At 43.0% G+C, this 54,343-nt stretch carries 47 protein-coding genes and 2 tRNA genes; 16 read left to right on the forward strand and 33 right to left on the reverse strand.

Annotation, left to right across the window (positions count from 1 at the left end):
- Positions 1-152: 152 nt before the first annotated feature.
- The gene (locus tag TH606_RS03605) at positions 153-1,298 is read right to left on the reverse strand and encodes a methyl-accepting chemotaxis protein (RefSeq protein ID WP_068541343.1); all 1,146 of its coding nucleotides are present in this window, start codon (positions 1,296-1,298) and stop codon (positions 153-155) included.
- A gap of 337 nt (positions 1,299-1,635) precedes the next feature.
- Between TH606_RS03605 and TH606_RS03610 the strand changes: the two genes are divergently transcribed.
- The 3 genes from TH606_RS03610 to TH606_RS03615 all read left to right on the forward strand — a co-directional run bounded on the left by TH606_RS03610 (position 1,636) and on the right by TH606_RS03615 (position 2,708).
- Positions 1,636-1,881: a hypothetical protein gene (locus TH606_RS03610; RefSeq protein ID WP_068541345.1), complete on the forward strand. Its 246-nt coding sequence runs from the start codon at positions 1,636-1,638 to the stop codon at positions 1,879-1,881.
- A gap of 138 nt (positions 1,882-2,019) precedes the next feature.
- Complete coding sequence (locus tag TH606_RS11980) at positions 2,020-2,151, forward strand: hypothetical protein (RefSeq protein ID WP_269451042.1); 132 nt, start codon at positions 2,020-2,022, stop codon at positions 2,149-2,151.
- Positions 2,151-2,708, forward strand: a complete 558-nt coding sequence (locus TH606_RS03615) for a pyruvate kinase alpha/beta domain-containing protein (protein ID WP_068541348.1) — start codon at positions 2,151-2,153, stop codon at positions 2,706-2,708. The genes TH606_RS11980 and TH606_RS03615 overlap by 1 nt, the downstream gene beginning before the upstream one ends.
- 314 nt (positions 2,709-3,022) lie before the next feature.
- Here TH606_RS03615 and TH606_RS03620 read toward each other — a convergent pair whose 3' ends face one another.
- Positions 3,023-4,303, reverse strand: coding sequence for an HD domain-containing phosphohydrolase (locus tag TH606_RS03620; protein WP_082863493.1), 1,281 nt, complete (start codon positions 4,301-4,303; stop codon positions 3,023-3,025).
- Positions 4,304-4,570: 267 nt separating this feature from the next.
- Positions 4,571-6,070, reverse strand: a complete 1,500-nt coding sequence (locus TH606_RS03625) for a methyl-accepting chemotaxis protein (RefSeq protein WP_068541353.1) — start codon at positions 6,068-6,070, stop codon at positions 4,571-4,573.
- A gap of 315 nt (positions 6,071-6,385) precedes the next feature.
- Between TH606_RS03625 and serS the strand changes: the two genes are divergently transcribed.
- Positions 6,386-7,672, forward strand: a complete 1,287-nt coding sequence (serS, locus tag TH606_RS03630; protein ID WP_068541356.1) for a serine--tRNA ligase — start codon at positions 6,386-6,388, stop codon at positions 7,670-7,672.
- On the forward strand, positions 7,669-8,601 hold the full coding sequence (locus tag TH606_RS03635) for a calcium/sodium antiporter (protein ID WP_068541358.1): 933 nt from the start codon (positions 7,669-7,671) through the stop codon (positions 8,599-8,601). Before serS ends, TH606_RS03635 begins: the two co-directional genes overlap by 4 nt.
- On the opposite strand, the gene lgt is transcribed toward TH606_RS03635, so the two are convergent.
- Both lgt and TH606_RS03645 read right to left on the reverse strand, forming a co-directional pair.
- Complete coding sequence (gene lgt / locus TH606_RS03640; protein ID WP_068541361.1) at positions 8,595-9,389, reverse strand: prolipoprotein diacylglyceryl transferase; 795 nt, start codon at positions 9,387-9,389, stop codon at positions 8,595-8,597. The two genes, TH606_RS03635 and lgt, sit on opposite strands and share 7 nt — an antisense overlap.
- Before the next feature lie 132 nt (positions 9,390-9,521).
- Positions 9,522-10,385 (reverse strand): transposase, encoded by an 864-nt coding sequence (locus TH606_RS03645; RefSeq protein WP_068541364.1) that lies wholly within the window; start codon positions 10,383-10,385, stop codon positions 9,522-9,524.
- 246 nt (positions 10,386-10,631) lie between these two features.
- Between TH606_RS03645 and TH606_RS03650 the strand changes: the two genes are divergently transcribed.
- Positions 10,632-11,360, forward strand: coding sequence for a metallophosphoesterase family protein (locus TH606_RS03650; RefSeq protein WP_068541367.1), 729 nt, complete (start codon positions 10,632-10,634; stop codon positions 11,358-11,360).
- 163 nt (positions 11,361-11,523) lie between these two features.
- Here the strand turns inward: TH606_RS03650 and TH606_RS03655 are convergent, their stop codons facing one another.
- Complete coding sequence (locus tag TH606_RS03655) at positions 11,524-12,870, reverse strand: multiheme c-type cytochrome (protein WP_068541370.1); 1,347 nt, start codon at positions 12,868-12,870, stop codon at positions 11,524-11,526.
- Positions 12,871-12,888: 18 nt separating this feature from the next.
- A complete protein-coding gene (locus tag TH606_RS03660) occupies positions 12,889-13,449 on the reverse strand; it encodes a cytochrome c3 family protein (protein ID WP_068541372.1) in 561 nt (186 codons plus the stop codon).
- A gap of 125 nt (positions 13,450-13,574) precedes the next feature.
- On the opposite strand from TH606_RS03660, the gene TH606_RS03665 reads away from it, so the two are divergent.
- Together TH606_RS03665 and TH606_RS03670 are read left to right on the forward strand one after the other, a co-directional pair.
- On the forward strand, positions 13,575-15,128 hold the full coding sequence (locus tag TH606_RS03665; protein WP_068541375.1) for a sensor histidine kinase: 1,554 nt from the start codon (positions 13,575-13,577) through the stop codon (positions 15,126-15,128).
- Positions 15,097-15,792, forward strand: coding sequence for a response regulator transcription factor (locus TH606_RS03670; RefSeq protein WP_068541377.1), 696 nt, complete (start codon positions 15,097-15,099; stop codon positions 15,790-15,792). The genes TH606_RS03665 and TH606_RS03670 overlap by 32 nt, the downstream gene beginning before the upstream one ends.
- Here TH606_RS03670 and TH606_RS03675 read toward each other — a convergent pair.
- The 7 genes from TH606_RS03675 to TH606_RS03705 form a co-directional block, all read right to left on the reverse strand.
- Positions 15,773-16,573, reverse strand: a complete 801-nt coding sequence (locus TH606_RS03675) for a 4Fe-4S binding protein (protein WP_068541380.1) — start codon at positions 16,571-16,573, stop codon at positions 15,773-15,775. The genes TH606_RS03670 and TH606_RS03675 overlap by 20 nt on opposite strands.
- A gap of 2 nt (positions 16,574-16,575) precedes the next feature.
- Positions 16,576-17,070, reverse strand: coding sequence for a 4Fe-4S dicluster domain-containing protein (locus TH606_RS03680; RefSeq protein ID WP_231887733.1), 495 nt, complete (start codon positions 17,068-17,070; stop codon positions 16,576-16,578).
- A gap of 58 nt (positions 17,071-17,128) precedes the next feature.
- Positions 17,129-17,428: a chaperone NapD gene (locus TH606_RS03685; protein ID WP_068541384.1), complete on the reverse strand. Its 300-nt coding sequence runs from the start codon at positions 17,426-17,428 to the stop codon at positions 17,129-17,131.
- 44 nt (positions 17,429-17,472) lie between these two features.
- Positions 17,473-18,798 carry an alginate export family protein gene (locus tag TH606_RS03690; RefSeq protein ID WP_068541386.1) on the reverse strand — a complete coding sequence of 442 codons (1,326 nt, stop codon included), beginning with the start codon at positions 18,796-18,798 and terminating at the stop codon, positions 17,473-17,475.
- Positions 18,799-18,861: 63 nt separating this feature from the next.
- Positions 18,862-21,264 carry a molybdopterin oxidoreductase family protein gene (locus tag TH606_RS03695; RefSeq protein ID WP_068541389.1) on the reverse strand — a complete coding sequence of 801 codons (2,403 nt, stop codon included), beginning with the start codon at positions 21,262-21,264 and terminating at the stop codon, positions 18,862-18,864.
- A 15-nt stretch (positions 21,265-21,279) separates the two neighbouring features.
- On the reverse strand, positions 21,280-21,663 hold the full coding sequence (locus TH606_RS03700) for a multiheme C-type cytochrome (RefSeq protein ID WP_068541392.1): 384 nt from the start codon (positions 21,661-21,663) through the stop codon (positions 21,280-21,282).
- Positions 21,664-22,085: 422 nt separating this feature from the next.
- On the reverse strand, positions 22,086-22,628 hold the full coding sequence (locus TH606_RS03705; RefSeq protein ID WP_068541394.1) for a hypothetical protein: 543 nt from the start codon (positions 22,626-22,628) through the stop codon (positions 22,086-22,088).
- Between the two features lie 140 nt (positions 22,629-22,768).
- On the opposite strand from TH606_RS03705, the gene feoB reads away from it, so the two are divergent.
- The 3 genes from feoB (at position 22,769) to TH606_RS03720 (ending at position 26,607) form a co-directional block, all read left to right on the forward strand.
- The gene (gene feoB / locus TH606_RS03710) at positions 22,769-24,913 is read left to right on the forward strand and encodes a ferrous iron transport protein B (RefSeq protein ID WP_068541396.1); all 2,145 of its coding nucleotides are present in this window, start codon (positions 22,769-22,771) and stop codon (positions 24,911-24,913) included.
- Between the two features lie 258 nt (positions 24,914-25,171).
- On the forward strand, positions 25,172-25,822 hold the full coding sequence (locus tag TH606_RS03715; protein ID WP_068541398.1) for an ABC transporter ATP-binding protein: 651 nt from the start codon (positions 25,172-25,174) through the stop codon (positions 25,820-25,822).
- Positions 25,819-26,607, forward strand: a complete 789-nt coding sequence (locus tag TH606_RS03720) for an ABC transporter permease (RefSeq protein ID WP_068541400.1) — start codon at positions 25,819-25,821, stop codon at positions 26,605-26,607. Before TH606_RS03715 ends, TH606_RS03720 begins: the two co-directional genes overlap by 4 nt.
- A 347-nt stretch (positions 26,608-26,954) precedes the next feature.
- Here TH606_RS03720 and TH606_RS03725 read toward each other — a convergent pair whose 3' ends face one another.
- The 5 genes from TH606_RS03725 to TH606_RS03745 are packed head-to-tail and all read right to left on the reverse strand — an operon-like array spanning position 26,955 to position 31,684.
- Complete coding sequence (locus TH606_RS03725; protein WP_068541402.1) at positions 26,955-27,908, reverse strand: aminoglycoside phosphotransferase family protein; 954 nt, start codon at positions 27,906-27,908, stop codon at positions 26,955-26,957.
- Positions 27,886-28,797 (reverse strand): nucleotidyltransferase family protein, encoded by a 912-nt coding sequence (locus TH606_RS03730; protein ID WP_068541405.1) that lies wholly within the window; start codon positions 28,795-28,797, stop codon positions 27,886-27,888. Before TH606_RS03730 ends, TH606_RS03725 begins: the two co-directional genes overlap by 23 nt.
- A gap of 6 nt (positions 28,798-28,803) precedes the next feature.
- Positions 28,804-28,992, reverse strand: a complete 189-nt coding sequence (gene tatA, locus TH606_RS03735; protein WP_068541407.1) for a twin-arginine translocase TatA/TatE family subunit — start codon at positions 28,990-28,992, stop codon at positions 28,804-28,806.
- Positions 28,993-29,009: 17 nt separating this feature from the next.
- Complete coding sequence (gene tatC / locus TH606_RS03740; protein ID WP_068541409.1) at positions 29,010-29,744, reverse strand: twin-arginine translocase subunit TatC; 735 nt, start codon at positions 29,742-29,744, stop codon at positions 29,010-29,012.
- Complete coding sequence (locus TH606_RS03745; RefSeq protein ID WP_068541411.1) at positions 29,741-31,684, reverse strand: transketolase; 1,944 nt, start codon at positions 31,682-31,684, stop codon at positions 29,741-29,743. The genes tatC and TH606_RS03745 overlap by 4 nt, the downstream gene beginning before the upstream one ends.
- A gap of 360 nt (positions 31,685-32,044) precedes the next feature.
- Here TH606_RS03745 and TH606_RS03750 point away from each other — a divergent pair, with 360 nt between their 5' ends.
- Positions 32,045-32,815, forward strand: a complete 771-nt coding sequence (locus TH606_RS03750) for a PEP-CTERM sorting domain-containing protein (RefSeq protein WP_068541413.1) — start codon at positions 32,045-32,047, stop codon at positions 32,813-32,815.
- Between the two features lie 371 nt (positions 32,816-33,186).
- Here the strand turns inward: TH606_RS03750 and TH606_RS03755 are convergent, their stop codons facing one another.
- Both TH606_RS03755 and TH606_RS03760 read right to left on the reverse strand, forming a co-directional pair.
- Entirely contained in the window at positions 33,187-34,755 is a 1,569-nt protein-coding gene (locus TH606_RS03755; RefSeq protein ID WP_068541416.1) for a two-component system sensor histidine kinase NtrB, read from the reverse strand.
- The gene (locus TH606_RS03760; protein ID WP_068541418.1) at positions 34,742-36,100 is read right to left on the reverse strand and encodes a sigma-54-dependent transcriptional regulator; all 1,359 of its coding nucleotides are present in this window, start codon (positions 36,098-36,100) and stop codon (positions 34,742-34,744) included. The genes TH606_RS03755 and TH606_RS03760 overlap by 14 nt, the downstream gene beginning before the upstream one ends.
- Before the next feature lie 52 nt (positions 36,101-36,152).
- On the opposite strand from TH606_RS03760, the gene TH606_RS03765 reads away from it, so the two are divergent.
- From TH606_RS03765 to TH606_RS03780, 4 genes are all read left to right on the forward strand, one after another.
- The gene (locus TH606_RS03765) at positions 36,153-36,698 is read left to right on the forward strand and encodes a hypothetical protein (protein ID WP_157627853.1); all 546 of its coding nucleotides are present in this window, start codon (positions 36,153-36,155) and stop codon (positions 36,696-36,698) included.
- Positions 36,699-36,753: 55 nt separating this feature from the next.
- A tRNA-Pro gene (locus tag TH606_RS03770) sits at positions 36,754-36,830 on the forward strand.
- A gap of 20 nt (positions 36,831-36,850) precedes the next feature.
- Positions 36,851-40,402 (forward strand): YhdP family protein, encoded by a 3,552-nt coding sequence (locus TH606_RS03775; RefSeq protein WP_068541422.1) that lies wholly within the window; start codon positions 36,851-36,853, stop codon positions 40,400-40,402.
- A 2-nt stretch (positions 40,403-40,404) separates the two neighbouring features.
- Positions 40,405-40,788: a DNA polymerase ligase N-terminal domain-containing protein gene (locus tag TH606_RS03780; protein WP_068541424.1), complete on the forward strand. Its 384-nt coding sequence runs from the start codon at positions 40,405-40,407 to the stop codon at positions 40,786-40,788.
- On the opposite strand, the gene TH606_RS03785 is transcribed toward TH606_RS03780, so the two are convergent.
- The 12 genes from TH606_RS03785 to rpmG all read right to left on the reverse strand — a co-directional run bounded on the left by TH606_RS03785 (position 40,778) and on the right by rpmG (position 54,296).
- Entirely contained in the window at positions 40,778-41,542 is a 765-nt protein-coding gene (locus TH606_RS03785) for a MinD/ParA family protein (RefSeq protein ID WP_068541426.1), read from the reverse strand. The two genes, TH606_RS03780 and TH606_RS03785, sit on opposite strands and share 11 nt — an antisense overlap.
- Positions 41,532-42,236 carry a GGDEF domain-containing protein gene (locus tag TH606_RS03790; RefSeq protein ID WP_082863495.1) on the reverse strand — a complete coding sequence of 235 codons (705 nt, stop codon included), beginning with the start codon at positions 42,234-42,236 and terminating at the stop codon, positions 41,532-41,534. Before TH606_RS03790 ends, TH606_RS03785 begins: the two co-directional genes overlap by 11 nt.
- A 317-nt stretch (positions 42,237-42,553) precedes the next feature.
- Positions 42,554-46,657: a DNA-directed RNA polymerase subunit beta' gene (gene rpoC / locus TH606_RS03795; protein ID WP_068541428.1), complete on the reverse strand. Its 4,104-nt coding sequence runs from the start codon at positions 46,655-46,657 to the stop codon at positions 42,554-42,556.
- A 56-nt stretch (positions 46,658-46,713) separates the two neighbouring features.
- Complete coding sequence (rpoB, locus tag TH606_RS03800) at positions 46,714-50,805, reverse strand: DNA-directed RNA polymerase subunit beta (RefSeq protein WP_068541430.1); 4,092 nt, start codon at positions 50,803-50,805, stop codon at positions 46,714-46,716.
- Between the two features lie 97 nt (positions 50,806-50,902).
- The gene (gene rplL, locus TH606_RS03805; RefSeq protein WP_013906904.1) at positions 50,903-51,292 is read right to left on the reverse strand and encodes a 50S ribosomal protein L7/L12; all 390 of its coding nucleotides are present in this window, start codon (positions 51,290-51,292) and stop codon (positions 50,903-50,905) included.
- Positions 51,293-51,317: 25 nt separating this feature from the next.
- Positions 51,318-51,848, reverse strand: coding sequence for a 50S ribosomal protein L10 (gene rplJ / locus TH606_RS03810; protein ID WP_082863496.1), 531 nt, complete (start codon positions 51,846-51,848; stop codon positions 51,318-51,320).
- Between the two features lie 179 nt (positions 51,849-52,027).
- On the reverse strand, positions 52,028-52,744 hold the full coding sequence (rplA, locus tag TH606_RS03815; RefSeq protein ID WP_068541434.1) for a 50S ribosomal protein L1: 717 nt from the start codon (positions 52,742-52,744) through the stop codon (positions 52,028-52,030).
- A gap of 3 nt (positions 52,745-52,747) precedes the next feature.
- Entirely contained in the window at positions 52,748-53,176 is a 429-nt protein-coding gene (gene rplK, locus TH606_RS03820; protein WP_013906907.1) for a 50S ribosomal protein L11, read from the reverse strand.
- A gap of 18 nt (positions 53,177-53,194) precedes the next feature.
- Entirely contained in the window at positions 53,195-53,722 is a 528-nt protein-coding gene (gene nusG, locus TH606_RS03825) for a transcription termination/antitermination protein NusG (RefSeq protein WP_068541436.1), read from the reverse strand.
- A 1-nt stretch (position 53,723) separates the two neighbouring features.
- Positions 53,724-54,023: a preprotein translocase subunit SecE gene (secE, locus tag TH606_RS11310; protein ID WP_197460502.1), complete on the reverse strand. Its 300-nt coding sequence runs from the start codon at positions 54,021-54,023 to the stop codon at positions 53,724-53,726.
- Between the two features lie 22 nt (positions 54,024-54,045).
- A tRNA-Trp gene (locus tag TH606_RS03835) sits at positions 54,046-54,122 on the reverse strand.
- A 3-nt stretch (positions 54,123-54,125) separates the two neighbouring features.
- Positions 54,126-54,296, reverse strand: coding sequence for a 50S ribosomal protein L33 (gene rpmG, locus TH606_RS11315; protein ID WP_082863498.1), 171 nt, complete (start codon positions 54,294-54,296; stop codon positions 54,126-54,128).
- Between the last annotated feature and the right edge of the window lie 47 nt (positions 54,297-54,343).

Raw genomic sequence — 54,343 nt, forward strand, 5'->3', positions numbered from 1 at the left:
GGACACAGTTGACGAAACACTATGAGCAAAGACAAAATCTCTTTAATTACTTTTTCTACATCTTTATGTTTTTCAACAATTTTTCCTACTTTATAAATTTTATAAACTAAATTGTTCTCTTTATTTTCATTAATTATCATATAAAAATTCCTTTACATTTTATATTGATTGGTCATTTCTCTTAGATGCAAAGCTAGTTTATTCATGTCTTCTGCGGCCTGTTTTATACCGGTAATAGAGCTTTCAGCTTCTTCAGTGCGTTCTCTTAGTCGTCTATTCATATCAATGATGTTTGAAAGTTCATTTGTAATGCTATCGGTATTATGGGTTATTTCCTGGGTAACTGCTGTTTGCTCTTCAATAGCTGAAGCAATACTTCCTGCTCTTTCAACAGTCTTTTCCATGGTGTTAAGTAGTACCTGGCTGGTTTCCCGAAGTTTCGTTCCCTTTTCCACCAGGTTTTCCACCCAGGTTCTAATCTGGTCGGTAGATTGTGCTGTTTGCCGGGAAAGTTCTTTAATTTCACTGGCTACTACCGCAAAGCCTTTGCCGGCTTCACCTGCCCGGGCCGCCTCTATGGTAGCGTTTAAGGCCAAAAGATTAGTTTGATCTGCAATATCCTGAATAATATCTGCTGCGTGCTTGATGTGTTCTATTTCTTTCAGGAGATTTTCTATAAGTTCGCTATTTAGGGAAGCCTGGTCACTGGTATTCTGACTCTCCTCAGCAGTGGTAGCAGTATTTTGGGAAATCTCTGAAATAGCCGCACTGAGTTCCTGTACACTACGACTGGCCAAGTCTAATTGTTCACTAATTTGTTCCGTAAAAGCGGTTAACTTTTTGACTTCTTTAAAGGTTTCTTTTGAATGCTGAGTAACCTGTTCGGCAATAGCTGAAAACTCTTCAGCCCCTGAAGCAATTTGTTCAATGCCTTCTTTTACTTCTTTTAGCACTTGAGTGCTATTTTCTATGGTTTGGTTAAAGTATTTGGCCAGAATATGAATTTCATTTTTACTATTAGGTACTTCTTTAGCTTTTTCAGAAAAATCTTTTTCGCTAATCTTTTTCATTGCTGAAATAAGAGACAGTGCTTGTTGTTCAAGCTTATTACCAACATATAAACTTATTGCTGTAACTGCTATAAAAGATATTCCAAATATTATCAAGCTACTTAAAACTGCTTCTTTTTCTTTAAACACTAAAAAATCAATGCCAATATTTATACCCCACAATAAAAATACTAATCCCATAATGAGTAATAAAATGTGCTTACTTTTAAGTTTTAATAAGTTAGGCATTTGCCCCTCCGCTTTTCATCTTATTTGATGAACGTAAATATTACCTTTTGCTAATAATATCGTCTAACTATATTTTTACTTTAATGATTTTTTTGTTTTATTTATAATTTTCTGTTTTATTCATATTAGATGAACCAGTCTCATCATATTAACTGAACCGACTTCTTTTAACTTGTCTTTACTACTTGATTAATATAAAAATTATGTTAAGGGAAGACTTAAGCTTGTAAATTTTGTGTTAAATTCTATCTTGTTGTTCATCGTTAATGATGAACCTTGATGGATTTTAGTAATTTTCCTAAACTACCGATTAGAAGGAAAACTTTAAGGAGGGTTTATGCCCACTAAAAATCCGCGGCTTTGTATTGTTCTTGAAGAAGATGTATATCAACGTATAAAAAAACTCGCCCAGGTAAAAGGTATGTCCATGTCAGCGGTGGTAGGGGAACTGATAAACAAGGCCCTTGACCTGGAAGAAGACTTGTTGCTGCTTAAATATTTGTCTCAAAGGGAAGAAAAGGATATAATTCTTGATGAAAAAGAAGAAGTTTCGCAGGTTGAGTATGAAAAACAAAAGCTTTGATCTAAAATTCCATCCCAAAGTCCTTAAAAAGGATTTAACGTCTATTAACCCTTCATTTAAAAACGCAATACTTAAATTTTTGCAGGAAAAATTCGTCAAAAAACCTTTTTTTATGCCAGGCCCATTCGGGGCGAAAACATGAATTACTGGAAAATGCACCTGGGCCATTATTTAATAGGTTTAAAAATTGTAGATAATTTAATTATTGTCCTAGCCATAATTCCTTATCAAAAACTCTTTAATCCCAATATTATAAGCAGGTTAGACTAATGAGTACTTATTTTGAAAAAGCCGGGCGCCACAATACAGATGAAGCCTTAAAAATTGCTTTTAAAGCCTTTCAGGAAAGGAATATAAAACATGTGATAGTAGCCTCCACTTTTGGAGACACAGGCCTTAAAGCTGCAGAACTTTTTTTCGGCCAGGGTGCCAATCTTATCGTAGTTACCCACAACGTAGGCTTTAGAGAGCCAGGTAAAATTGAAATCACCCCTGAAATGCGGGCCAAAATAGAAGCTCTCGGGGCCAAGGTTTGTACTGGCACCATGGTTTTACGCAGTATTGGCACGGCCATAAGGGAACTTCAACAATATTCCCAACAGGACCTCATCGCTAATACCCTGCGTCTTTTTGGGCAGGGTATTAAGGTCTGTGTGGAGATCGCTATGATGGCCTGTGATGCCGGGCTTGTGCCCCCAGAGGATGTTATCACCGTAGCGGGAACCGCTCGCGGTGCAGACACTGTTGCCATTGTTAAAGCCATGCCCTCTAATAAACTATTCAACCTCAAAGTGCGCGAGATATTGGCCAAACCGAAAGACTGGTAGGAATGTTTTGTTTTAGCACGGCTAGCCCGTAGGGTTGCTTCCCTTACAATAACATGGAAAGGGGGAACGAACAATAACGAAGAAGGGAAGGCCTTGTAATACCTTGTAATGCGAGCCACGAAGTGGCGAAGCAATCTCAGGGGATTACTTCGTCGGCCCTGCGGGGCTTCCTCGTATGACCTGGTAGGGTCACTTCGCCACGGCGACTGCATCGCATCGCGATGACGCTCTGTAAGGTAAAAAATGCTCCCATTCCATTAATAATGTTTCAGATTTTTGCAAAGGTCTCATAACGGTAAAAGCAAGTAAATAATTTAAGCAGCTAAGTCAAGGTCTTCTAAATACTCAAGGTAGTTCTTTTCAGCCAGCTTCTGATATTTTTTAACGCGAGCCTCAATATCTTCGTAGTTTTCAAAAAGAATTTTTACTATACGGTTATCAAGGAGACCTTTCCTGAGCTGGGAGTTAAAAATTTCAACAACTTCCTCCTTCCCCATAGGCGCACGATAAGGCCTTTCTTCTATAAGAGCGGTAAAGATATCAGCAACAGCCATGATGCGTGCTCCGAGGCTCAATCTATCTCCAGTTAAGCCAAAAGGATAACCTGAACCGTCTAATTTTTCGTGATGAAAGGCCGCCCACTCGGCTACGGTCTCAAAGCCTTCAATAGACGAAAGAATCATATAGGTGTAATAAGTATGCTGTTTGAGAAAATTAAACTCTTCGGCGGTAAGGCGGCCTGGTTTTTCAAGGACTGAATTTGGCACTATCAATTTACCAAGGTCATGTAGGCTTGCCGCTATTTTCATGTAAAGAACTTCTTGTTCGGTAAAACCGCAGAGATGTGAAAGGATAGTGGCACAGGCCGCTACCCCGTTTGAGTGAGTAGAGGTGAAGCGACTTTTAAAGTCAATAATTTTACTGAAAAAGCCTGCTAGCTGTGCTATTTCTTCAATACCCGCCTGAACAGATTCAAGGGGGCCATATTTGAGAAGGATAGAATATAACCTTTGATTGGTTACATCAAACCAGAAAGACTCCTGTTTACTTAAATCTAAAAAGGCAGTCACTAAATCAGGATGAAAATCTTTACGTGAAAGAGATAGAATTTTTTTAGTAATTATTGTTTGTTGTTCCAATATGAACTCATCACGGTTAATCAGGCGTTCCACTGTATCAGCCAGGTTCAACAACTGGCTTTCCAGGACATAAGGGCTTTCCAAAGATGCTCCTTCTTTCTCCCACAAGTGCCAGGGTTTGTGGTGATAACGAATAAGAGGTGCCATGGGAGCAAGAAAAGGAAGGGAATTAAAGAGTTTTTCTCCTTTTATACAATGAAGGTCAAGGTTCCTCTCTATTGAACGATGTAAACGAAACTTATCTTTAGGGCTAAGGGCCCCTATATCATGAAAAAGGGCGGCAATATAAAGGTGTTTTAATCTTTCAGGAGATAAGTTAAAAATTTTGGCCAGGCGCCAGGAGATATAAGCCACTCTTATCTGGTGAGCAGAAATACTCGGGTTAGCCAGATCTATGGCGTCAGAGACCGAGAGAAAAAAATTATTTAAGTTTATGAGAAATTCTCTTACCATCATCAACTTCTTCGACCCTTTTTCACTAGGACTTTAATAGATTTTTAAAGCTGAGACTTTTTAGGACGTTGCTGCTGCAGACTTTTTCGAAGACAGCCCAAAATATGTTTGCTCTCTCGTTCCCAAAAAGAGGGACAGGCCGCTGGGCCTGTCCCTACAACGCTTTTCATGTTTTAGTTGTTAGTAATCGCTCATAATTGTTAACAGCAATAAGCACGCATTATTCTTGCTGAAAATCTCCCGCCTTTTAAGAGCGACCGGACAAGCCTTTTAGACTTTAAAATTTGAAGCAAGTTCTTTAAGACGACTAGCGAGAGTAATCATCTCTTCAGAAAGTTTGCGGCTTTTATCTCCCTTTTCTGCGGTTTCCTGGATAGCACGAGACATTTTTTCGATTTTTTCCCTTATTTGCTCGGCACTCTCAGCAGACATATTGGCCGCCTGACTAATCTCGCCCATCATGGCGGTTTGCTCCTCTACAGCGCTTGCTATCATATTGGAGATATCGTTTATACGACTTATTACCTCGCTAATTTCCTGAATGGCCTTCACTGAAGCACGGGCATCTGTCTGAATGGCCTGGATCTTTTTGGCTATTTTTTCCGTGGCTTGGGTGGTTTGCTTAGAAAGTTCTTTTACTTCACCGGCTACTACCGCAAAGCCTTTGCCGGCTTCTCCGGCACGGGCCGCTTCAATGGTGGCGTTTAAGGCCAGAAGATTGGTTTGCTCTGCGATACTCTGAATGAGATTTACTACTTCACCAATTTCTTCTGAAGAAATACCAAGTTTGTTAACTATTTCGTTAGTTTCCTTAGCCTTAGTTACAGCCTCACTAGCAATGCGAGCTGCCTCCGAAGTGTTACGCGAAATCTCAGTAATAGCCTCTACCATCTGTTCAGAAGCGGCTGAAACCGCTCGTACACTATTATTTATCGCTTCCTCAGCGGCTTTGACTTCTTCCCCTTCCTGGGACAATCTGGTTGCCTTTTCAGATACATCTTTTCCTGCAAGATAAATTTCGTGAGAAGAAGAATATACCTGTTCCGAAGAGATAATCACATTCCTCAGGGTTTCTTTCAAACGTTCAGTCATTTCTTCCAGAGCAGATAATAGTCTGCCTATTTCGTCCTGGCTTCTTTTGGGAAATTTGACGGTAAAATTACCCTCGGCTACCCTCATAACCAGGGCTACAGCCTTATCAATAGGATCAATAATCCTGGTTTTGGCCATCCACCAAATAGCTCCTAATAAAACCAGAGTGAAAATTAAAATTATGGCTTGATAAACTTTCAAACGATGAAGATTTTTTACGGCTTTTTGTTCAAATTTTTTAGTGAGATTGTTGGCCAAAGAAAGAATTTTCAAATTATTGTCAACGAGATATTTCAGGTCTTTCTGGTCACCTGTGAGAAGATACTGGTCAAAAGCTTCTTTAAAGTGAAGCCAGTTTGAGTGAAGCTTTTCCCAGGCAGCCAAAATTTCTGGGTCAGAGATTGGCTCTAGCCCTTTACTTTTATCGCTGTACTTCAAAACTTTTAGGCTTTGTTCAAAAAGGTTGGCCGTCTTCCTGGCTGAAGAAAAATCTTTGGATAAAATTTCTTTGGTAAGTTTTTGGGTAAGCATCCTTTGGCGGCCTGCCATATTTATATATTGAGCATCTCCTGCGTTCTTTTGTAGCACCATAAAAACCATGCCAGCATTCAAAAGGCTTAATAAAAACATTACTAAAATGATAGACTGGATGCGGACCTTGATGCTGTTAAACCTCATATCCACCTCCATCATTTTTCAGCCTTTTAAATAAATTTCGGACTGGAAATAAAATTCTTTAATCATTTCTGATGAACCAGATAGCCATTCTTTTGCCTGATTCTTTTGCCTGTCCCTAAATTTTGCCCCTACTTAAATTTTGCCTGTCCCTAAATTTTCCTAACTAAATTTTCGTTTTGCCTGTCCTCATTACGGCATTGAAATTGGCACAAACTGCATTTTATATTTCATGGGTTTTAAAGTTTTGTTGATTTCCCTTTTTTAGAGGGGCAAAGTTTGGTAGAAATTTCCTAACTTGAATCAAGGGAGGACTTTATGCTTGATATTCGTCTCATTAGAGAAAAGCCGGACTGGGTTAAAAAGCGCCTGGCTTTAAGAGGTGGAGAATACCCCATAGACAAAATCCTTGAACTTGATAAACGCCGCCGTGAACTAATCCAAGAAGTAGAACGCCTTCGCCATGCCCGCAAGGTAGCCTCTGAAGAAATAGGAGCGCTTAAAAGACAGGGCAAAGACGCTTTAGCCAAAATGCAAGAAGTAAAAGAGCTTGGCGAAAGGCTTAAAGCCCTTGAGGCAGAACTTCGGGAAACAGAGGCTCACCTAAAGACCTTACTTCTAGAAATACCAAACTTACCTCATGAGTCTGTACCACCAGGCGAAGACGAAAACGATAACCAGGTAGTCAAACGCTGGGGTGACTTGCCTTCTTTTAACTTCACCCCCAAACCCCATTGGGAAGTGGGCGAGGCCTTAGGCATTTTTGATTTCGCCCGGGCCGCTAAAATTACGGGGAGCCGTTTCGTGGTATATCGCGGGGCAGGGGCTCGTCTTGAACGGGCCCTTATAAGCTTTATGCTTGATTTGCATACCAGGGAGCACAACTACCGCGAAGTACTCCCTCCTTTTATCGTAAACGAGGCCTCTATGATCGGCACTGGCCAGCTCCCCAAGTTCAAAGAAGACCTTTTTAAAATTGAAGACTGGAATTATTATCTCATCCCCACTGCTGAGGTTCCAGTTACTAATCTGCATCGTGATGAAATTCTTGCTGAAGAAGATTTACCCTTATATTACGTGGCTTATACCCCTTGCTTTAGGGCTGAGGCTGGCTCCCACGGCCGAGATGTAAAGGGTATTATCCGCCAGCACCAGTTCAATAAAGTTGAGCTGGTAAAATTTGCCCATCCCGAAACCTCCTACGAAGAGTTAGAAAGTCTAACTCTTGATGCCGAAGAAATCCTACAAAAACTAGGGCTTCCTTACAGAGTGGTTATACTTTGCACAGGAGACCTTGGCTTTGCCGCTGCTAAAACTTACGATATAGAAGTCTGGGCTCCTGGTCAGAACAGGTTTGTAGAGATTTCTTCCTGCAGCAATTTTGAAGATTATCAAGCCAGAAGGGCAAATATTCGCTTCCGTCCCAAAGAAGGCAAAAAACCACAACTCGTACACACCTTGAATGGCTCAGGGCTAGCTGTTGGCCGCACCCTTATGGCCATTATTGAAAACTACCAGCAGCAAGATGGCTCGGTGGTTGTGCCTGAAGTGCTTAGACCTTACCTTGGTGGTCAGGAAATAATTGAGCCTGAAAAAAAGCTATGATAAAAGACTTTGGCCTGGTAGCCGCAGGAATAGTTTTGCTTTACGCCGGGGGCGAAGTGATGGTGCAAAGCGCCACCCGACTGGCGCTTCTCCTGGGTATTTCGCCTCTGGTCATAGGGCTTACGCTGGTGGCATTTGGCACTTCAGCGCCAGAGCTTGCAGCCACCTTGGCGGCAAGTTTTAAAGGTGTTGGTGATGTAGCTTTTGGCAATGTCATTGGCTCAAATATCGCCAATATCGGTTTAGTACTGGGCCTGGTAGCTCTAGTTAGCCCCCTTAAAACCACTTTTCGTTTTATCACCCAGGAAATGCCTTTTATGCTTTTTGTAAGTTCCCTTCTTTTTCTCCTGGGCCGTGATGGCTATCTAGGCCGTTTAGATGGCTCCATATTTCTGTTTCTTCTAGTGCTTTTTCTCTTTTTTCTTTTTAAAAGGGATAAAACTTTAAGTAATTTGGCAGACAACCAGAAAAAAGAACCTCTATCTAAAATTATTCTCTATACGGCAGGTGTTTTTGTCAGTATTGGCCTTTTATCTCTCGGGGCTAACGTCTTAGTAGAAGGTGCTGTGAATATTGCCAGGCATTTAGGAGTCCCTGAAAGGGTTATAGGCCTTACCATGGTGGCGGTGGGCACAAGCCTTCCCGAGTTGGTATCCACCCTGGTAGCGGCTTATAGACGAGCGGGAGATATTATCCTGGGAAACATTATTGGCTCAAATATCATGAACATTCTGGCCATTTTGGGCCTTACCCCCATAATAAAACCTTTTTCTTTTTCCAAAGAAGGCGTCACCGTTGACCTAAGTATTATGATTTTCTTCTCGCTTATGGCCTGGGCAATGTTAGCTCATCAAAAAAGAGTTGGACGTTTAAAAGGAACTATTTTGCTAGGGTGTTACATATTCTATGTATTTTATCTTTATCAATAAGGCCTACACGGCTTTTCTTCTCTTCTTTTTAGCCAAAATAGCAAAAGGCCAGCTATAACCATGAGCAGGCAAAATTGTTGGCCTCTGGTCATCCAGCCAAAAAGAAGGGGGACTCCTGCGTCGGGTTCCCTAAAAAATTCTATAAAAAAGCGTATGCTTCCGTAAGCCACCAAAAAGGAAGCAAATTTGAAGCCACAAGGCCATTCTTTCTTGCGCAAAAACCACATGATAAGAAAAAGAACGAGCCCTTCTCCCAAGGCTTCATAAAGTTGAGAAGGATGCCTGGGAATAGGCCCGCCTTTTGGGAAAACCATGGCCCAGGGGACATCTGTAGGGCGTCCGTAAAGCTCTCCGTTTATGAAGTTACCCAGCCGCCCAAGGCCTAAGCCAATAGGGGCAGGTACAACAAAAAGGTCTGCCCAGAACCAAAAGTTAAGCTGATGTTTGCGGGCATAAATTAACCCGGCAATAAGAACTCCCAGAAGGCCACCATGAAAAGACATTCCTCCATGCCAGATAGCTAAAATCTCAAGGGGATGCTTTAAGTAATAGTCTGGAAAATAGAAAAGGACATGCCCTAAACGAGCACCTATTATGAGCCCCAAAGCTCCCCAAAAGATAATGTTATCAAGGTGCTCTCTTAGCTCCTGGTAACCTTTTTCGCGGAGCTGAAAACGCACCAGAAAATAGGCCGCCAAGAAACCAAGGAGATACATTAAACCATACCAGCGAAGGGCAAGGGGCCCTATACGAAAAATTACCGGGTCTATATCAGGATAAGAAAGCATAGGTCTATTATAATAACCTGTCAGAGAAGGGCTAGATTCAATTCCTAAATCCTGCTTAAACAAAATTAACCTATAGAAAAAACGGTAAAGGCTTTTAAACCATTTTTTCAGCGCTTGGGAAAATCAGGAAAACTACAAGAAAACCATATTTGCATCCTCAGCTAAACTTTTTATTTTACTTTTTTTCTTTCGTTTTAGCCCTAGGAATCCTTTTAGCTTTGCGGCTGCTTTATTCACAAACCCTTTACTCCCTATGGCCAGGCTTTCGGTAAAATGTCTGACCCGCTGCCTGAAAATTTCGCCTGTCCCTATTTCTGGCTCACCAAGCCCGCCCTTCCCGTAAACAAACTCCCGCAACAACTCAAATCTTTCTTTTTCAGACTTGTTTTCCCAGCGAGACAGCCCTAGGTTTAGCGAAAGGAAATTTTTGCCTGTCCCTCTTCTTGACCGATATCCCAGCGAGCACCAGCGATAGTCCTCTGGCTTACCCACTATCCCTGCCCACACTGGGTTTAACTCTATGTAAGCCAAACAATTAAGGAGCGCTTCGCCTGTCTCCACGATTACAGACTTAAACCTGTCCGCCCAGAAGTAGCCTCTGCGGTCAACTCGCCTGTTATACCAGCGAGAGAAGCGCTGCTTTATATCCTGGACATAGCGAGAAAGATTCCCGAGCTTTGTCCGCCATTTTTTGATTAGCTCCTCGTAAAAGAAGATTTTGCGTTTCTCTCCGTAATAGAGCTTTATGCGGCGCTTCACTTCTTCGTCAGAGAACTGGTCTTCAGGTAGCATGCGGCAGAGTAGGTGGAAGTGGTTGCCCATAATGGCAAAGCCGTAAACTTCCACGAAATAGACCTGAGAGAGCCAGCGGATGAGGTTAAGCAGGTAGTCTTTTTCTTCAGGACCTAAGACTTTGTGGCCAGGGAGAGCCGTGCGGGAGATGACATGATAAGCCGCTTTTGGGTCGTTCATAAAAAATCTAGGTATGCGTGGCATAACGAAACCTCCTTTTAAATTTTTCCTTTTAAATTTTGCCTGTCCCTATTTCTCTTTTATCGACCAAGATTTAGCAGAAACTTAAAAGTTACTACTACTTACTTGCCTGTCCCTTTTTACGATGTCCCTTTTTCTGTCCTTTTTACGATGTCACAAAATTGCTATTAAAGAGTCATTTCCATGTAAAATTTGTCCATTACTTTCCTCATCAGCAGCATCAAAAGCAGAAAACACTGGGAGGATATAATGTTAAAAATAGCCCATATTTCGGATTTGCATGTAAGCGGCCATAACTACATGAAACCTTGGGGAGAAAATCTTATTACCCTGCTGGAAGATATGGGACCTGATTACGTTATAGTAACTGGAGATTTAACTGATGATGGCTATTTGTACGAGTACGAACTAGCTCACTATTTCTTACAAAAGATAAAATTTACCACTTTTGTTGTTCCTGGAAACCATGATGCACGCAATGAAGGCTATCAACTATTTGAGGAATTCTTCGGGACTCGTTTTCCATCTTTTGAAAATGAAAAAATAGTACTTCTGGGGATAGATTCTACAGAACCTGATATTGATGACGGACACGTGGGCCGAGAAAACTATCCACTAATCAAAGAAAAACTAGGGCCATCTCAAAAGTTTAAAATAATGTGTTTACACCATCACTTACTTCCAATCCCTTATACCGGAAGGGAAAGAAACATACCAGTTGATGCCGGCGATGTATTAAAAATCTGCATTGAGGAAAGGGTAAACTGTGTATTATCTGGCCACAAACATTATCCCTGGATATGGAAGCTTGAAAATACTTTTTTCATTACCGCTGGTACAGCTACTTCACGCCGTCTTAAAGGTTTTTCCTACCCCTCTTTTAACTTGCTACATGTAGCTGAAGATGCTCTTACGATTGATATCGTAAATGTACATGAAAAGAAAGTTCAAGAAACCAAGAAATACAGTCTAGTTTAAAACAAATACTTTTTAGCTCTGAAAGACCAGAAATCCGTAGCAATCTTGCCCTTCCAGAAGTTGACAGCCCAAAAGTTTGTTGTCTGTTTTTTGTATTCCAGGAAATAAAAAAATAAAAAGGGGTGGCCTGAGCCACCCCTCTAAAGCCCGCCCCTGCAGATTATTAATAAGGAGCGGTAGACATGACCGGGCTTAGTTCTTCAATCTTTCCGTGTTTTATGCGGTAATTATAAAGATCTTCAATGTCTTTGTAGACCTGAAAGACCTGGAAGAATCCATGCCAGTGAGACCAGTCTGGCCCACCCATAGCATAACCCATACGAGCACGACGTCCAGTGTGGTGCCAGAGATAGTACCAGAGCTCCTGTACAGGATCTTTCCAGGGATCATCTTTCAGTAAATTTTTGGCTTTAAGGTCAGCCAACATCTTTTGGACGTTCTTAGCATAAGTGTTATAAAGGGCTACGGCGTCATCTAGATTCTTAAAGAAAGAATCAGTAAAAATTGTAGAATGACAATTAATGCAGACTTTTTTCATATTTTCACGACCTTTCATACCATCTCCACGGGCACCTTTACGAATATCGCTGATTGGAGGGTAAAGACGCCATTTTAGACGCTCGGCTACGTTGTGGGTGGTGGCAAGCTCTCCGATACCACTCATATGACAGGTAGCACAGGTAGGAGCAGAGTAGTCTCCAGGTTCCCAGGCGTCAGGGGCGGAATCCCACTTCCACTTATGCCCTTCGGCGTGATAGCGCTTACCGTGCTGGCTACCAAGATAAGTTTCTACGTTGGGATGGTCAGGTCCAATGTGACACTTGTCACAGGCGGTAGGTTTACGGGCTTCTGCTACACTAAACTTATGACGGGTATGACAGGCAGAACAATTACCAGCACTACCATCAGGATAGCGCTGTCCGATACCAGAAGGCCAGGTCCCACGGATAGGCTTATTGTCTGGACCAAGCTCTATCTTTCCACCATGACAACTGGCACAACCGGTTCTTTTAGAGGCGGTAGTACGAGGATCTCCTTCAGGAATCCCCATAAAAATTCCGCCTTCATAATAGTGCATAAGTTTGTGCATCTTCTTGCTCTCTACTACCGGAACACTGGCCATCTTGGAGTGAGCACTCTTTTCAAACTGTTCCACTTCTGAGGGGTGACATTTAGCACAAGTTTTGGGAGAAACCATGGGAGAAGTGTAAATATTAGTTCCTTTAACACCTACACACTGGCTGGCCATAGGCGAATTTTTAGGAACTACATGACAGTCATAACAGGATACCCCAGCATGAGCCATGCGACTCATCTTCCAGTCTGCTACAATCCCTGGAGTCTTTTTAGAATGACACTCAATACATTGGATAGCCTCTTTTGAGTAACCACGGGTGATAATCAGCTTTTTACCTGCCAGATTAGTGTACTGTTTTTGGGCCTGAGCCAGGCCTAAGCCAAAAACAAAGAACATAAGTAAACAAATGCCTAAAACCCTGCCGACCTTCATACAATCCTCCTTTAACGTTTATTTTTCATTTTTAGCCAACTTTTTGGCAGCGGCTTTCTCTTGCATAACCACCATCAAGTTCCCATGCCCTACCTGACGATGGCAGGTAATACAATTTTCCTTGGTCATGCCTAGTTCATATTGACGATGCGCAATAAAAGCTTTAACAGGAATGCCTGGCGCCACCAGCTCTTTATGACACTTACGGCAACTGGATTCATAAACGTGTTTATCTGCTCCCTGTTTGGCCCAGCGGTCAAGCCAGTACTGAGGAGTGCTACCTTTACCTTGCATATTGGCAATATAATCGTTTAAACCAGCTTTAACTTTAGTGACCAGGTAATTCATAAAACCATCATGTGGAAGATGGCAATCAGCACATTTGGCCTTCATGGCCCCTTTTTGATTCGGGCCGTGAACACTTAGCTTCCACGTCTCATGGAAAGTTTTCATAGGATGGCAAGAGGCACAAAATTCTACTTTATTTGACTCTACCATTTTGGAAGCTGTAACCAATGAGCCAAGACCTGCTACCACTAACCCTATGACAATGCCTAAAATCAAGCCGCCTTTGTTCATAAAGCCTGACCCCTTTCACAAAATTATTTAATTCTTTAATTAGTTTGCTATATTTTCTTTCTATATGGAAAATGAGTAAATGTGGGGTTAAAGTTGTAACAGAAATGTAAACATCAGGAGGGTCTTTGTTTTCAGTCCTTGGCCGAAAAATACTTTTGGCTTTGCTTATAATAATTCTTTCGTTCTGGTTATTTTTTATCATCTGGTCTGTCAAAGAACAGAAAAATTTTTATCTCCAGCAAATGCGCCGCGAGGCCGAGGCTATTTATGAATTCATAGTCCTTACCAGAAAATGGATTTCAAGCAAAGGTGGTATTTACATAAGAAATGGTGAAAATTTTGAAAAAATCACGCCCTCTCATTTTACCAAAGAACTGGCAGCTTTTGCTAAACCTCAAAATATGATTTTTACCTTTAAAGTGGCGGTCATCAATACCAAAACGCCTTATCATATTCCTGATACCTTTGAAAAAGAAGCTATTCTTACCTTTCAAGAAAAAAACATTGAGGAATTCTGGAAACTAGAAAACGACCCAGAAAACCCCCTATTTCGTTACGCCGCCCCCCTTGAATTCCAGAAGGTTTGCTCTAATTGCCATACTGACATAGAAGACTATCAACCTCCAGCGTGTATAAGTATTACTTTGTCTGCTAAACCTTTTCTTATGGAACTCAAAAAGAACTACAAAAACCTAATAATATCTTCAATTTTAATAACTCTGCTTATTTTCTTCTCGTTATGCCTCTTATTAAATATTTTTGTTTTGAATAATCTAAATAAATTTATTAAAACAGCCAAAGAGATTGAAAAAGGGAACTTAAACGCCCGAGTAAACATAAAAAGCAAAGACGAGTGGCAGATATTAAGCGAATGCTTTAATAGCATGATAGAAAAACTACTTAAACATCAAGAAAAATTAAAAGAAGAAGTAAAAAAGGCCACTCAAGAACTCTACCAAGCCTATTCAGACCTTAAAAAGGCAGAAAAATATAGATCTGAATTCTTTTCAAATATTACCCATGAACTTAAAACGCCAGTAACTGCAATCAAAGGAACAATAGAATTAATAGAAAGAAAAGGGAATATAGACCAAAGACAGATAGAAATAATCAAAAAGAACATAGAAAAGCTGGCGAAAATGATAAAAGATTTACTTGACTACTCTAAAATACAAAGCGGGCAAGTTGAACTAATGAAAGAAGAAAATAGCATTCTTGATACTATTGAGGATGCAGTTTTAATGGTAAGCCCTCTGGCCAACCCAAAAAATATTGAAATTGAATTAAAGGGCAAAGATAGTCTAGCTTATTTTGATCATGAAAAGATCCAACAAGTTGTCTCTAATTTATTAGTAAATGCCATAAAATTCTCTCCTCCGGGAGAAAAAATTATAGTTTCTGTCAGTGAAAATGAAAACAAAGTTATTGTCTCTATAGAAGACTTTGGCCCTGGTATCCCTGAAGAAGAAAAAGAAAAGGTTTTTCAAAAATTTTACCGTATAGCCAAGGATCAGAGAGAAGGTATTGGCCTGGGGCTAGCAATTTGTAAAGGTATTATTGAGAGCCATGGAGGACAAATCTGGGTAGAAGATCCTGAGCATCCTGGGTGTGTATTCAAGTTTACCCTGCCTAAAAAAGGGGGAAAAAATGAAAGCCAAAACCAAAATTTTAATAATTGAAGATGACCTTGATATAACTTACATCTTAAAAGAACATCTTGAGCTTGACGGATTTGAAGTCTTAGAAGCTGAAAATGGCCAAAAAGGCCTAGAATTATTAGAGCAAAATCCAGATTTAATAATTCTTGACCTAAACTTACCTGACATAGACGGCATTAAACTCTGCCAGAAAATCCGTCAAAAAACTGATGTCCCCATAATTATGCTAACTGCTCGGGATAGTCTATCTGATAAAGTAAGGGGGCTTGAAAGCGGAGCTGACGATTATCTGGTAAAACCTTTTGAATATCTAGAGGTCTTGGCTCGCATTAAAGCCTGCTTACGCCGAGCCAAAAAGACCTTAAAAAAGCAGGAAATACTTGAGATTGGTCCGTTCTACATAGATTTCAATCGTCGTGAAGTAAATATTAACGGAAAAACTATAAGGCTCACTAAAAAAGAGTTTGACCTTTTAAAAATTCTGGCTACCCACGTTAACGAAGTGCTTACACGAGATTTTATACGAAACCAGCTATGGCCTGGTAAGGAAATCTATCCCTGGAGCCGAGCCCTAGATGTACATATTCAACGCTTGAGACAGAAAATAGAACCTGACCCGGAAAACCCGCGCTATATAATAACTCATCCAGGAGTAGGATATCGTTTTAATCCTGAGGGAGATTAGGCCGCCATTTAAACTTTAAAGCTTCAAAGTTACAGGCATCTACGCAGGCTCCACAGTTCCAGCAATAAGCTCCGCGACTTTCGTCTTTAAGAGGAGAAAGCCCCAAAGGGCAGGCTTTTTCACACATTTTACATTCTGTACAGGAATCTTTATCCCTAACAACTTTTAAAGAGCGCCTGGTTCCAAGAAAGGCGAGCATCCCCCCCAAAGGGCAAAAATAACGGCAGAAAAAACGACGGGTAAAGAAGTTCATAAAAAGCACCAGTAAGATTACCACCCCTTCAATGGCCAAGGTATGGAAAAAAACCGCCATCATGATTTCACGCCCTACCAGGCCTGGCGGAGAAAGAAAAACAAAAAGAGGGGCCCCTATCATCATAGCCAGGACCATATCTCCAATCAGGGTAAACCAAATAGTAGAACGAGGTAAAAGTATTAAGTCTTTCCTTCTTTTAAACCCAAAAATTTTTAAAACTCTCTCCTGAATCTCAGATAAAAAACTTATGGGGCAAACCCAGCTACAAAACACCCGCCCTAAAAAAGAAGCCAGTAATACAGGCAAAAATAAGGCAATCAGAAGAGGTAGATAAATAGTTTTTGAAACCAAAATGCTTTCAAAACCCTCAAGGGGAGAGACAAACCAGAGCTTACCTATACTTAAAGACTGATACCAACCCTGAATAAAATTTATCTGAAAATAGTAATTGAGAAAGGGATTCACTAAAATTACTAAGAATGACAGAAAAAGCACTAAGAATCTTAAAGAATTGTATTTTCGCATGGCTATCTTTTCCTGAAGGCGTAAATAGGTTCAATATTAATAGCCTTGGGAGTCAGAGGGCAGCCGTGGGTACAGAGCCCACAGCCGGTGCAGGCCTCTTCAATTACCACTGGCCGTAACTGGTCAAGCTTAATGGCCTTTTCTTTTAAAGGGCAAACATTATAACAGGTGCGGCAGAGACTTTCTCCCCGCCAGGTAACGCAATGCCTTTTATTAATAACTGCTACTCCCATGCGCACTTCTTCCATTCTTACCGGTAAAAGGGTTCCCGTAGGGCAGACCTCCACACATTTCATGCAGAGATAGCAGGGAATTTTTTCTACCTCTATAAGGGGTGTTCCGGCAAAAATACCATGACGAATATCAAGAATTTTTATAGAACGATAGGGGCATATTTCAGCACAGCGCCCACAGCGTACGCATTTAGCCGCAAATATATCTTCAGAAACAGCGCCAGGAGGCCGAAGATGATTACGCTTAACCGGGGAAGACAACACGCCACCTCTGGCCGCTTGAGGCAGGGTCAGAAGGGAAATAAGCCCGGCTAAAAAGGACCTACGCGTCTTTTTTAACACGGCTAAAGCGGATCTTTGGTTTATATTCCCCTGATTCTATTTTTTCCACTTCGTCTTCACCATGAAGATAGGCAAGATCACAGTTTATAACGCCGTCTATTTCGCCTATTTTATCAACAAGCCTTTCCATTTCTTCAGAAGTAGCAGTATCAAGGACAACTATAACATGGCCCTTTTCGTCATGGCCATAAATAGTAAGTGATTGGAAGCCAGCTAAGGAATCAAGGACCTTATCTTTTTTATCCGGGATTACGTGGACAACAAAGCCACCTATAGGCATAAAAACCTCTTAAAAGAAAGGGGGCTTTCGCCCCCCCTTCTTTTTTAGAACTTAATCATCAGCCGCGTCCAGAAGACCACTTCGTCTTCCACAGGTACACCGTTTTCTTCGGCGTCGTTTTCGGCGTCAAAAAAGGCCGCCTTAATCAAGCCCTTGATATTCTTGTTGAAGGACTTAACCAGGAGAAGGTCTAACTCCTGGCCGTATTCATCATTATAGCCATTATAAAGGCCATCCACGCTGGTTTCAGTATCAAAGTAGTGATACACAGCCTTAAAACTCATTCCCAGGAACTTAACCGAGGCCTCAATCCAGTAATCTTCAAGACCAAGGTACAAGGCCCCTCCGTTAGTGGCCAGGAACTGGTCAGCCCAGCCGTTCCATTTGTGAGCGGTGGAAAAGAGGGTGTCAAAAGGCTTATCAGAGCCGTCAGCCCCTTCTATCATCTGGTATCCAAAACCGATGCTTCCCATCTGGATATAGGGCAAATCAAGCTTCCAGTCAGTAGCCACAGAGATGTTAAATAACATAGCCCCGTGTTCTTTAAGGGTTTCAGAGCCTACGGTGCGGTAAGACTTAGCGTCACCGTCGTCGGCAAAGTCAGTCTGATAAGCAATAGTTAAGTCATAGCGCAGGGCTACATTTTCCTGAAAAGGCACTTTACCAAAAGCCCTTACTCCATAAGTAGCAGAGTCACGATAGTCAGCATCTTCAAAGTCATTGAGATAGGCAAAAAGGCTAACTTTGTGATTTTCAAAGCCGGTATAGGCCAGATGGAACCAGTAACCCCTTAAATCTGAATGCTCTAATAAAATGTCATTTACCCGGCTCACGTAAACAGCGTCAAAATTTACATTTTCAATAAGCTTAAGGTTTAGCTTGGCAGCATCAAAAGACTGGCCATTTTGACGCCAGTCAATGTTACCAATAAGGCGCACATCATCAAAAAGTATTTCCTGCTTACCAATGCGAAATACCCCCCGGCCATCAGGGCAACTAATATCCAGATAGGCCTGATGTACCCTAGAACCATCAGGGTCAGCAATTACATCGTAGCTTGCGTCACCGCCACCTGTCCAGCTAAAATTCTCTGTAATGTTGGTCACGTTGTGAAGTTGAATGTAAGCAGAGAAAATATCGTAAAGTTTAGCGGTGCGATATCCTAAACGAGTCCGCACGTTGAACCCCACGGCCTTGCTTCTGTCAGCGTCATCATTAAGATCAGACACCTCAAAGCTCCAGCGCATTTCAAAGGTGGGCTTTCCATTAGTTAAAGCATTGGTGAAATCATCAAGGAAAGCCGCTTTTGAAACCGTTGCCCCAAAAACCAGGGCCAGACAGATTAACATTACCTTTACCATTCCCTTCATACTTCCCTCCCTTGGTTTGTTTTTTTGGTCCCCTAGTTTAATAGGGGACCTCATTTTCAGTATTTAAATTTTGTGCCCCACCACGTAGGGTTTCAAGGGCTTAGGCCCGGAAATCCTCTTTATACGGCAGGCACAAATCTTAAACTCAGGCTCTTTAGAGCCGGGGTCAAAGGCATCTTTGGTAACCCGGTTAATCATGCGTTCCTCATGCATATCGTGCCAGTAAACAAAGACCATTCCTTCCATGGGGCCTTCGTAAACTTTGGCCGGAAGGATATTACGGCCACGCCTGGTTTCCACCAGCACCATGTCTCCAGGGTTAATACCCAGACGCTTAGCGTCCTTGGGATTAATCTCTACATAGGCATAAGGATTGGCCCTGAGAAGCTCTTTAATGCGCCCGGTCATACTGGTGGTGTGCCAGTGGTCAATAATACGCCCAGTGGAAAGGTAGAACGGATACTCGGCATCAGGCTCTTCTGCCGCACCTTTATAAGGCCTTAGCCATATCCAGAGCTTGCGGTCTTTATGGGCAGGGCCGTAGAACTGATACGGTTTTTCATCAACGGCTTCTTTATCAGCCAGCGGGTCAAGGCCGCGGACGAATTTCTTATAAGTTCCACCTTTAAGGGCCCATTCTTTAGTAGGTGCAGGCCACTGGACACCATCTGGCATCTGCATTAGCACTTCGTAGGTGGCGCCGCGGAGGTCGTTATCACGGTGAGCGGTAAGTTTCTGAGTATATTCATCCCAGATGGCCTTGGGTAAGGCAAACCCTTCCTCAAGACCAATAAAAGGTTCAACTGTCTTTTTGATAACGGGATCATTTAGCTTTTCAGCAAGCTTTAAGGCCCACTCCCGCACAATCCACACTTCTGGTTTTGCTTCTCCTGGAGGATCAATGGTTTTTACGGTGATCTGAGAGCGACGTTCGGTACAACCATAAACCCCTGTCTTCTCAAAGTGAAAGGCGGTAGGTAACACCAGGTTAGCAAGCTCCGTAGTCTTCGTGGGAAAGATGTCTGTTACTACCAGGAAAACATCTTCGCGAGCCATACCCTTACGATATTTATCCACATGAGGGAGACTTTGAGCCGGGCTGGTGCAGTTTATCCAGATGGCCTTGATTTTCCCTTCGTTTACCGCCGAGAACATAGCTATGGTATGGTAACCTGGTTTAGCTGGAATACGCCCGCGCGGCACTCCCCAGAGGTCTTCTACCTGGTGGCGGAGTTTATCCACCTTGACCGGGCGATGCCCAGGTAAAATGTGGCAAAGCCCACCTCCTTCACGCACTCCACCGCAGGCGTTGGGCTGGCCAGTGAGAGAAAAACTATCAGCTCCGGGACGGCAGAGCTGGCCAGTAAGGAGATGCAGGTTATGAACCAAATTGTTGGCCCATACTCCACGGATACGCTGGTTAAGCCCCATGGTCCAGAAACTCATGGTAGCAGGCGAGGTGGCAAACTTGCGTGCTACCAGGCGAATGATATCAGGAGTGATATTTCCACCGCAAATTTCTGCGGCACGCTCAGGAGTATAAGCTGCCAAGAATTTCTTGTATTCTTCAAAGGATACCTTTTTCTTGTTTTTACCGACACGGAATACACAATAGTTTTTGATAAAGTTTTCATCGTAAAGCTTTTCTTCAACTATTACGTAAGCCATGGCATTAAGAAGAGCAAGGTCAGTACCAGGTTTAAACTGAAGATGAACATCAGCGATACGCGAAGTGGGAGACACCCGCGGGTCAGCGTTTATGACAAAAACTTCTTTAGGATTATCAAGCTTACGACGCATTACCCGACGAAAAAGCACCGGGTGAGCTTCAGCCATATTGCTTCCAATAATAAAGAAGCAAAAGGCCTGCTCTATGTCGGCGTAAGAGCCTATGGGCTCGTCAGCTCCAAAAGAAGTGAGATAACCACCTACGGCACTTGCCATACAAAGGCGGGGGTTCCCTTCAACGTTATTAGTACGAAGACCCGCCCTCATCACTTTCTGGAAGAGATAAGTTTCTTCGGTTAAGGCCTGGCCAGAACCATAATAAGCTACGGAATTGGGCCCATAATTTTTGACCGCCTGAGCAAACTTTTCGGCGGCGATATCAAGGGCTTCTTCCCAGGAAATTTCTTTGAATTTATCTTTCTTGCTGGCTCTATAAAGAGGTTTTTTAAGGCGTTCAGGGTGATTCATGATCTGGTAAAAAAGCATTCCCTTCATGCAAAGAAAACCGTAGTTGGTACGAGAATCAGGGACTCCTCTAATGGCTACAGGTTTTCCGTTTTTAAGACCGAGCTCAACACGGCAACCTACTCCACAGAAGCGGCAAACCCCTCGTACCCATTTATCAGCATCCGCGGCCTGCGCTTCCTGGTCTAAAACAAAGGGAAGCTTCATTCCTACCAGGGAAGCAGCAGTTAAAGCGGCTGTTCTTTTCAAAAATTCTCTTCTTGTAAGGGCCATGGGACACCTCCTTTATTACTTGTGTACGCTAAATTTGTGTGCCGGATGGCACGCTTCACAGGATTTACCCTTAGGGGCAGTTTTTACCTGTTCAGCATGACAGGGCATACATCTGGCAGGTTCAGGGCGCACTACGAAGTTTTCAAAAGTACCGTGACATTGATAGCATTTAACATTGGCGATTCCGTGAGCAGAATGAAACCATTCGTCGTAAATATCAGGAGTCTCTTCTTTGTGGCAACTAGCACACGGCATTAGCTTTTCCTGCTCTGTAAGAGGAGGATGAGTTAAAGACTGCTTTGCCTGAACATCTTCCATAGGCGCCTGGCCTTTGGGAGCACAAGCAACAATAACTCCCCCAGCCAAAAAAGCACTTAATAAAAACAATTTTAGTCTCACAGGACACCTCCTTATAGGGATTGTTTCCTAAAAAAGTTATAGAACAAGATAAAGTAAAAATGCAGTTATTTTTGTAACAAAAATGTAACGGTTAAAACAATTTTATTAAGCTATCACTAGTTTTATTAAGCTATCACTAGCTCTAGCTTCAGCTTCACCTGGGAAAGGTAAAGTAGAAACTGCTTCGTCTGTCCCGGTCTCCTCACAGTGACAACACGGCCATGTCATTGCGAGCGGAGCAATCTCAGGGACTGCTTCGTCGCCTCCGGCTCCTCGCAGTGACAGGTAGGGAAGTCATGGCGAGCCACGAAGGGGCGAAGCAATCCTTGCGCAAGACGACACCGTCCCGTGCTATCTCTCTAATGTTAGAATTTTGTGAGGGTCTCATTCGGGACAGGCGGACACCGAGATGTTAAGCGGGCTTATTTGTATTTACGGTGGCAGGCTTTTTCTAAATTTTTAATCTCTGAGACCATTTGTCTGGCTTTTTCAGGATCATTGTTTTCAATAACTTGTCTCAGAGATTCTATTTTCTCACGGCATTTTTGCCAGGCGTTAAGCCAAGACTTTTCAGCATATTTTTCATAAGCCCGAAACAGGCCCAGCAATTCCTCAAAGTCATCAGAAGGTATTTTTCTCCCTGAGAATATATCTTTCTCAATACTTTTCCATATGGCCCCCATCTTTTTCTTTAAACTCTTGGGAGAAAGATCGGGTTCCCAAGATCCTTTTGGAGATGAAATCTTCTTTTCAAACGACAAAGACCTTTCAGCTGATAAAGTAAATTTAAGTTTCAATCCTTTTTTATCAATCTTTAATTCCCATTTAAAACCTAAGGTTTCCGGAAGAGGCCAATCTTCATCTTTAAAGGAAAGCTTCCCTTCACGAATTTTTTGGGCAAAATTTTCCAAAAAATCTGCCAACTCTAAGGGGGAAATTTTTTGTTGCTCCTTTATTTTAGCCATAGCCTATTAATATATTTTAACCCCAAAATAATACAACTCTTTTAATTAACAGGGCTTTGAAATTTATACCTTGATAGTAGTATTTTCTTCTGTTAATTGAAATAATATTTCAATTACTGGGGAGATAGTGGAGAAACTTCATGGCTAAAGAAATTAAAATAGCACTAGCTGGCAATCCTAACGCCGGGAAGACCACTATTTTCAACGCCCTTACTGGAGCTAGACAAAAAGTAGGAAACTATCCAGGGGTAACCGTTGAAAGGAAAGAGGGTTTTCTTCGTTTAGATGGACATAAAATAAGAGTGATAGACCTTCCCGGCACTTATTCACTTACTTCTTATTCTCCAGAAGAAGTCGTAGCCCGGCGGGTAATCGTAGAAGAGAAGCCAGCGGTGGTGGTGAACATAATTGATGCTTCAAATCTGGAACGCAATCTATACCTCACTATGCAGCTTTTTGAATTGGGAGTGCCCCTTATTCTGGTTTTAAACATGATAGACGATGCCGAGAAAAAGGGTTTAGAAATAGACTTTAAAAAACTTGAAGAAAAGCTAGGAGTCCCAGTAATCCCTACCATTGGCCACCGAGGAATTGGTTTTGACCGATTAAGAGAAGTTTTAAAAGAAGTTATTGAAAGTCCAGCCCAGGCAAAACCAAAGATAGCCCTACCCTATCCCGAAAAGTTTAAAAAAGAAATTAACCGTGTTGCCGACTACCTAATGGAAAAAGCAGACCTTAGCGGATATCCCGTCTTTTGGTTGGCTTTAAAAGCTATAGAGGGAGATGAAGATATAATAAAATTTTTACAGCGAGAAAAAGACCTTGGTGAAGATTTTCTGGCCTTCCTGGAAGAAGCACGAGAAAATATCAAAAAGGAATTAGGAGAAGACCCTGAACCCCTTATAGCTGAATATCGTTACCGGGCTATCCAGGATATACTGAAAGGCACAGTAAAGTATCGTCCTCGTAAGACGTTAAGTGACCACATTGACGCTATAGTCTGCCACCGCGTATTTGGTATTCCCATCTTTATGACCGTTATGTTGCTACTCTTTCAAGCGGTATTTTCCTGGTCAGCCCCTTTCATGGATCTTATTGACCAACTTTTTAGCTGGCTGGGAGAATTTGTCGGGTCTCGTCTGGGAGATGGGCTCCTAAAAAGCCTTATTGTTGACGGAATAATTGCCGGCGTAGGAGGAGTGCTAGTCTTCCTTCCTCAAATACTGATTCTTTTCTTTCTCATCTCTTTGCTTGAAGATTCTGGCTATATGCCCAGAGCTGCTTTTGTGGTGGATAGGCTTTTAAAACCCTTTGGTTTAAATGGCAAATCCTTTGTGCCTTTACTTTCTTCTTTTGCCTGCAATATCCCTGGAATTATGGCTACCCGTACCATTGAAAATTATCAGCAAAGGCTTCTTACCATATTGGCCGCACCTTTTATGAGTTGCTCCGCCAGATTGCCAATTTACACCCTTCTTATCGCGGCTTTTATACCCGATAAAAAAATCTGGCTTTTTAATCTGCAGGGGTTAGTGCTTCTCTCCATATATATTACCGGGCTTTTAATAGCTCTCGTAACTGTTGTCTTGGCAAGAGTCTTATTTTTTAAAGGGGAATCTTCGCCATTTATTATGGAACTTCCGCCTTATCGTTTCCCTACCCTTAAAAATATTCTACTTCAGATGTGGAATCGCTCGGTGTTATATGTACGAAAAGCAGGGACTGTGATTTTAGGGATTTCCATAGTTATGTGGGCGCTCTTCACCTTTCCTCTTAACCCTACCCTTTCCAAAAATTATGAAGAATTAAAAGCCAATGCCCCTAACCAGGAAGTTTTAACTCAGCTGGAAAGGGAAGAAGCAACAGAAAGACTCTCCAGAAGTTATGCTGGCCGCTTTGGGCGTTTAATCGAACCACTTTTAAAACCCCTTGGTTTTGACTGGCGAATTGGTATAGCTTTGACCTCTGCCTTCGCTGCCAAAGAAGTCCTGGTAGCAACCCTTTCACAAATATATGCCTTAAGTGACATTGAAGGAAATGAAGTTTCGCTTACAGAGCATATAAAAAAAGATCCCATCTTTAACACCGTTACCGCCGTAGGTCTCATGCTCTTTTCTCTTCTCATGGTACCCTGTATGGCCACCCTTCCGGTAATAAGAATGGAAACAGGCTCCTGGAAATGGCCTGTTATTGTGGTGGGCTGGACTTTAACCGTAGCCTGGGTGGTTACTTTTATCTGGGTGCATTTTATAGGCCCATGGATGGTTACTTTGCTTAAAATTTAAAAGCGCATTGCTTTGAAAACATTATAAGACCTGCAAAATATTTTAATTGACTATGGCACCTATCCTTAAAGACTGCTTCGTCGGCCTTTTGGCCTCCTCGCAGTGACGAAAAAGAGATGGCCTCCTCGGAATGGCAATAAGAAGAGTTATGGTGAACCACAAAGTGGCGAAGCACTATCTGTCCCGAGGCAACACAGCCACCATGGCGATCTCAATCTAATATTAGGATTTTGCAAAAGTCTCGTTATATTCATATTCATGAAAGTTATTTTAGAAGCTGGCCCCTTTAGTGTCCATCGCCACCATGGCAAACTTTATGAAAATATTAGCCTTGTTCTTTATGAAAATGACTTTGTTCATTTAAAAGGCCCTTCGGGAACAGGCAAAAGCACCCTGTTAAGACAAATAGTAGGGCTAGAAAAATGCCCTGCGGGAGTCAAAAGAATCCTTAACGGAACTGCCCATCCCTCTAAAAGGCTTTTCAATTTTCGCAGCAAGTGTGTTTATCTTGATGCTGATAGCCCGCTTATTGAAGGCTCTATTAGTGAAAATTTATTATTCCCTTACAAATTTAAAATTAACCATCATCGTAAGCCGGTTATTACCCCAAAAAAAATTCTCGAAAAACTGGGTCTTTCCCCAAAACTTGACACCGAAGTAACTAACCTCTCCACGGGAGAAAGAGAGCGCCTGTGCCTGGCTAGAGCCATCCTTTTTGACCCCCAGATTATCCTTGCCGATGAGCCCTTTTCAGGGCTTGACCCTGAAAGTTTTGAAAAGGCTTTTAGCCTACTTTATGAATTTTCTCAAAAACCAGAAAAAGCGGTATTATGCGTAAGCCACTTAGAGTTACCCCAAAAATCCAGAACCCTCTTCTTAAAAAACGGAAAACTTGAGGAACTTTCATGAGTCAGTTTATCACTCTTTCACCACTTGACCTGGCCTTGGCCTCTGGATTTATCCTCTTAGCTGGTGCCCTATCACTTTATTTACGTCTTAAAATAGAAAAGAGGCTTTTTATCGCCGCTCTGAGGACAATAATCCAGCTTTCTCTGGTAGGCTTTATTCTGGAAACTATTTTTTCCTTAAAAAATCCCTTCTTAGTGGTTGGCCTTTTATTTTTTATGGCCCTCGTAGCCGGACGCGAAGCGGCCTTTCGCAGCCGCAAACGCTATGCCCTTATGGTTCTTGATACCACCCTTTCCATGAGCCTTTCAGCTCTTATAGTTGGAGTTATCGTTACCCAGGTGATTGTGGGGGTAAAGCCGTGGTATCATCCCCAGTACGTAATTCCTCTAATTGGTATGATATTGGGAAACTCTTTAAATGGTGTATCCCTGGCTCTTGATACTTTTATTGATTACCTAATGACCAGAAAAAAAGAAATAGAACTTTTTCTGGCCTATGGAGCTAATCATCAAGAAGCTATAAACCAGGCCTTTAGGGCAGCGGTAGCGAGAGGCCTTGTTCCCATCATAAACGCCATGTCAGTAGCAGGAATCGTTTCTCTTCCTGGAATGATGACCGGCCAAATTTTAGCCGGAACCCCTCCCCTTCAGGCCGTGGCTTACCAGATACTCGTAATGTTTATGTTAGCCGGGGCTTACACTATCGGAGCCATTAGTGCCGTGTGGCTTGCTGGAAAAAGGTTATTCTCCGCTGAACCTCGCTTTAAAGAAGAAATTTTTTCATAAGACCTTTTAGAAAGAGATCCTTTGCAAAACCTTGAAACATTAGATTGAGATCACCACGGCGACTGTGTCGCCTCGTGACAAGGATTGCTTCGCCACTTCGTGGCTCGCAATGACGGGGAGGAAAAAAAACATACAATGACGGGGCGGTAAGAGACTCTCAATGACACAGCGGGAAAAGAGGCTTGAAATGATAAAGTAAAGAGGGGGGTCCGCGATGACAACCCATTTTTTTGTCACTGCGAGGAGCATCTTCCCCACTGTCACTGCGAGGAGATCCCTCGCTTCGCTCGGGACAGGCGAAGCAGTCTCAGAAAGATATTTTGTAAAGGTCTCTAACAAGTTAGGCCTCAGTGCGGTAAAGCTAGCTCTAATTTTTGGTTTAATAATTCTCCTTCTGGCGAAAACCGTTTTAATAACTCTTTGAGGGATTTTAAAGCGGGTGGGATATAATAGGCAAACCAGGGCTTACCCTCCCTGCTCAATTTGGCAAAGGCCCCTAAGGCCTGAAGATTTCTAAAAAGAGCCAGGGCGTAAAAAGCTTCCTCAGAAATAAGGCCAGGATACTTTCGCTGAAAATCCCCAAGCCAGAAAGAAATCTCTTCGCAGGTTAACCCCTGGTAGGGATCAATCAAAAAAGAGGCCAGGTCATAAGCCGTTGGCCCTATTCTCATCCCTTGAAAATCAATAATCCAGAGCGAATTATCTTTAACCATCAAATTACGGGACTGAAAATCCCTATGAAGAAGAGAAGAAAAATCTACGTATCTTTTGGCCTTTTCCCATAAGGCCCTGAGCAAAGATTCAATCTCTTCGTCTTTAAGGCCTAAATATCCTTCCACAAAAGAAGTTTTAAAGTAGAGAGCCTCTTTTTCCCATATCAAATTTTCATCATAAAAAAGGGTATCAAGAACACTTTCCTTAGGGAAAGAAGGCTTTATTTCCTTTAATTTTGCAAGAATTTTAAAGGCTTGAGGGAAAAATTCATACCGCTTATTTTTAGGTAAATCTTCAAGGCGGGTATCACCCAGGTCTTCCAGCAAAATAAAACCGCTTTCCTCATCGTAATCGTAAATTTCAGGCACTGGAAGGCCATTTCTTTTCAAAAACTTGCCAATCTTTATGTAAGAACGTGCCTCTTTCAGGCCGAACTCCCCTGGCTGGGGGTAAATGAGAATAAAAGAACGATTTTTCTGTAAAAGCCTATAAAATTTTCTCGCTGAACCATCTCCAGCTAAAGGAATTATTCCATCAACTGAAATGGCCTTTCTTTTCAAATATTCAGCTATTTCTGAAGCCATCATTTTCCGGGATAAAAATAGTATCAGAGAAGTCTCCAGAAGGTATAACTGCTCCTTGCCAGGCTATTACCCGTTTAAGCCTAGCTGGCAAAGCAATTTTTACCCCAGGCTCAATAAAAACCCAGTCTTCCAAAAAAAGATCACGGAGTTTCAAGTTTTCAGGCACCACAAAGGGCGAATCTGGTGGGGAAAGGCCATAAAAAGAGGCCCGTTTCTTAAGAAAGTCCTCATGAACTCCGAGATAAGAAGATAAGCTTCCGATATCACGCCAGTAAAAACCAGCCACTACCTGACACTTGATGGGCACTCCCTCAGTCAAAAAGCGCGTATAAGTGGGGACTAAATCCCGGTCTCCCTCCCGCAAGCGCCTGACAAACTCAGGAGTAACTACCTGAATTCCGGTAAAAGTATAGGCCCCTGGCCCCTGGCCAAAGCCCTTAAGATCCTCGCCTTCAACCAGAACATTGGCCGAAGCTTTTCCCGCCATGAGCAAAAGTATGGCTCCTCCGTCCAATCTTTCGTGGGCCGAAAGCAAAGAAGCTAAGGGAAAATTGGTTACAATATCGGCATTTATGACCAGAATAGGCTCAGTAAAAAAATCCCTGGCACCGAAAAGGGCTCCAGTTGGCCCTAGAAGCTCTGCCTCACGGTAAACCTTGAAAGTAATTTCAGGATAAGCTTCGGCATACTTTTTAACAAAGTCTTCAACTTGAGGGGAAAGGTGGTGAGTATTTAACCCGATAACTGAAAAACCAGCCCGCCTTAGCTCGTCAAAAATTAAGCCCAGCAAGGGCCTGCCTAAGATGTGGAAAAGAGGTTTGGGGACAAAACGGGTATAAGGAAGCAGGCGGGTGCCTCGCCCGGCGGCCAGAACAAAGGCCCGTCTCCCCATGCCAAATTAGGCTTTTTTCTTTTCAAGCTCTTCTTTGGTTTCAGCTTCTAAATTTTCTCCCTCTCTAAGCCCCTCTTTAAAGGCCCTTATACCTTTCCCGAGGCCTGCGCCAATTTCAGGGAGCCTTTTGGCGCCAAAAAGAACCAGCGCAATAAGGAGAATAATTAAAAGTTCCTGTGAGCCAAGCCCGAACATAATCCCCTCCTTAAAAACTATCTTCCCACTAATGCTACCAGAAAAATGCTTAATTCGTAAAGGAGTATCAAAGGAATGGCCAGAAAAAGCTGGTTAACCACATCAGGAGTAGGTGTAAGAATGGCCGCTATCACAAAGGCCAACAAGATGGCATAACGCCTGAAACTCCTTAATTGAGAGGCAGAGACTATCCCCAACCTTGAAGCCACGGTTAAAGCCACCGGCACCTGAAAGGCGATACCAAAAATGAACATAAGTCGTATAGAAAAACTAAGATACTCCTGAAGGGTAGGGACAAGGGTCAAGTCTGGCCCGGCAAAGTGGGCTAGAAAGGCAAAGGCTTTTGGAAAAACAATGAAATAAGCAAAAGCTGCCCCTCCTAAAAAAGCCGTACAAGAAAAAAGAACCATGGGTAAGGCAAAGCGGCGCTCATGCTCGTAAAGCCCTGGAGCCACAAAGCGCCAGGCCTGAAAAAGCACAAAAGGGCTCACTAACATGGCTCCACTTATAAGAGAAAGTTTGAGATAACTGAAAAAAGCCTCCTGGTAAGCTTTAAAAATAACTTTTTGGTGCTCTTCTTGAAGGATAGGCCACAAAGGCGCTAAAAGAAAATTAAGCAGGCGGTCTATCTGCCAGTAGCAGATAACCGCCCCAATTACAATGGCAACAAGGCTTTTGATAATCCTATCTCTTAACTCAGCAAGATGCTCAGTTAAAGGAAGCTCTCGGTCATGAGTTAGCTCAGCACTCAAGCCAAAAGCTCCTTCATGTCTTTTACGATAGAATCGGCATCAAGCCCCTGCTCACGGTAAAGATCCGCCGGCTTGCCAGAGGTTCCGTAACGTTTTACTCCTTTAAGGCAAAGCCTGGCAGCCTTACCATGCTTGGCAAGGGTTTGAGCCACCAGAGAACCAAGGCCAGTCTCTACCACGTGGTCTTCCACCACCATAATAGGCCCCTGCTCAGCGGCTTTAATTATAGCTTCTTCGTCAAGGGGCCTTAAACTCGCCATATTCAGGATAGAAATATTTATCCCTTCTTCTTTTAACTTTTCCCAGGCCGAAAGCACCTGGGGCATTACCGAGCCAAAAGCAATAATGGTGGCCTCTTTGCCCTGGCGTAAAAGGTCTGCTTTGCCTGGGGTAAAAACATAGTCTTTGCCAAAAAATGGCTCACCGGCCTCATTGAGAATAACAGGAAGCTTTGAGCGCCCCATACCTACAAAGACATTCCCCTTGCTTTTAGCCACATAGCGGATAATACGGTCAGTCTGGTTTGGATCTGCCGGGAAGTATATCTCAAGACCAATAAGATTTAACAAAAGCCCGAGATAATCCACACACTGGTGAGTAGGGCCATCTTCACCCACGTCAAGCCCACAATGGGTGGCTACTATTTTAAGGGCTGTCTCGTTAAGGACATTCAAACGATGCTGGTTTATGGTCTCATCCACAGCGAAAACGCCAAAAGTGGAAAAGAAGGTAAGAAAGCCTTCTTTAGACAGGGCGCCTGCCACCGTAGCGGCGTGATGCTCCTGAATACCTACTTCATGAAAAGCCTCAGGGCTCATCTTGCGAAAAGCCGTCATCTTGACTGAGCCCTCAAGGTCACAGGTAATTCCAAGAACCTTTGGAGGGCTACCAGGTTTATTGTTGAGCTCAGCCAGAGAAGCAAGGGCTTTGCCGTAGGCTGAACGGCAATCCGTCTTAACTTCTGGCTCGTAAAGAATAGGTTCCCCGGTTTCCACTTCTACCGGCTCTGGCTCATGGGGAAAAGCAGGAAAAGAAATTTCATAGCTCTTTCTCTTTTCAAGAAGGACATCAACCTCTGAAGGGTCAAAGCCAAGTTCTTCCAGGGCCTTTTTAGCCAGGTCTGGAGGAAGGGCCATGCCGTGCCACTTTTCATCGTCTTCCATAAAGGATATACCTTTGCCCATAGTGGTCTGGGCAAGAATAGCCGTGGGCTTTTCCGGACAAAGGACTTCACCGGTAATGAAACGGCGAAGCGCCTGGTAAAGGTCATTAAAGTCGTGGCCGTTGGCCTCAATCACATTCCAGAAAGTGGCTTTTATTTCATGAGCAATATCCTGGGGCATAACCCGATAAATGCGGCCGCCAATCTGCAGGCGATTGTAGTCAATCAAGGCGCAAAGATTGTTTAGGCCGAATTTTACAGCAAAGCGCCGGGCCTCAATGACCTGGCCTTTCTGTTGTTCACCATCACCCATTACACAGAAAACCCGACGAGGGATTTCTTTTAGCTTCAAAGCCCGGGCCATACCACAGGCCGCCGAAAGCCCCTGCCCCAGGTTTCCAGTGTTCCATTCTACACCCGGCACGGACTGCTCAACATGGCCCCCAAAGGCCGAGCCTGCCCGCCTGAACTCCATAAGAAAAGGCTCTTCAGGGAAATAGCCGTACTCACAAAGCACGCTGTAAACCCCCGGGCTTATATGCCCGTGGCTTATAACCACACGGTCTCTTTCTGGTAAACGCGGGTTCTTAGGGTCATGCTCAATAAGGGCGTAGAGCAAAATAAGCATGTGAAGAGAAGAAAGAGAACCACCTGGATGACCGCAGCCAGCCAGGGTGGTAGAAAGAATGATGCGTCTGACAGCACGGCGCCACATCTCTTCTAAAGTCTTAATCTCTTCCTGAGAAAGCCTTTCCTGAGTCAAATCAATTTTTAGCATAAGCCCAACTCCTTTTCAGGTTTCTGCTGGTCCTATAGCGCAGCTAGCCAAGAATTCAAGATGGAAATTTTACCCTTCGATCACATTTAATCTTCATCACCTATAAACAAAAAATTTTAAAGTGGAAAAAATTTTCCCACAGAGGAAAAAAATTTCCCTTACCGAAAACCTTTAAAAAAATCAACAGGAAAAGGCCTTTAAGCTGTTTTAAGGGAAACAATTTTCTTGTTTATAGTGAAAAATTTTTCCACTTCTGTATGTTCTCATCAGCTCTCAGTCAGCCAAACACCTTGATACATAAGGATTTTTGTTTTGGCATACTTATTGCTTTGAAATATAAAAACAGCAAGGAGGTAAAAAATGAAACTCAAAATATGGTTACTGCTTATAACATTTTTAGGGTTGGCCTCAAGCGCCTGGGCCCTTACCATTAACGTAGATGGGGACTTGAGTGACTGGGGTCTTAATACCTCTGGTTTTGCGAAAAACGACAATAATTGGAATCCGGGAATTCCTGGGGTTTTTGTTTTTCAAGAAGATCAGGTTGGCAGTTCGGACTATGTAGGGCCAGGCTATGGTGGTCAAGAATACGATGTAGAGGCCATCTTAGCCACTTTTGATAACAACTATCTTTATATCGCCATTGCCACTGGCTTTCCTCAGGCTGGCACCAGCTGGGATGCTGGAGATATAAGCCTTGATATCGGAAATGACGGCACCTGGGATTACGCCTTCATTATCTCTAACTACCAGGATGGCTCAGAAAACCGGGGATTAACTCTGGGTGGCCTATATGAGGTGAGCTCCTGGCTGGATGTCTATTATAGTAGCCATAATGTATCCAACCCTTTCCGTATGGAAAGTGGCACTTACGTAGGAGCAGGTTCTTTAGTTTATACGGATGACCCGGATCACTCCTTTTCCCGCTATTTTATAGAGTTGGCTATTCCATTAAACTTGATTGACTGGTCTTCTACTATACATAATCTGGTTGCTATTCATTGGACCATGGAGTGTGGAAACGACTACGGCACCGTAGTGGCACATACCCCTGAGCCTTCTACCTACATGCTCCTAGGGGCTGGTCTTTTTCTAATGGCTGCCTTTGTAAAAAGGCAGAAAAAAGCTTAAATTTAGAGGGCCCAGAGGCCCTCTTCCATTAACCGTCATGGCCTATCGGCCACAAGCAAAGGACATGAAAAATTCTACCTCCCCTAGCCCCTCCTGAAGAGGGGGAACAAGGAGTCGAGGGTGAGGGAACATTTTTCACAGGAATGAGAACATAAAACAGCTGACAATTTAGGCTGTCATTGCGAACCACACTCCCAACCTAGTCATTGCGAACGAAGCGAAGCAATCTCTGTCTCGAGCGATACTGAGGAAATCTGAGATCACCATGGCAACCGCTTCGCTGGTTCAAGGATTGCTTAGACACTTCGTAGCTCGCAATAACTCCTCTCCATCTCACCACGAATGAAGCAATCCTGGCCAAAAATGGACATTCATTTATTAGCAGCCATACGATCTTCTTGAACGACTATTTCTTTAGGAAAAGAAAGCAAAAAAGCTGTTCCTTCTTTGGTGGAGCGTAGAAAAATTTGTCCACCCAGGCCCTTTACCAGGCTATAGACCACTGAGAGTCCAAGGCCTGTGCCCTGCTCTTTAGTGGTGAAAAAAGGTTCAAACACGCGTCCTGCAATCTTTTCGGGAATGCCCCCGGCCTTATCTGAAACTTCTAAAAAAAAATTTTCTTCTTTTATAAAAGTAGAAATTTTTATGAAAGGCCTTTGGCCATTATAGGCTTCAATGGCATTAGAGCAAAGATTTAGTAATATCTGTTTAAAACGCCCTGACTCCACTTTGAGAACCACATTGTCTGGAAAAGAAAGCTCCCAATTAATGTCTGAGCCAAATTTTACCGCCAGTTCCTCTTGAATTTCAGTAACTAATTTTTTTAGATTTATTTTCTCTGGCCTTCCAGAACCGGGCTTAGCGAATAATAAAAAATCTGAAACCAGCTTATCTAGCCTTTGGGTCTCACGAAAAATAATATTAAAAAGCTTCTTACCTTCTGGTTTGATAAGGTTTTCTTCTTTTAAAAATTCAACGGCTCCACAAATGGAAGCCAGAGGGTTTTTTATTTCATGGGCAAGGCCTGAAGCCATAGTGCCAAGAGCAGCCAGATGTTCTGCTCGTCTCAGGCGCTCTTCATTTTCCTTTATGGGGGTTATGTCCTGAAAAATAAGACCATAGCCAAATATTTCTTTTTTTTCGTCACGCAAAGGGAAAAAGGTATAACCTATATACTTTTTCTGGCCTTTCTGCTCAAAAACAAGTTCACACCGGGGACATTCTTCATAAAGTTTTAGATTGGGAAAAAATCTATCTAAATTTTCCCCAATCAAATTATCATGACCCATAATCTTTTCCGCGGATTTATTGGCTGAAACAATGCGCTTTTCAAGGTCAGTTACTATTAGCCCTGAAGAAAGAGAAGAAAGGATATGGCGATGGAGTTCCTCTGTTCTGAAAAGGGCCTCGTGAGTTTCTTTTATTTTTTCTCTGGTGCGCTGAAGTTCTTCAGCATAACGCAAAGCCAGTAAGCCGGAAAGCCCCATAGCTCCAAGGGGGACAAAAAATTGCAGGATTGTTTGGGAATTTACCGAGGGACTCTCAATAAGCCAAAAAATAGAGGCAAAACAACAAAGGGCTAAAAATGTAAATATATCTGCCCCTCTACGCCCTAAATGGAAGGCAGCCACAAAAATCAGTAAAGGATAAAGAAAAAGAAAAGGACTTTCACGGCCATCAGTAATCCATACCAGGGCTGAAATAAGCAAAAGGTCTATTAAAAGAGAGGACCATAGTCTTTTTTTAAAAGTAAGGCTAGCAGCTGAGGCGTAAAAAAAAGCCGTATTTGCCCAAAACCCTAGAAAAATCAAGATAGAAAAAGGGGGAAGAAGATTAATTTTTTCTGCAAACGAAAGAAGGGCGGCTATACTTCCTAAAAGTAGAAGAGACGAGCGCAAATATTCAAAAACTTTAGATGATGAATTTTCAGGAAAGACCATATTTAGCCAGCCGATAGCGAAAAGACCTGAAGTTTAGGCCTAGAAGTTTAGCGGCTTCAGTTTTATTCCCTCCTGTGCGCGAAAGGGCCTGCTTAAGAAGAGAAACCTCTATTTGGGCTAAAAGGTCTTCTAAATCCAGGCCTTCCTCAGGAAGTTCAATTTTTAAGCCTTTATTATCTTGAGTTCCCTTCTTTTTTCGCGAAAGAATAAGGTTTTCAGGCAAAATTAAAGGGCCTGACTCAAGGGCCACAGAACGCTCAATTATGTTTTCAAGCTCACGCACATTACCTGGAAAGTCATATTCCATAAGGGCCTTAAGAGCAAATTCAGAAATGCCTTCAATTTTTTTGCCCATTTTTTGGGCATACTTTTTAAGAAAATAGTCCACCAATAAAGGGATATCTTCTTTTCTCTCCCTGAGAGGAGGCAACTCTAAAGAAATAACATTTAAGCGATAAAAGAGATCCTCCCGAAAATTGCCCTCTAGAACCTCTTTTTCAAGATTTCGGTTAGTGGCAGAAATTATTCTTACGTCTATTTTTACTTCTTTGGTAGAACCAAGGGGCATGACAGCCTTTTCCTGCACCACTCTTAAAAGCTTCACCTGCATATCCAGGGGAAGCTCACCGATTTCATCAAGAAAAATAGTGCCCTTATGGGCCTTAACAAAAAGGCCTTCCTTGTCACGAGAAGCCCCAGTAAAGGCCCCGGCTTTATAGCCAAAAAGCTCACTCTCTAAAAGATTTGGGGGAATACCTCCGCAATTTACCACCACAAAGGGCCTATCACGCCGGGGAGAAAGCTTATGAATGGCCCTGGCGATAAGCTCTTTACCAGTACCCGATTCACCTGTTATGAGCACATTTGAAGGGGCATTAGCTATGCGCGGCAAAAGCCCGAAGACCCTTTTCATAGCAGGGCTTTGGCCAATTATCCCCATGAAAGAAGTTTCACTATTAGTGGCCTCAAGGGATACCCGTTCTTTAGCAAGAGCCCTTTTAATCAAGTCCCGCAACTGGTCCAGCTTAAAAGGCTTTGGCACATAATCAAAAGCCCCTTCCTGTTTAGCTATCACCGCTGTGTCAAGAGAAGCATAAGCTGTGATCATGATTACTGGGATTTCAAAAGCCTTTTCCCGTAAAGCCTTGAGAAAGGATATACCATCAAGCCGCGGCATGCGGATATCGGCTAAAACCAGGTCGGCCTGGTTCTTAGAAAGATACGAAAGAGCCTCCTCGCCGTCTCCCGCTACGGCTACCTGGTAGCCCTCCTTTGCTAAAAACAGTTCTAAAAACTCCTGAAGACTTTTGTCGTCGTCAACAATGAGGATGGTAGGCTTGGACATAGCGCTTAATTCTGTGTTTTTTTATTTTTTGTCGGCAAAACAAAAAGAGAACTTGAGGCTTATTTATTTGTTACTTTTGGGCTATTTAAAAAAAACAAATTATGGCAATATATATTTGATGTGGTTAGAACATTACTTCCTGGTTAAAGCTCCTAACGCGGATAAAGCCTTTTCCAGGGTAAAAGGGTTTCTCGACAGATATCAGCTGGTATCTTATGAAAAAATAGAACATACAAAGGAAAATTATCAGGCTGATAACCCTACTTTTTGGCAGGTATTAGAAGCTAAAATAAATGAAAACTATGCCTTCGTAAAAGACCGTTTGTCATTTTTAGAAAAAGAGGGTTTTGAAAAAACCAGCAGTCTAAAAGACCTCCCTCAGGGCTATTTGTCTAAAGAATTACACCTAATAGTCCACTTTTTAGACGGCTTTTTTGGGGTGGATTCAACCTTTTATAACCTTGAAGAGGATTCCCACTGGGTTTCAAAAGGATTAAAAAGAGAAATAACCTTAAATCCCCAAAATTTTTGGCTAATAAAAATAAAAGCCCTCTCTTTGAGTGAAACTCCTCTATTTGAAAAATTTAAAAATTTTTGAAAAGACTTTTAGGTTGCCAAGCCTTTGTTTAAGGGATAAATTTTAGAAGAAATTTCGGGGAGTGGCGCAGCCTGGCAGCGCACCTGCCTTGGGAGCAGGGGGTCGGCGGTTCAAATCCGTCCTCCCCGACCATTCTTTTAAAAGTATTCCCTATGAAAAAAAAGCTTAAAACGCTGGCTCTCACCTTAGGTATTACCACTTCTGTTTTATTAGTTCTTTTAGCTTTTCTGGTGTTTTTTTTGCCATATTTAGTAAATCTAGAGGTCATACGCACCCAAATAGCCAATAAACTTTCCAAGCGGTTACAGGCCAAGGTTTATTTAAAAGAAGTAAGAATCCGTTTAATACCCCGGCCCACCCTCAAAACCAAAGAACTGGAAATTGAACACCCCAAGTATTCATTTCATCTAAAAGAAGGGGACCTTATCCTCAAATTAGGCCCTCTTTTTCACAAAAAGATAGAAGTTGAAAAATGTCTCCTTGAACAACCGGTTTTTATCAAGAAAAAGGGTGAGGGCCCTCCTCCCCTTGTAACTCCAGAAAAAATTTTTGAAATTACCAGAGAAGTATTACCAAAAGTCCCTCCCCTTACTATCCAAATAGAAGAAGGTGCTATTTTCTTTGCTTCCCAAGAAAGCCGGGAAATTCTTTTTGAAAAAATAGAAGCTGAGTTATCCCTTCAGCCAGATTTTTTAGAATTTCAGGCTAAGGCTATAAATCAAGCTTTAAAAGAATTTGTCTTTTCACTGCGCCTCTGGCCTGTGGAAGAACTGGCCGAAGGTTTATTAAAAGTAAAACACCTAGACTTATCCCTCGTTCCACTTATCAAAAAACAAAATCCCTTAAAAAAACTAAAAACTGACTTAAATCTAGATTTCTCTTATCGCTATGAAAATCAAAAATGGTTACTCGGATTTACAGCTTCTGCTCCCTGTTTTCTCAAAGAAAAACCCAGTAATCTCATTTTTGATTGTGCAGCTCTCGTTGGCCAGGCTACTTATAGCCCAGAAAAATTAAGAGTAGAGATAAAAGATCTTGCCATGAAAAACCCTGCCCTTTTTGCTTCAGGTTATTTTTTAAAGGAAAAGAAAAGGGCGGCCTTTAATTTTCATATTCGCGAAGGAGACTGGGGAGCAGTCAGAAAGCGGCTTTCAATATTCCTCCCTAAAATCAAAGGACTTAAAAAGCTCAATGAGATTGTATTGGCTGGCAAGGCTAAAGATATACAGCTAAAAAGCGAAGCTCCTGACCTCAAACACCTTTTTCATCTAGATAATTTTTCTTACGAAGGATTAGCTGAAGAGGCCATTATTCAGGTTCCCCGTCTTAATTTAAGGCTTGAAAATGTCTCAGGGTGGGCATCGGTCAAAAAGGCTGTCTTAAAAGTTAAAGAAGCCCAGGGAAATTATAGAGAAACAAATTTCTCTAAGGTATCTCTACTTCTTAACTTAAGAAAACTAAAAAATAAAACCTCTCCCCTTAATTTTGAAGGGGAATTTAAAACCAATTTTAAAGACCTTAAAGATATATTAAAGGCCCTACCACTGCCAGCAGAAATAGACCAAGAATTAAATGCTCTCAAAGGTGAAGGTAATCTTTTCGGCCAGGTAAAAATAAAGGGCTTTCTAAATAAACCCATTATTTCTTTCTCGTTTACACCTGTAAATCTTTTACTGGAATATAATCGCTTTCCATTACCAGCCATATTAAATGACGGCCTGGTTACTTATAAACCCCACGTTTTAGCAGTAAAAGGGATTGAAGTTTCCTTTCCCAAAAGTACCATTTTCAGCTCTTTCTCTCTCAATCTTTCCCAAAAACCTTACTTTTTAAACTTATCTGAGGCTAGAGGGAAGTTGTTCGTACCAGAAATCAAAAAAGTTTTAAGCCACTTCCCTCAGGGGCAAGAATTATTAAACCGCTTTCCATTTGATGGACGATGGATAAACCTAATCTACGCTAATTATAAAGGACCTTTAGAGGGAAAAAACCTTTCCCAAAAGATCTCTCTTAAAGCCAAAACAGCTGATTTCCAGATATCAGTAGCCCAACTTCCTGGACCACTTTTTATTAAAAAAGGCACCTTCACCTACCAGTCGTATAGTCTTACTTTTGAAAACTCTCAAGCAAGTCTCCTTGACGCCAAATTTTGGGGAGCAGGAGAAATAAATTTCAAGCCATTTAGCTTATATCTCAAAGGAGAGGGAGAGAGCGGGAAAAAATTCTTAAACTGGATTTATCAAAGGGCTAACATTTCAGAAAAGTTTTTTATTAAAGCACCCGTTAGCTTAGAAGCCTTGACCTTTAAAATGGCTTTGCCTGAAATAACCTTCAGCAGTTATATAGAAACAAGTTCTAATTCAAAGGCTTATTTGGGTTTTGAGAAAACCAGAAATATCTGGAAACTAGATGCTAAGCTTTTTACAGGGCACGAATTGCCATTTAAAGTCAATTTAGAAAGAAATAATCACTGGAAAATAAACATTGACGGCCAGATAAAAAAGCAAGAACTTGCGCAGTTTTTTGTAAAAGAGCCCCTTGATTTCCAAAAAATTAGAGCTCAAAACTTTTCTGGCTTTATAAATTTTAAAGAACCAACTAAAAGCCATTTTTCAGGATATTTAGAGGTTCACGCTTTTAAATATCCCGCTTCAACCCCCATATGGATTGAAGAGTTAAAAATTAAAGCCAAGAAAAAAAATTTAGATATCAAATATCTTGAAGCTGATATAGGAGAAACCAGTTTTGAAGCCAGAGGGAAGCTTTCCATAGAACCCAAATACTTAAACTTTGAAGGGCAGGTATATTCTCCTCTAATTTTACTTGAAGACATTTTGGCCCTTTCCAAAAGAAAATCTAAACAAAATACAAAGGTTAATCTAATAGGAAAAATAGACTTTCAGGTAGATTCAGCCATTTACAAAAATTACGAAATTTCACCTGTAGAAGGGACACTATTTTATTATCCCGAAAAAACCAGAGTAATAATTAAAAAGGCTAACCTGTGTGACATAAAAGTTTGGGGTGACTACGAAAAAATAAAAGAAAAGCGTCAGCTCAAAGTCTTCTTTAAGCGTCAGAATGGAAACTTAGCCAACACACTATTTTGTTTGTTTCACCAAAAGAAGTTTGAAGGTCCTTATGATCTTAAAGGTTCTTTATTGACCAGCGGAAGCAAAGAATTATTTGAAAAAAGTAGTGGTGAGGTAACTTTTATTTCTCAAGGAGGAAGAATTTACCAGTTTGGTTTAATATCAAAGCTTTTGGCTTTTTTAAGCCCTATAGATATATTCCAGGGCAATCTGCCTGATTTAGAAAAAGAAGGGCTTACCTATGATTTACTAAAATTAGAAGGCCATTTCCAGAAAAAATATTTAAAAATAGAAAACTTAGAATTGAATGCTCCAGGACTTCGCTTCTTTGCCAAAGGGAAGGTAGATATTTTGGAGAAAAAAGTAAATTTAACTGGTCTGGTTTCTCCATTAAAAACAGTTGATACTTTGGTAAGCAATGTCCCTTTAGTGGGCTGGGTCCTTACTGGGAAATCTAAAATGCTGGTAGGTCTGCCTCTTCGTATAACCGGTGACCTTGAAAAACCAACAATTATTCCTCTTGACCCTACCAGTCTCGGAACCCACTTTTTAGGTATTCTGGAAAGAACTTTTAAGCTGCCAGTAAAAATATTAGTACCCGGGCAAGAGTAATTATGCCGCGTTTTTCAGTACAGGAACATCATGCCAGCCATTTACATTGGGACCTCCGCCTTGAAAAAGACGGAGTTCTTAAGTCCTGGGCCATTCCCAAAGGCCCTCCCCTTGAGCCAGGGGTAAGGCGCCTTGCCATTCAAACAGAAGACCATCCCCTGGATTACATTTATTTTGAAGGCATAATACCTCCTGGATATTACGGAGCCGGCGTGGTTAAACTTTGGGACAAGGGCCAATATGAAACTGAAAAATGGGAAGACGATAAAATAGTAATTAATTTTCAGGGAGAAAAATTAAAAGGCCGTTATACCCTGCTCCGATTACGAGATAAAAATTGGCTTTTCTTCAAAAATAAAAGGCAAAATCAGCCTACTAAGAATTAGAAAGCAATGAGTTTTTTCTTGTTACCGGTATAAAACTTTTGATTTTTTCGGCTATCTCTAATATGGCCTTGGCGGCCTTGGTCTCTCGATGATAAGCAAGTAAAGGTTTTTGAGAACGAATGCTCTGGGCCAATGCAGGGTCTTTAGGAATAGCCCCAAGAAATATAGGGTTTGCACCCAAATAACTATCTATAACCTTTTTTAGATGCAGAAAGTATTGCTCTCCTTCTTTCTGAGAAGCCTGGTTAGCCACCAACAAAAAGTTTTTCTGTCCGTAGTCACGATAAAGGACTTTGATGAGGGCGTAGGCGTCAGTAATGGAAGTGGGCTCTGGGGTAAAAACTACTATGGTATAACCTGCCAGACAATTAAACCATAGAACAGCCGGACTTATCCCGGCTCCTGTGTCAAAAAGCAATAAATCGTAGGAAGAGGCAAGTTCATTAAGCCCTAATTCAAGAGCTCCTTTCATATCTGAATCAGGTTGTACCAGCTCCACTACCCCAGAAGCAGCCGGAAGAACATGAAATCCATAACCACCTTCAACCACAGCTTCTCTTATAGAACGGCCTTCAAGTAAAACGTGCTTTACCGTAACTTTAGGGGCTATTGAGAGCATTATATCTACATTGGCTAAACCAAGGTCAGCGTCCACCAGTAAAACTTTGTATTCCGGGCTTAAAGCCAGTGCTAAATTAACGGCCAAAGAGGTCTTTCCCACCCCTCCTTTGCCGCTGGTTATACTAATCATCATATTGCCACACCCCTTTTAAAGCTTCTCTTTCTTCGTAAGTGATACCTTCCTGTTCTCTTTGAAGAACAAACTCTTCCTGGTCAGTTATAATGCAATTTCGGCCTGCTTCTTTGGCCTGGTAAAGAAGCTTATCAACTTTTTTCAAAAACTCTTCCGCCGAAAGTCCAGAAAGAGGCCTATAAGTTGCTACGCCCATGCTAGCTGTTAAATGAAAAGGATTATCTTTAGGGCCAAAAAGGATCTCGTTTATATTATGTTTGAGGCGCCTGGCTACTGCTAAAGCTCCTTCACTCCCTGTGGCTGGAAGAATAATGGCAAATTCTTCCCCGCCATAGCGAGCGGGAACATCTATTTTTCGCACATTCTTTTTTATAATTTCTGCTACTTTCTTGAGGACCTCATCCCCTACTAAATGACCGTACTGGTCATTTACCTTTTTGAAGTGGTCAAGATCAATGAGAATTAATGAAAAAACACTTCTATCTCGTTTGGCCTTCTCAACATTGATTTCTAGCTCTTTTTCAAAAAAGCGGCGATTATAAAGACCAGTTAAAAAATCAATAGAAGCCTGAGCGTAAAGCTCCTCACAAAGACTACATAACTCTTTTATCATCTGGCCAGTTTTGGGGTCTAGTTTGTGGCCATTTTGCGCGAAAAATTCTTTTATTTGCTTTAAACGTCTTTCCAGGTCCATAAAACCTCTTAAAAATTTTTCGGAAACCAGTGAAAAAACTAAAGGAAAATTTTTGAAAATTGAAGAAAAGATTGCTTCGCCACTTCGTGCTCGCAAATGACAGAGAAGAAACCGTAGCTGGCAATGACTTACCTCCTTGTTACCATGAGGAGTGCTCCAACTTGTTAATACGCGAAACCCTCGTTTCACTCGGGATAGGCGAAGCAGTCGCAAAAGACCTCGTTCACTAGAACGGACGAAAGATAGTAAAATATTTTAAAAGTCTAAAACCAGTCCAGAAAATAGAAAAGGCGGCCTTTGGCCGCCTTTTAACTGTTCTAAGCTGCTAGTTCTGCCTGAGCCGGAGACGACTTCTTGGCTTTCTGCTCTTCTTTCATATCGTAGTAAACACGGCCTGTTCCTGCCGGTATAAGACGCCCGATAATGATATTCTCTTTTAAACCGCGGAGATAATCTACTTTGCCCGCGAGAGAAGCCTCAGTAAGCACTTTGGTAGTCTCCTGGAACGAGGCTGCCGCCAGAAAGCTTTCCACTGCAAGCGAAGCTTTGGTGATACCAAGGATTAACGGCTCTGCTACAGCCGGTCGCCCACCAGTGGCCAGCACACGCTCGTTTTCTTCCTGGAAACGGGTCTTATCAACCAGCTCTCCCAGCATGAAGTTAGTATCTCCCACTTCGCGGATCTTGACCTTTTTAAGCATCTGGCGCACTATAACCTCAAAGTGTTTGTCATTAATGCGCACCCCCTGGAGACGATAAACTTCCTGAATCTCTTCCACCAGGAATCGTGCAAGCCCTTTTACACCCTTAACCCGTAAAATATCGTGTGGATTCGGAGAACCCTCAATTAACGGCTCACCTGCCCTTACGTAATCCCCTTCATGAACAGCAATGTGCTTGCCCTTGGGAATCAAATATTCTTTAGGATCACCTACTTCAGGCTGAATGATGAGCTTTCTTTTTCCTTTAATTTCCTTATCAAAGTGGACGATACCATCAATTTCACTAATAATGGCAAACTCCTTGGGCTTACGGGCTTCAAAAAGCTCGGCTACCCTTGGCAAACCACCAGTAATGTCTTTAGTCTTGGTGGTCTCACGAGGAATCTTAGCAATAATGTCTCCAGCTTTTACCTCGTCCCCTTCATTGACCGTGAGAATAGCCCCCACTGGCAAAAGATAACGCGCATGGCCTTTGCCAGGAATTTTTATAGTGCGACCGCGTTCATCCTTGATTGAAATACGTGGACGATAGTCTGTATGTTTGTATTCCCTGACAATGATACTTACTTTACCGGTGATAGGGTCAGTCTTTTCGTCAACAGTCACACCTTCTATGATGTCACCAAATTTAACTCGCCCGGAAACCTCAGTAATAATAGGAATGGTGAAAGGATCCCACTCTACTAAAAGGTCGCCAGGCTTTACTTTCTGGCCTTCTTCTACCAGAATGCGAGCTCCGTAAACCACGGGATAACGCTCTTTTTCACGACCATCAGGGGTTATAATGGCAATTTCACCCTGACGATTCATGGCCACCAGATATCCTTTATCAGTTCTAACGGTACGCAGGTTAATGAACTTGACAATACCCTGACTCTGAGCCCGGTGTTCAGACTGCTCAGCTGCCCGGCTGGCCGTACCACCGATGTGGAAGGTCCGCATGGTAAGCTGGGTACCCGGCTCACCAATGGACTGAGCCGCAATAACTCCTACCGCTTCACCAACTTCCACCAAACGTCCAGTAGCAAGATCACGCCCATAGCACTTAGCACAAACACCGTACTTACTCTGGCAAGTGAGCACAGAACGAATTGTAACTTTTTCAATACCAGCCTCGCGGAGTTTTTCCGCAGCTTTTTCGTCAATCTCTTCATTAGCGCGTACTAATATTTCTCCAGTGACAGGATCTTCCACGTCTTCCAGAGCCACACGCCCAAGCACACGATCCCACACCGGTTCCATGATTTCACCACCTTCAATCAGGTGGCCCACTTCTATGCCGTCAATGGTGTGGCAGTCTTCTTCGGTAATAGTGCAATCCTGAGCCACGTCCACCAGACGACGGGTAAGATAACCGGCGTTGGCAGTTTTAAGAGCGGTATCAGCTAAGCCTTTACGGGCACCGTGGGTGGAGATGAAGTATTCAAGCACGGAAAGACCTTCACGGAAGTTTGATTTAATGGGTGTTTCAATAATTTCACCAGTAGGCTTGGCCATTAAACCTCGCATACCTGCCAGCTGGCGAATCTGGTCCTTAGAACCACGCGCGCCAGAATAGGCCATAATGTAAAGCGGGTTTCCACTCGGCCCTTTTACCTTCTTCTTTCCATCCGGGCTAACATATTCCTTGGTCTCCATTTCTTTAATCATTTCTTCGGTAACCTGCTCAGTTACCGTGGCCCACACGTCAACTACTTTGTTATATCTTTCACCGTCGGTGATAAGACCTTCCTGATACTGTTCCCAGATTTCGCGGACTTTTTTCTCTGCCTCCTCAAGGAGAGTTTGCTTTTTAGCAGGGATCTGCATGTTATCCACACAGATGGAAAGGGCCGCCTTGGTGGCAAAGTAATAACCCATGTCTTTCATTTTATCGGCAAAGATAACCGTTTTTTTGGCCCCTGCCCGACGATAGGAAAGGTCAATTAATTGTTGCAGGGCCTTTTTGGCCAGAGGTTTATTATATTCTTCAAACTTAATCTCTTCAGGCACAATAGTAGAGAAGAGAACCCGGCCAACCGTAGTATCCACCAATTTTCCATTCATGCGTATTTTGACCTTGGCCTGAAGGTCAACTTCTCCCTCTTCATAGGCGAGAATAGCTTCTTCCCGGTTAGCAAAAATGCGGCCCTCACCTTTGGCAAATGGCCTTTCTTGGGTGATATAAAAAAGCCCAAGCACCATGTCCTGAGTGGGATAGACCACCGGAATTCCACTGGCCGGCAACAAAATGTTGTTGGTGGAGAGAAGAAGCACGCGGCACTCAGTTTGTGCTTCTACAGAAAGTGGCACGTGAACTGCCATCTGGTCACCATCAAAGTCAGCGTTATAAGCCACGCACACCAGCGGATGTAACTGAATGGCTTTAGAGTCAATAAGAACTGGCTCAAAAGCCTGAATACCCAAACGGTGAAGAGTAGGGGCACGGTTTAACATAATGGGGTGTTCTTTGACGATTTCATCAAGAGCATCCCAGACCAGCGGATCTTCTTTTTCCACCATCTTTTTGGCACTTTTGATAGTGGTTACGTGGCCGTTTTTCTCAAGCCAGTGATAAATAAAAGGTTTAAAAAGCTCTAAAGCCATCTTCTTGGGAAGTCCGCACTGGTGCATCCTGAGCTCAGGCCCCACCACAATAACTGAACGACCAGAATAATCCACCCGTTTTCCAAGGAGGTTTTGACGGAAACGGCCCTGTTTTCCCTTAAGCATATCAGAAAGGCTTTTAAGAGGCCTGCGGTTAGGACCAGTGACCGGTCTTCCTCGACGACCATTATCAAAAAGGGTGTCAACAGCCTCTTGAAGCATGCGCATTTCATTGCGCACAATAATATCAGGGGCATCAAGGTCCATCAGACGCTTAAGGCGGTTATTGCGGTTAATGACACGGCGATAAAGGTCGTTCAAGTCAGAGGTAGCAAAACGGCCACCTTCAAGGGGCACAAGTGGCCTTAAATCTGGAGGAATAACCGGGATAACTTCAAGGATCATCCATTCAGGCTTATTGCCAGATTCTTTCAGGGCCTCAACTATGCGCAGACGCTTACCCAATTTTTTGCGTTTGGCCTCACTACGAGTCTTGGCCATTTCTTCACGCAGTTCCTTGGAAAGTTCCTCCAGATTGAGGTTCTGAAGAATGGTCCTAATAGCCTCGGCTCCAATGCCAATTTTGAACTTGGGACCGTGGGCCTGGAGAAGATTCTGGTATTCTTCCTCACTCAAAACCTTGCCTACCGGAACCTCAGGAATTTCACTTTCTGTAACCACAAAGCTTTCAAAATAAAGGACGCGTTCAAGCTCTTTTAAGGTCATATCAAGGAGAGCCCCGATTTTGCTGGGAATGCTGCGCAGATACCATATATGAGCTACTGGTGCCGCGAGACTTATATGCCCCATTCTTTCACGGCGTACCTTACTCTGGATTACCTCAACACCGCACTTTTCACAGATTACACCGCGGTGTTTCATGCGCTTGTATTTTCCACATAGACATTCGTAATCTTTAACTGGCCCAAATATCTTGGCACAGAAAAGACCGTCTCTTTCAGGCTTTAAAGTCCGATAGTTTATGGTCTCAGGTTTTTTGACCTCCCCGTGGCTCCACTCAAGTATCTTTTCAGGAGAGGCCAGTCCAAGCCTTATCGCTTTGATATTCATAGGATCCTTTGGCTTGGAAAAGTAAGAAAGGAGATCTTCCATATCTTTCACCCCTTTAAAAAATTTTTAAAACCGCCCCCAAAAGGGGGCTTTAAGTCCTATTCTTCTTCAATCATCTCAACGTCAAGGCAAAGCCCCTGAAGCTCCTTTACTAACACTTTGAAGCTTTCAGGAAGCCCGGCTTCAAGGAAGTTATTCCCCTTTACAATACGCTCATACATACGGGTTCTACCGGTAACGTCATCACTTTTAACTGTAAGAAACTCCTGTAGCGCGTAAGCTGCTCCGTAAGCCTCCATAGCCCAAACTTCCATCTCACCCAAACGCTGCCCACCAAACTGGGCCTTACCACCCAGCGGCTGCTGGGTAATAAGAGAATATGGCCCGGTAGAACGCGCGTGAATCTTATCTTCCACCAGGTGATGGAGTTTCAACATGTACATATAGCCAACGGTTACAGGCTCACGGAAAGGTTCTCCAGAAAGACCGTCATAAAGAACCGTTTGCCCTGTCTCAGAGAGCCCTGCCAGCTTAAGTAATTTCTTGATTTGTGGTTCTTTGGCCCCGTCAAACACCGGTGAAGCCATGGCTATACCGTCTTCAAAAGTGGCGGCAAAACGCAAGATATCCTCGTCGGTCTTATCTCTGAGAAACTCTTCAATCTCTTCTGGAGAAAAAATCTCCGCCAAAAACTGTTTTACCGCTTCTATCTGGTAAGCCTTAGCCAGCTCAGCAATCTTTCGACCGACTTCTTTAGAGGCCCAACCCAAGTGGGTCTCAAGAATCTGCCCGATGTTCATACGAGAAGGGACTCCAAGAGGAGAAAGAACCATATCAACCGGCGTACCATCAGGCAGATAAGGCATATCTTCTATGGGTACCACTTTGGATACTACGCCTTTGTTTCCGTGACGGCCAGCCATCTTATCCCCGGGTTGAAGCTTCCGTTTCATGGCCACATAAACCTTGACCACCTTGAGCACACCAGGAGGCAACTCATCACCCCTTTTCAGGCGATTAATGCGCTCTTCAATCTGCTTTCTTATCTCTGCCTCTTTGGCCTCGTAATCACGCAAGATATCTTCAACCACCGGGTCTTTTTTGCGGCCACCAGCGAGCTCCCGAATCTTGGTGAAAGGGACCTTGGCTAAAACTTCAGGCGTAATAGGTGCGCCTTTTTCTATAACTACCTCACCCCTAACCTCTATCGTAGCGGCCGCAGCCTTTCCAGTAAGATGGCGCTCAAGACGCTTCAAAATACTCCGGCGCAGTACATCCAAAAATTCTTCCTGATCTTTGAGAAGTCTCGCAATCTCGCGGTCTTCTATTTCTTTTGCCCGGGCATCTTTTTCAAGGCCTTTACGGGTAAAGACTTTGGCGTCAATAACAATACCTTCAATGCCGGGAGGCACCCTCAGAGAAGTGTCTTTAACGTCGCTTGCCTTTTCACCAAAAATGGCCCTGAGAAGTTTTTCCTCAGGGGAAAGCTGAGTCTCTCCTTTAGGTGTAACCTTACCCACCAGAATATCGCCTGGTTTTACGTAAGCCCCTACCTTGACAATACCGCTTGCATCAAGGCGCTCCAAAGCTTCTTCGCCTACGTTTGGGATATCGCGGGTAATCTCTTCACGACCTAGTTTGGTCTCCCGAGCTACACACTCAAACTCTTCAATATGAATGGAAGTAAAAACATCATCTCGCACCAAACGCTCAGAAATAACAATAGAGTCTTCAAAGTTGTAACCACGCCAGGGCATAAAAGCCACTAAAATATTTTTCCCCAGGGCAATTTCTCCCTTGCTAGTGGAAGGGCCATCCACTAATACCTGACCCTTTTTTATCCTCTGGCCTATTTCCACCACTGGTTTCTGGGTAAAAGTAGTGTTCTGGTTAGACTTACGCCACTTAATAAGTTTATAAATCTTTACTTCTGGGATATCTCCGTTTTCACTTTCATAGCGCACCACCAAACGGGTAGCATCAAGGTCTTCAACCACCCCGTCAGCTTCGGCGACAATGGTAAACCCTGAGTCACGAGCCACATACTTTTCCATACCTGTTCCCACCAGAGGGGCCTCGGTGCGAATAAGAGGCACCGCCTGACGCTGCATGTTTGACCCCATAAGCGCCCGGTTGGCGTCGTCGTGTTCAAGAAAAGGAATCAGTGAAGCAGAAACACTCACCACCTGAACTGGTGTAAGGTCAATAAAGTTAACCTGCTCTCGCGGGGCCATGATAAAGTCTCCTGCCTTACGCGCTGGAACAAGCTCCTGAACAATATTTCCCTCTTCGTCTATATCTATGGTGGCCTGAGCTATAACGTGGTCCCCTTCATCAAGAGCGCTCATATAAACTACTTCATCAGTTACTTTACCATTTATTACCTTGCGATAAGGAGTCTCAATAAAACCATAGCGATTTACCTTGGCATAAGTGGTAAGAGAAACGATAAGTCCGATATTCGGGCCTTCTGGTGTCTCAATAGGACATATTCGGCCGTAATGGGTGTGATGAACGTCACGCACTTCAAAGCCTGCCCGTTCTCTGGTAAGCCCTCCAGGACCAAGAGCCGAAAGGCGGCGCTTGTGAGTCATCATGGAAAGAGGGTTGGTCTGGTCCATAAACTGGGAAAGCTGGCCCTGGCCAAAAAACTCTCTTAAAGCCGAAGTAACAGGCTTGGGATTTATCAGGTCATTAGGCATAAGGGCTTCAACGTCCTGCAAGGTCATGCGCTCGCGAATAGCCCTTTCCATACGCACCAGGCCCACTCGCATCTGGTTCTCTACAAGCTCACCTACAGAGCGTACCCGCCGGTTACCAAGGTGGTCAATATCATCCACCGGCCCCTCAGTTTCTTTGAGATATATGAGATGTTTCAAAGTGGCCAGGATATCTTCCTTGGTAAGAACTCGAACATTTATGGGGATATCAAGGCCAAGGCGTTTATTCATTTTATAGCGCCCTACCTCTGAAAGGTCATAGGTGCTGGGGTCAAAAAAGAGTGACTGGAAGTAAGCCTTGGCCACTTCCAAATTAGCCGGGCTCGAAGGACGAAGACGACGATAAATCTCTATCAAAGCCTCTTCTTGAGTATGAGCTTTATCTAAAGTTAGGGTATCCCTTAAACAGGGTGTATGGCGATGAAGACTCATAAAAAGACATTCTATTTCCTCTATGCCTGCTTCCCTCAGCCTCTCAAGTGTTTCTTTATCTATTACCGAGTTACAGGAAACAATTACCTCACCAGTATTAGGGTCTATTACGTCTCTGGCCACCACCTTGCCCAAAAATTCCTCTTCAGGCACAGGAATAGTTTTAAGGCCTGCTTCCTGAATACGTTTAAGGGCGGCTTTAGTAATTTTACGACCTTTCTTTAAAATCACTTCGCCAGTATCTGGATGATGGATATCAAGAAGGGCCTTTTGCCCCAGTAAAATTTCAGGGTTTACTTCTTTTTCAATGCGGTTAGGCTTTATGATGTATTTTTCTATAGGATAAAAAGTAGTAAGGATCTCTTCGGTAGAAAGCCCAAGGGCCTTGAGAAAGGTTGTGACCGGGAAACGCCTGCGGCGGTCAATACGAACATATAAATAATCCCGGTGATCAAACTCAAAATCAAGCCAGGAACCACGAGTAGGAATAACCCTGGCAGAATAAAGGACCTTTCCGCTGGCGTGAGTTTTCCCCTTATCATGATCAAAAAAGATACCAGGTGAACGCTGTAGCTGGTTAACCACTACTCGCTCAGTGCCATTTATGATGAAAAGCCCGTCTTCGGTCATTAGAGGCACGGTGCCAAAGTATATTTCCTGTTCTTTAATGTCGCGAATGCTCTTGTCACCAGTATCAGGATCAATGTCATAAGTAAGCAAACGGACCCTTAACCGCATGGGGGCTTCGTAGGTGAGGCCCTTTTCGCGACATTCATCAGGAGTGTATTTGGGAGGAAGGATGGAATAATCAACAAATTCAAGTTCACAGCTACCAGTATAATCCACGATAGGAAATACGCTTTTTAAAGCTCCTTGAATGCCTATTTCTTCTCTAGCCTCAGGAGCAACGTCGGCTTGCAAAAAACGCTTGTAAGATTCTCTTTGAATGGCTATAAGATAAGGCACATCCATAATAGGTTTTACACGGCCAAAATTTTTGCGAACTCGCTCAGGAATGATAGTAAAATCTTGTGACATAGGCTTTCGCCTCCCCTAAGAAATGATAAAACGCAAGATGGGACCTTCCTCTTTAGCGAGGACAGGTCCCTTCTTAAACTATATAAAAAACTATTTTTTACTTAATTTCAACCTTTGCGCCAGCTTCCTCAAGACGTTTTTTGAGTTCTTCAGCCTCTTCTTTAGAGACACCTTCTTTAACTGGCTTGGGTGCACTTTCAACAAGCTCTTTGGCTTCCTTAAGACCAAGGCCGGTAATGGCTCTTACTTCTTTAATTACCTGGATCTTATTACCAGTTACTCCCGCAAGAATTACGTCAAATTCGGTCTTTTCTTCAGCAGGAGCCGCTTCAGCCCCAGGGGCAGCGCCAGGAGCCGCCGCCACTGCGGCTACCGGTGCTGCAGCTGAAACACCAAACTTGTCTTCAAGTTCCTTAATAAATTCAGCCAATTCAAGAACCGTCATATTGCTGATAAATTCAATTACTTCTTCTTTGGTTACTGCCATTTTAAACTCCTCCTTTTGCTAAATTTTAAGCCGCTTCTTCGGCCTTTTTTTCTTTAATGGCATTAAGAGCAAACAAGAAATTACGCGGTACAGCTGCCAGGAGCTGTACAAACTGAGCCATTGGTGCCTGCAAGAGCCCAAGGAGCTGGGCCATAAGCACCTCGCGCGGTGGCACTTTGGCCAGGGCTTCAAGGGAAGCCGCCTCTATCGGCTTGCCACCAAGGACTCCTCCGCGGTTAATTAAACTTTCATGCTCCTTGGCAAACTCCACCAGAACTTTGGCTACTTCTACCGGGTCTTCATAGCAAATAGCCACCCCGGTAGGACCCTCAATAAACTCCTGCAAAGGCTCAGCAGGAGTCCCACTGCTGGCCATCCTCAGGAGAGTATTTTTGACCACCTGATAACGTGCTCCCTTTTCCCTTAACTTTTTACGCAATTCATTGCTTTCTTCAGCGGTCATAGCGCGGAAGGTGGTCACAAATACGGCGGGAACTTCCTCAAATTCTTTACGTAATTTCTGGACTATTTCTTCTTTCTGTTTTCTAGTAAGCAATCGTCTCTCCCCCCTTTCCTTTGACATTAGTAATGTCAAAGGCAGAGGCCACCCATGGTCTAGGTAGGCCGGATCAACTGATCCGATTAAACACCCTGGGTGTACCTACTGTCTTTGACTGGCCTTTCGGCCCGCGACCTCCCGGGGGACTCTACCGGGAAATCACAATTATTTTAGGACTAATCTCGCCCGTATTTTTCAAGCAAATCTTTTACCGCCGCGGGGTCTATTTTAATGCCAGGCCCCATGGTGGTAGAAATGGTAATATTTTTTATGTATTGTCCCTTGGCTCCAGATGGCTTGGCTTTGATTATAGCGTCAAAAAATGCCGCTAAATTTTCAAGAATCTTTTGGGGACCAAAAGATACCCGACCTACAGGAGCATGTACCACCCCGGCTCTATCTACTTTAAAGTCTATCTTACCAGACTTGATATCTTTCACCGCCTTAGCCACATCCCAAGTAACAGTTCCTGTTTTGGCACTGGGCATTAGGCCGCGAGGCCCGAGAATCTTTCCGATACGGCCTACCAGAGGCATCATATCGGGAGTGGCTACGGCCTTATCAAACTCAAGCCAGCCATCCTGAATCTTTTTAACCAGGTCTTCAGCCCCCACGTAATCTGCTCCTGCTGCCTCTGCTTCCTTTGCCTTATCTCCCTTGGCAAAGACTGCCACCCTAGGCGCCTTACCAGTTCCATGGGGAAGAACCACCGAACCACGAACCATCTGGTCGGCGTGACGAGGATCTACACCTAAAACCACCGCCACGTCAACACTTTCATCAAACTTGGCGTAAGCATTTTCAAGGGCCAACTTTACCGCTTCTTCAAAGTCATATCTTTTAGAGCGATCTATCTTAGCTAAAGCGTTTGCATACTTTTTTCCACGTGCCATTTTTTACCCCTCTACAATTTCTATTCCCATACTACGAGCTGTACCTTCAATGGTACGCATAGCCGCTTCTAAATCTGCCGCCTGAAGGTCTGGCATTTTTATCTTGGCGATTTCTTCTACTTGCTTTTTGGTCACCTGCCCAACCTTTTCCCGCTTGGGATCAGAAGCACCCTTTTCTATACCAGCAGCTTTTTTCAGCAAAACCGAGGCAGGAGGTGTTTTTAAAATAAAGGTGAATGAGCGGTCAGCATATACGGTAATAACCGCTGGAATAATCATTCCTTCCTGGCCTTTAGTTTTAGCGTTAAAGGCCTTACAAAATTCCATTATGTTAACACCATGCTGACCAAGCGCTGGCCCCACTGGAGGAGACGGGTTAGCTTGACCTGCAGGGAGCTGTAGCTTAATAACTGCTATTACTTTTTTGGCCATCTTTACCTCACCCCAATATTAAATTTTCTGCACGTGTGCAAACTCCAACTCCACCGGAGTTTCTCGCCCAAAAATACTGACTAAAACTTTAACTTTACCCTTATCAGGCTTAACTTCTGTTACCACTCCATGGAAGTTAGCAAATGGTCCCTGAGTAACACGAACTCTATCGCCTTCCTGGAACTGATATCTGGGCTTAGGCTTAATCTCTGAAACCTTAAGCCGTTCAATTATTTTTTGAGCTTCCTCTTCCCGTAAAGGCAGAGGTTTTTCTCCGCCCATAAAACCTACTACTTTATCTATACTTCTAATGACTTCAAATACCTTTTCATCAGGCTCGGCCTTAACAAGTAAATAGCCAGGATAAAAGCGCCTGGCTACCGGACCTGACGCAAGACCTATAATTTCAATAATTTTTTCTGGCGGCACTACTATTTCAGACACCTTTTCAGACAGACCCGCCGCCTCCAAAGCTTCTTTAATCTTTTGGCCTATTTCCCGTTCAAATCCAGCGAATACGTGAACTACAAACCATTGCTGCGCCATCTTAGTAAACCAACCATTGAACTAATTTAGAAAGAATCATATCAACTAAACCCAGATAAAAAGAAATAAAAAGCGTAAAACTAACTACAGCCGTAGTAGTGGCCACAGTCTCTTTACGAGTCGGCCAGGTAATCTTTTTAAATTCAACCTTAACTTCTAACAAAAAGTTTTTGGCCTTCTGAAAAAAATTCTCTTCCCTCTGTAAAGGAACAACTTTAGCCTCTACCTTATCACTTTTAGTAGAGACTCCCGCTCCTGAAATCGACGACATCCGCTGTTTTCTAGTCCTTCTCTTGGCCATCCTCTCTCCCAAACAAGAAAAATGGCAGGCCAGGAGGGATTCGAACCCCCAACCCCCGGATTTGGAGTCCGGTGCTCTAGCCGTTCGAGCTACTGGCCTGCACTATTTAACTTTAACTTCCCTGTGAACCGTATGCTTACGATCCCAGGGACAATATTTTTTCAATTCTAACTTGTCCGGTGTGTTCCTTCTGTTTTTTGTGGTCGTATAATTACGACGCTTACAAACAGTACATTGCAAGTGAATAGTAATACGAACATCAGACTTTGCCATGATCAATCACCCTTTTACTATTCCAAAATCTTGGTAACAACACCTGC

Origin of the sequence: Thermodesulfatator autotrophicus, assembly GCF_001642325.1 — a bacterium.
In the GTDB taxonomy this organism is placed as follows: Bacteria; Desulfobacterota; Thermodesulfobacteria; order Thermodesulfobacteriales; family Thermodesulfatatoraceae; genus Thermodesulfatator; species Thermodesulfatator autotrophicus.

What these genes read in the sequence shown, in the direction of transcription:
- rplL (WP_013906904.1), bottom strand. Translation starts at nt 51,292, where the DNA reads ATGGCAGTAACCAAAGAAGAAGTAATTGAATTTATCAGCAATATGACG.
- TH606_RS03655 (WP_068541370.1), bottom strand. Translation starts at nt 12,870, where the DNA reads ATGAAGGTCGGCAGGGTTTTAGGCATTTGTTTACTTATGTTCTTTGTT.
- TH606_RS03645 (WP_068541364.1), bottom strand. Translation starts at nt 10,385, where the DNA reads ATGCCACGCATACCTAGATTTTTTATGAACGACCCAAAAGCGGCTTAT.
- secE (WP_197460502.1), bottom strand. Translation starts at nt 54,023, where the DNA reads ATGGCCAAGAGAAGGACTAGAAAACAGCGGATGTCGTCGATTTCAGGA.
- TH606_RS03775 (WP_068541422.1), top strand. Translation starts at nt 36,851, where the DNA reads ATGAAAAAAAAGCTTAAAACGCTGGCTCTCACCTTAGGTATTACCACT.
- rplK (WP_013906907.1), bottom strand. Translation starts at nt 53,176, where the DNA reads ATGGCCAAAAAAGTAATAGCAGTTATTAAGCTACAGCTCCCTGCAGGT.
- lgt (WP_068541361.1), bottom strand. Translation starts at nt 9,389, where the DNA reads ATGCTTTCTTATCCTGATATAGACCCGGTAATTTTTCGTATAGGGCCC.
- TH606_RS03750 (WP_068541413.1), top strand. Translation starts at nt 32,045, where the DNA reads ATGAAACTCAAAATATGGTTACTGCTTATAACATTTTTAGGGTTGGCC.
- TH606_RS03705 (WP_068541394.1), bottom strand. Translation starts at nt 22,628, where the DNA reads ATGGCTAAAATAAAGGAGCAACAAAAAATTTCCCCCTTAGAGTTGGCA.
- TH606_RS03620 (WP_082863493.1), bottom strand. Translation starts at nt 4,303, where the DNA reads ATGATGGTAAGAGAATTTCTCATAAACTTAAATAATTTTTTTCTCTCG.
- rpoC (WP_068541428.1), bottom strand. Translation starts at nt 46,657, where the DNA reads ATGGAAGATCTCCTTTCTTACTTTTCCAAGCCAAAGGATCCTATGAAT.
- TH606_RS03790 (WP_082863495.1), bottom strand. Translation starts at nt 42,236, where the DNA reads ATGGACCTGGAAAGACGTTTAAAGCAAATAAAAGAATTTTTCGCGCAA.
- TH606_RS03685 (WP_068541384.1), bottom strand. Translation starts at nt 17,428, where the DNA reads ATGCCTATAGGTGGCTTTGTTGTCCACGTAATCCCGGATAAAAAAGAT.
- TH606_RS03605 (WP_068541343.1), bottom strand. Translation starts at nt 1,298, where the DNA reads ATGCCTAACTTATTAAAACTTAAAAGTAAGCACATTTTATTACTCATT.
- nusG (WP_068541436.1), bottom strand. Translation starts at nt 53,722, where the DNA reads ATGGCGCAGCAATGGTTTGTAGTTCACGTATTCGCTGGATTTGAACGG.
- feoB (WP_068541396.1), top strand. Translation starts at nt 22,769, where the DNA reads ATGGCTAAAGAAATTAAAATAGCACTAGCTGGCAATCCTAACGCCGGG.
- serS (WP_068541356.1), top strand. Translation starts at nt 6,386, where the DNA reads ATGCTTGATATTCGTCTCATTAGAGAAAAGCCGGACTGGGTTAAAAAG.
- TH606_RS03675 (WP_068541380.1), bottom strand. Translation starts at nt 16,573, where the DNA reads ATGCGAAAATACAATTCTTTAAGATTCTTAGTGCTTTTTCTGTCATTC.
- TH606_RS03670 (WP_068541377.1), top strand. Translation starts at nt 15,097, where the DNA reads ATGAAAGCCAAAACCAAAATTTTAATAATTGAAGATGACCTTGATATA.
- TH606_RS03730 (WP_068541405.1), bottom strand. Translation starts at nt 28,797, where the DNA reads ATGGGGAGACGGGCCTTTGTTCTGGCCGCCGGGCGAGGCACCCGCCTG.
- TH606_RS03615 (WP_068541348.1), top strand. Translation starts at nt 2,151, where the DNA reads ATGAGTACTTATTTTGAAAAAGCCGGGCGCCACAATACAGATGAAGCC.
- tatA (WP_068541407.1), bottom strand. Translation starts at nt 28,992, where the DNA reads ATGTTCGGGCTTGGCTCACAGGAACTTTTAATTATTCTCCTTATTGCG.
- TH606_RS11980 (WP_269451042.1), top strand. Translation starts at nt 2,020, where the DNA reads ATGAATTACTGGAAAATGCACCTGGGCCATTATTTAATAGGTTTAAAA.
- rplA (WP_068541434.1), bottom strand. Translation starts at nt 52,744, where the DNA reads ATGGCACGTGGAAAAAAGTATGCAAACGCTTTAGCTAAGATAGATCGC.
- TH606_RS03755 (WP_068541416.1), bottom strand. Translation starts at nt 34,755, where the DNA reads ATGGTCTTTCCTGAAAATTCATCATCTAAAGTTTTTGAATATTTGCGC.
- TH606_RS03695 (WP_068541389.1), bottom strand. Translation starts at nt 21,264, where the DNA reads ATGGCCCTTACAAGAAGAGAATTTTTGAAAAGAACAGCCGCTTTAACT.
- TH606_RS03660 (WP_068541372.1), bottom strand. Translation starts at nt 13,449, where the DNA reads ATGAACAAAGGCGGCTTGATTTTAGGCATTGTCATAGGGTTAGTGGTA.
- TH606_RS03610 (WP_068541345.1), top strand. Translation starts at nt 1,636, where the DNA reads ATGCCCACTAAAAATCCGCGGCTTTGTATTGTTCTTGAAGAAGATGTA.
- TH606_RS03635 (WP_068541358.1), top strand. Translation starts at nt 7,669, where the DNA reads ATGATAAAAGACTTTGGCCTGGTAGCCGCAGGAATAGTTTTGCTTTAC.
- TH606_RS03780 (WP_068541424.1), top strand. Translation starts at nt 40,405, where the DNA reads ATGCCGCGTTTTTCAGTACAGGAACATCATGCCAGCCATTTACATTGG.
- TH606_RS03720 (WP_068541400.1), top strand. Translation starts at nt 25,819, where the DNA reads ATGAGTCAGTTTATCACTCTTTCACCACTTGACCTGGCCTTGGCCTCT.
- rpoB (WP_068541430.1), bottom strand. Translation starts at nt 50,805, where the DNA reads ATGTCACAAGATTTTACTATCATTCCTGAGCGAGTTCGCAAAAATTTT.
- TH606_RS03650 (WP_068541367.1), top strand. Translation starts at nt 10,632, where the DNA reads ATGTTAAAAATAGCCCATATTTCGGATTTGCATGTAAGCGGCCATAAC.
- rpmG (WP_082863498.1), bottom strand. Translation starts at nt 54,296, where the DNA reads ATGGCAAAGTCTGATGTTCGTATTACTATTCACTTGCAATGTACTGTT.
- TH606_RS03715 (WP_068541398.1), top strand. Translation starts at nt 25,172, where the DNA reads ATGAAAGTTATTTTAGAAGCTGGCCCCTTTAGTGTCCATCGCCACCAT.
- TH606_RS03760 (WP_068541418.1), bottom strand. Translation starts at nt 36,100, where the DNA reads ATGTCCAAGCCTACCATCCTCATTGTTGACGACGACAAAAGTCTTCAG.
- TH606_RS03745 (WP_068541411.1), bottom strand. Translation starts at nt 31,684, where the DNA reads ATGCTAAAAATTGATTTGACTCAGGAAAGGCTTTCTCAGGAAGAGATT.
- TH606_RS03785 (WP_068541426.1), bottom strand. Translation starts at nt 41,542, where the DNA reads ATGATGATTAGTATAACCAGCGGCAAAGGAGGGGTGGGAAAGACCTCT.
- TH606_RS03690 (WP_068541386.1), bottom strand. Translation starts at nt 18,798, where the DNA reads ATGAAGGGAATGGTAAAGGTAATGTTAATCTGTCTGGCCCTGGTTTTT.
- TH606_RS03725 (WP_068541402.1), bottom strand. Translation starts at nt 27,908, where the DNA reads ATGATGGCTTCAGAAATAGCTGAATATTTGAAAAGAAAGGCCATTTCA.
- TH606_RS03625 (WP_068541353.1), bottom strand. Translation starts at nt 6,070, where the DNA reads ATGAGGTTTAACAGCATCAAGGTCCGCATCCAGTCTATCATTTTAGTA.